This window comes from Jatrophihabitans lederbergiae, from assembly GCF_031845305.1.
GTDB lineage: Bacteria > Actinomycetota > Actinomycetes > Mycobacteriales > Jatrophihabitantaceae > Jatrophihabitans_A > Jatrophihabitans_A lederbergiae.
Genome location: NZ_JAVREH010000005.1, coordinates 113396 through 171066 on the forward strand (window position 1 = coordinate 113396; position 57671 = coordinate 171066).

Below are 57671 nucleotides of genomic sequence, written 5' to 3' on the forward strand. Positions count from 1 at the left end.
ACGACCGGACAGGTCAGAGGAGTAACCGTGGGCAGCGAGACGCGCAAACGTAGGGGTTCACTGCGTCGGCTGGGTGCCGGCCTGGTGGCGAGTGCCGCTGCCGCGGCGTTGCTCACCGGCTGCGCGGCCGGACAGGTCGCCCAGACGGTGGACCAGTACCCGGTCGTCGACGGCGCCGCGGGCAACGCCGGGCAGCTCCTGATCCGCAATGCGGGCATCGCGCCGCCGTCAGGGATCAACGGGTACGCCAAGGGCGGCACGGCGACACTCCAGCTGGTGGTCGTCAACGGCACCAACAAGGACGACCGGCTCGTCTCGGCCAGTTCACCGGTCGCGGGCGGCGTGGTGTTGAGCGCGGCGGGGCTTCCCGAGGGCATTAGCGCCGCGACGTCGAGCGAGTCCGCCAGCGTGTCCCTGTCGCCGAGCAGCACGGTCACCGGCACCCCCGCTGCCAAGGGATCCGCGTCCGGGGCGCGGACCTCGGCCAGCCGGTCCGCTCCCGCGGCATCGGGGGCCGGCACCGGTACGCCGATCGAGGTACGCGCGGACCAGGTCGTACAGGTCGGTTTCAGTGTGGTGGGGCCGAACATCGTCCTGACCGGCCTGAACTCTGCCCTGCTGCCCTCGCAGACGGTGCCGATGACGTTCAGGTTCGCCAGCGGCGCCTCGCTCAGCCTCGCGCTTCCGGTGAAGCTCAGCAGCGCATCACCGTCGCGGCCGGTTGTCAGTGCGGCAACCGCGCCCAACGAGTAACAGTTCCCGCGCTCGCCAGTCGCCGCACGGCGTGGCGGCGGAACGGGACCGGCCGGCGGCGTGGCCCCGTTCTGTCGGCGGCACCCGGTAGCGTCGCCCGCGTGACCAAGCCGTCGGGGACCTCAGCCGCCAAGCAACAGGCCAAGCGCGCTCCGACGTCCTACGCCTGCGCCGAATGCGGCATGACGTCGATCCGCTGGGTCGGCCGCTGCCCCGAATGCCAGGCCTGGGGCACCATGGCCGAAGAGGGTGCGCGCGCTCCCGCCCTGGCGATGCCGGCGCTGGTGACACCCCGAAACGCTGCCCAGTCCATCAGCCGGCCGGATGTGGCTGTCGCCAAGGCCAGGCCGACCGGTATCGCCGAACTCGACCGCGTTCTCGGTGGCGGCCTGGTACCCGGCGCGGTGCTGTTGCTGGCCGGCGAGCCAGGGGTCGGCAAGTCCACGCTCCTCCTCGAGGTCGGTCAGAAGTTCGCCCAGCAGAACGGCTCCCCGGCCCTCATCGTGACCGGCGAAGAGTCCACCTCGCAGGTGCGGGCCCGTGCTGAGCGAACCCATACGATGCACGCCGAGCTGTTCCTGGCCGCCGAGAACGACCTCGGCGCGGTGCTCTCCCACCTGGACGAGGTCAAGCCCGGCCTGCTGATCCTCGACTCCGTGCAGACCATCGCCTCCTCCACGGTGGACGGTGTCGTGGGCGGCGTTCCACAGATCAGGGCCGTCACCGCGGCCATCACCGCGGTCGCGAAGGAGCGGGGCATCGCCACCGTCCTGGTCGGGCACGTCACCAAGGACGGTTCCATTGCCGGGCCGCGGGCCTTGGAACACCTCGTCGACGTGGTGCTGTACTTCGAAGGCGACCGGCACACCTCGTTGCGCATGCTGCGCGCGATCAAGAACCGCTATGGGGCCACGGACGAGGTCGGTTGCTTCGAGATGCACGAAGAGGGCATCGACGAGCTGGTCGACCCGTCCGGGCTGTTCGTCAGCAACCGCGACATCGCCGTACCGGGGACCTGCGTGACGGTTACGGTGACGGGGCGCCGGCCGCTGCTGTCCGAAGTGCAGTCCCTCGTCGCCGCGTACAGCAGTGCCGGTTCCGCCCGCCGGTCCGTCACCGACCTCGACGCGTCCCGGGTGAACATGCTGCTCGCCGTGCTCGGCCGGCATGCCGGCGTCCAGCTCGGTGACCGCGATGTGTACGCGGCCAGCGTCGGCGGCATCAAGATCACCGAACCGTCGGTGGATCTGGCCGTGCTGCTCGCCATCGCGTCGGCGGCGAAGGACATCGCCCTGCCCAGCACCCTGTGCGCCATCGGGGAGGTCTCCTTGACCGGCGACATCCGGCGCGTCAGCAGCGTGCAGCGACGGTTGAGCGAGGCGGGCCGGTTGGGCTTCCGCAAGGCGCTGGTGCCGCAGGGGTCGGACTGGTCCCACATCGCCGGCATGAAGGTGATCGAGGTGCCGACCGTCTCGAAGGCCTGGGACTTCGTGGCTCAGTTGTGACCCCCTCGCGACACCGCCGCAGACACGGGTGTAAGCCGTGGCTCATAGAATGTCTGGCAGGTTCAAGATCATTCTGAGGAGAGTCAGTTCGTGGCAGTTAGTGATCGCGATGAGGTGCTGCGGTCTGTGCTCGCGTCACTGGCTCCCGGCACAGACATTCGTGACGGCCTCGAGCGCATTCTTCGTGGCAACACCGGCGCGCTGATCGTCCTGGGCAGTGACAAGACGGTCGACTCGCTGTGCACCGGCGGGTTCCCGATCGACATCGAGTTCGCGGCAACCGGGCTCCGGGAGCTGGCGAAGATGGACGGCGCCGTCGTGCTGAGTACGGACCTCTCGCGCATCGTGCGCGCCGCCACCCACCTGATGCCCGACCCCGGCATCCCGACCGAGGAATCCGGCACCCGGCACCGCACCGCCCAGCGCGTGGCGCAGCAGACCGGTTACCCGGTGATCTCGGTGTCCCAGTCGATGAAGATCATCAGCCTCTACCTCGGGGCACGCAGACACGTCTTGGAGAATTCGACATCCCTGCTGTCCAGGGCGAACCAGGCCGTCGCCACGCTCGAGCGGTACAAATCCCGGCTGGACGAGGTCTCGCAGACCCTGTCCGCGCTGGAGATCGAAGACCTGGTCACCGTCCGGGACGCCACCGCGGTGTCGCAGCGGCTCGAGATGGTCAGCCGGATCGCCGACGAGATCTCCGGTTACGGCGCGGAACTCGGCACCGACGGGCGGCTGCTCTCGCTGCAGCTGGAAGAGCTGATGGCCGGCGTGGGCAGCGACCGGGAACTCGTCGCGCAGGACTACCTGCCGGCCAGCCGCCGCAACCGCACGGTGGAGCAGGCGTTGGACGACCTGGCCCAGCTGTCCGCGGCGGAGCTGCTGGATCTTTCCAGTGTCGCCAAGGCGTTGGGGTATCCGGCCGCGCCCGAGACGTTGGACGCGACCGTGAGCCCACGCGGGTACCGGTTGCTGTCGCGCGTTCCCCGGCTGCCCAACATGGTGCTCACCCGGATCGTCGAGCACTTCGGCAGCCTGCAGAAGGTGCTGGCCGCCACGGTCGACGAACTGCAGAACGTCGAAGGCGTCGGCGATGCCCGGGCACGATCCATCCGCGAGGCGCTGTCCCGGCTGGCCGACGCATCCATCATCGAGCGCTACACGTAGCAGCCGATGCACGACCCCGACTTCCGCACCGAGCCCGCCCCGGGCGCACTGACGCCCCTGGCCGAGATCGTCACCGGGTGGTTCACCGAGTCCGCCCGCAACCTTCCGTGGCGTCACCCCGGAACCACGGCATGGTCGGTCCTGGTCAGCGAGGTGATGCTCCAGCAGACGCCGGTGAGCCGCGTCCTGCCGGTGTACGAGCAATGGCTGGGACGCTGGCCGACGCCCGCCGCACTAGCTGCAGACTCCGCTGGGGAGGCCGTGCGGCTGTGGGGCAAACTCGGCTACCCGCGACGGGCGCTGCGATTGCACGCCTGTGCCGTCGCGATCACCCGCAAGCACGGCGGGGTAGTGCCGGACGGTCTCACTGAGCTGTTGTCACTGCCCGGCGTCGGCGAGTACACCGCGCGCGCCGTCCAGGCATTCGCATACGGCAGGCGGGCAGCCGTGGTGGACACCAACGTCCGGCGGGTGCTGGCCCGGGCAGTGGGCGGTCAGGCCCAGGCCGGTCCGCCGTCGACGACCAGGGACCTGGCCGCCATGGAGGCTGTCCTGCCGGACGCTGACACCGCTGCCGCCCTCTTCTGCGCGGCGATGATGGAACTGGGCGCTGTCGTGTGCACGTCCGCCTCGCCGTCCTGTGCGTCGTGCCCCGTACTTGGCGTGTGCGCCTGGCGGCTGGCGGGCTCGCCCGCCTACGACGGCCCGGTCGCCAGGCCGCAACGCTTCGCCGGCACCGACCGCCAGGTCCGGGGGCTGCTGATGGACGTGCTCCGCTCCGCTCACCACCCGGTTCCGCAGAGCGCGCTCGACGTGGTGTGGCCGGTGGATGCCCAGCGGCAGCGAGCACAGGACGCCCTGGTGGCGGATGGGCTCATCGATCCGCTGCCGGACGGCCGCTTCGCGCTGCCGGCATAACCGCCGGTCGGTTCAACGCCCGGCCGGCCCAACGGGCCGCGCGGGCTTCCCAACAGCCCGCTGAGGCCTGAGCGCACCAGCTGGGAACAACAGCAGGCCCCGGTCAGTCGAAACTGACCGGGGCCTGCGGTGCGCTGTGCGGAGTTACTCGACCGTGCCCACCGTCTCGGTGGGCGGCGCGTCCGGAACAACCAGGTTGGCCTTGAGCTCACCCCGGAAGGTGAACTGCTCCTTGCCATCCTCGCCGATGTTGGTGTCTACCACCACGATCTGGCCGGCACCGAGCTCACCGAACAGGATCTTCTCGGACAGGGCGTCCTCGATTTCGCGCTGAATGGTCCGGCGCAACGGCCGGGCACCCAGTACGGGGTCGTAGCCACGCTTGGCCAGCAGCGCCTTGGCCGCGGACGTGAGCTCCATGCCCATGTCCTTGTTGCGCAGCTGCGTGTCCACCCGGGCCGCCATGAGGTCGACGATCTCGACGATCTCGGCCTCGGACAGCTGGTGGAACACCACGATGTCATCGATACGGTTCAGGAACTCAGGCCGGAAGTGCTGCTTGAGCTCGTCGTTGACCTTCTGCTTCATTCGGTCGTAGTTCGACACATTGTCGTTCGACCCGGCGAAGCCGAGGCCACCCACCGACTTGGATGCATCGCGGGTACCGAGGTTCGTGGTCAGGATCAGCACCGTGTTCTTGAAGTCCACGATCCGGCCCTGGCCGTCGGTCAACCGGCCGTCTTCAAGCACCTGCAGCAGCGTGTTGAACACATCCGGGTGGGCCTTCTCGACCTCGTCGAACAGCACGACCGAGAACGGCTTACGCCGAACCTTCTCGGTGAGCTGCCCACCCTCGTCGTAACCGACGTAGCCCGGAGGAGCACCGACCAGCCGCGAGACCGTGTACCGGTCGTGGAACTCCGACATGTCCAGCTGGATCAAGGAGTCGTCGTCACCGAACAGGAACTCGGCGAGCGTCTTGGCGAGCTCGGTCTTACCGACACCGGAGGGGCCGGCGAAGATGAACGAGCCACCCGGGCGCTTCGGGTCCTTCAGGCCGGCCCGGGTACGCCGGATGGCCTGCGAGACGGCACGGATGGCGTCCTGCTGACCGATCACACGCCGGTGCAGCTCGTCTTCCATCCGCAGCAATCGCGCGGTCTCTTCTTCGGTCAGCTTGAACACCGGGATGCCGGTCCAGTTGGCCAGTACCTCGGCGATCTGCTCGTCGTCGACCTCAGCGACCACATCGAGGTCGCCGGCCTTCCACTCGCGCTCACGCTGAGCCTTGTCGTTGAGAAGGTTCTTCTCCTTGTCGCGCAAGGAGGCGGCCTTCTCGAAGTCCTGGGCGTCGATGGCCGATTCCTTGTCCCTGCGGACGTCGGCGATGCGGTCATCGAACTCGCGCAGGTCTGGCGGTGCGGTCATCCGGCGGATGCGCATCCGGGAACCGGCCTCGTCGATCAGGTCGATCGCCTTGTCCGGCAGGAAGCGGTCCGAGATGTAGCGGTCCGCGAGTCCGGCTGCCGCCACCAGGGCAGAGTCGGTGATCGAGACCCGGTGGTGCGCCTCGTAGCGGTCACGCAGACCCTTGAGGATCTCGATGGTGTGTGCCACCGAGGGTTCGGCCACCTGGACCGGCTGGAACCGGCGCTCCAGAGCGGCGTCCTTCTCGAAGTGCTTGCGGTACTCGTCCAACGTGGTGGCGCCGATGGTCTGCAGCTCGCCGCGGGCCAGCATGGGCTTGAGGATCGAGGCCGCGTCGATCGCGCCCTCGGCCGCACCGGCCCCGACGAGAGTGTGGATCTCGTCGATGAACATGATGATGTCGCCACGCGTGCGGATCTCTTTGAGGACCTTCTTGAGCCGCTCTTCGAAGTCACCGCGGTAGCGCGAGCCCGCGACCAGCGAACTCAGGTCGAGCGTGTAGAGCTGCTTGTCCTTGAGGGTCTCGGGAACCTCGCTGCGCACGATGGCCTGCGCGAGGCCCTCGACGACGGCCGTCTTGCCGACGCCGGGCTCGCCGATCAGAACCGGGTTGTTCTTCGTGCGGCGGGACAGCACCTGCATCAGGCGCTCGATCTCTTTCTCGCGCCCGATGACCGGGTCGAGCTTGCCCTCACGGGCAGCCTGGGTCAGGTTGCGACCGAACTGGTCCAGAACCAGGGACGTCGACGGGGTGCCCTCCTGGGCGGTGCCGCCGGTCGGCTCCTTGGACTGGTACCCGTTGAGCAGCTGGATGACCTGCTGGCGAACCCGGTTGAGGTCCGCGCCCAGCTTCACCAGCACCTGTGCGGCCACACCTTCACCCTCACGGATGAGGCCGAGCAGTATGTGCTCGGTACCGATGTAGTTGTGACCCAGCTGAAGCGCCTCGCGCAGGGAGAGCTCGAGGACCTTCTTGGCCCGGGGTGTGAAAGGTATGTGGCCGGACGGGGCCTGCTGGCCCTGGCCGATGATCTCTTCTACCTGCTGACGCACTGCCTCCAGCGAGATGCCGAGAGACTCCATGGCCTTGGCCGCGACGCCCTCGCCCTCGTGGATCAGGCCGAGCAGGATGTGCTCGGTACCGATGTAGTTGTGGTTGAGCATCCGGGCCTCTTCTTGGGCCAGGACGACAACCCGACGCGCTCGGTCGGTAAATCGTTCAAACATGCCGTTTCTCCTTACCGCTCGGCACAGTCACTGCCTGGACTCACCGTGCGAGGTTGACTCTAGTCTCTATAACGACGGGAGCCGGGCGTCGATGCCCACATCCGCTGACAGCGAACTGGCCCGGGATGAACAACGTCGACCCGCGTCGACGGGCTGAACGTAGGAAAGCTTCCGCCGACGCCCACTTCAACGGCGCTGCGGACGGGGTTATGCCCGGTTGCGCAGCCGTGCCCGCCGGCCCGCGATGGTCGTGCCGCTGTACCGGTCGACCGCGTCGTCACACCGCACCCCGGTTACACCGCGCCCCGGTTACACAGCACCCCGGTCGGAGAATGCACAAGGCCGCCAAGGCAAATGCCCCAGCGGCCGTGCCGTGCTCAGGTGTCCGATTGGCGTAACCTGCACAACCAGAAGTCAATTGGCGGAATTGTACGCCTCAAGGATGCTGCCGGGGATCCGGCCACGCTCGGACACCTTGTGGCCGTTCTTGCGAGCCCATTCACGCACCGCCTGAGTCTGCTCGCGGTCGATTCGCGCGCCACCACCGCGGCCGGGCCGGCTGGTTGAGTTCGGGCGTGCGGCACCGCGCGAGGACCGGCGGGCGTGGCCGACAAAGGGAGCCAGCGCCTCGCGCAATTTACCAGCGTTCTCCGCTGAGAGATCGATCTCATATCCAGAACCGTCGAGGCCGAAGGCGACTGTTTCAGTGGCGGTGCCACCATCGAGGTCGTCAACGAGTAGAACCTGGATCTTCTGGGCCATCGGGAATCCAATCTGAAGGGCGTTAAGGCGCTAAGTCAAGAACCTTGGGCCTATTAAAGCATCCGGACCCCGACCGAGTACCACTGGAATCGCCGACACGTCCGCTAGAGAGGCTTGAGGAGCGGGAATAGGATGGTTTCGCGAATTCCCTTACCTGAGAAGAGGCCCAGCAACCGGTCCACCCCCAAGCCCATTCCTCCCGTCGGCGGCATGCCGAACTCGAGCGCCTGCAGGAAGTCCTCGTCCAGTTCCATCGCCTCGGGATCACCTGCCGCCGCCGCGAGCGACTGCTCCACGAGTAGCCGCCGCTGCTCCACCGGATCGGCCAATTCCGAGTAGCCCGGCGCGATCTCGACCCCGCCGATCACCAGGTCCCATGCTTCCGCCAGGCGCGAGTCCGTGCGGTGCGGCCGCGCGAGGGGACGAACCGACCTAGGGTAGTCGCAGACGAATGTGGGTTGAATGAGAGTGTGCTCCACCAGCTTCTCGTATAACTCCAGAACAATCTCCCCAACACCCCAGTCGTCCTTGAGTGTGACGTTCCGGGCAGCTGCCAGGGTGCGCAGGTGCGCCGGATCGTCATCCGGCGTCACCCGCTCGCCGAGAGCGTCCGAGACCAGATCGAACATCGACGCCCACTGCCACGAGCCTGCGAGATCAATTTCTACGCCGTCCGGCGTGCGAGGCGTGTCGACTCCGGCCGCCGCCGCCGCGTCCACAATGACCTGGCGCGTCCACGCGGCGACGGAGTGGTAATCGCCATACGCCTCGTACGCCTCAAGCATCGTAAATTCGGCCGAATGGGTGGAGTCGATTCCTTCATTGCGGAACGTCTTGCCCATCTCATAGACCCGATCGACGCCCCCTACCACAACGCGCTTGAGATACAACTCGAGGGCGATTCGCAGCGACATCGGCTGGTCGAATGCATTGAGGTGGGTAGAAAAGGGCCGGGCCGCCGCACCGCCGTGGACCGACTGCAGAACCGGGGTCTCGACCTCGACGAATCCCAGCCCACTGAGCGTGCTACGGATCGAGGACAGCACGTGCGACCGCATGAGCACCATCCGCCGCGCCTCGGGACGGACGATCAGGTCCACATATCGCTGGCGTACCCGGCTCTCTTCGCTCATGGGCTTATGCGCGACCGGCAGGGGCCGCAGCGCCTTCGCTGTCATGCGCCAGGAATCCGCCAGTACGGATAACTCGCCTCGGCGCGACGAAATCACTTCGCCGGTGATGAAGACCTGGTCGCCCAGGTCGACGTCGGACTTCCACTGTGCCAACGCCTCCGCGCCGACCCGATCGGCCGACAGCATGGCCTGCAACTCGACGCCGTTCTCGCGAAGAGTGGCGAAGCACAGCTTGCCGGTATTGCGAACGAAGATCACCCGCCCGGTGATGCCGACCTGCCGGCCCGTCTCGGCGCCTGCGGGCAGGTCCAGGAACTCCTGCCGGATGTCCGCGAGGCTGTCGGTCCGAGCCACCGTGACCGGAAAGGGTGCCCGGTCCGGGTCGGCCATCAGCCGGTCGTACTTCGCCCTTCTGATCTGTACCTGCTCGGGTAGGTCGTCGGGGGTGTCATCGGGGGTGTCGTCGTCACTGATGTCGCTCACCCCACAACTTTATCGGCGAGCACTGAACCGGCTCACGTGGCCGCTGACGAAGTCATAGTGAAGCTGACGAATGTCATGGTGAGCTTGCCCGCGGGAACACTTCCGACGGCGGCGGGTGGGCGCTCACCGCTGATCGGCCGGGAACGAGATGTCCTGGTCGCCTCGCAGCACGGCGCGACGGTGGCCGACATCGCTACCAAGCTGTTCCTCTCCGAAGGCACCGTCCGCAACTACCTGCCGGCGACCATTGCGAAGACCGGGGTCCGCAACCGGGTCGAGGCATACCAGGCCGCCGAGGAACGCGGCTGGCTGTGAAGCGGTGCTCAGCTGGTCAGGGTGCTCAGCGGCTCGCTCGGTCGACCGGCGGCTCGCTAGGGTCGGCGCCATGAGCGCCTCCGATGCCGAGAACCTGCCCGGCTCCAGCTACGCCCGGTCCTTCGGATCCGAGGCAGCACGCTACGCCGCAGCGCGGCCCGGTTACGCCGACGCCGCCATCGATCACGCGCTGCGGGGCATCCGAACAGCCGGTGCCTCCCTGGTGGGTACCTCTTCGGGCGATCAAGCCTCGCGAATTCTCGACCTCGGCGCAGGCACCGGAAAGCTCACGGCGTCCCTGATCGGCCGGGCGGACGAGATCGTCGCGGTCGAGCCGGACGCGGAGATGCTGGCCGAACTCAGGCACCTGGTCCCACAGGCCACCGCTCTGAAAGGCTCGGCGGAGCGGATTCCGTTGCCCGACCAGTCCGTCGACGCCATTCTGGTGGGGCAGGCGTTCCACTGGTTCGACCGCCCGCAGGCCGACCGCGAGTTCGCCCGGGTGCTGCGTCCGGGCGGGATCGTCGGCCTGATCTGGAACTTCCCCGACCAGTCGGTGGAGTGGATTCCGAAGCTGTACCTGGCCACCAAGCGGGAGCCGCTGCCATGGTCAGCGGTCTTCGAAGAGCTGGATCAATCGCTGTTCACCGCTGCCGAGGAGACCTGGTTCGACACCGCCCACCAGCTGGACGGCCCCGCTGCACTGTCGGACCTGGTGCACACCTGGAGCTGGGTGATCACGATGCCGGCGGGCGAGCGTGCCGCGATCAAGGAGCGGTTACGGGTGCTGGTCGCGCGGTACGCCGAGCTGCAGGGGCCGACCGTCCTGATGCCGCAGCGGACGAAGGTGGTGTGTCAGGTGTTGCGCTCGTAGATCAACCGGAGCCCGACCAGCGTCAGGTCCGGCTCGCGCCGGCTGACCGTTTCGGCATGCTCCACCACCAGCGGCGCCAGGCCGCCGGTGGCGATGACCTCGACGGACTCGGGCGCCGACGGCACCAGGGTCGCGGCGATCCTGCGGACCAGGCCGTCGACCTGACCGGCGAAGCCGTAGATGATGCCTGACTGCAGCGCCTCGACGGTGTTCTTACCGATCGGCGAGCGCGGCGCGACCAGCTCGACCTTGCGCAACTGGGCGGCCCGGGTGGCGAGCGCGTCCAGTGAGATTTCGATGCCCGGCGCCAGCGCTCCGCCGAGGAACTCGCCCCGGCCGCTGACCACGTCGAAGTTCGTCGAGGTGCCGAAGTCGACCACGATCGCCGGGCCGTTCACCAGGTGGAAGGCGGCCAGGGTGTTTACGATGCGGTCCGCGCCGACCTCTTTGGGGTTGTCGAACTGCAGGGCGACCCCGGTCTTGATGCCGGGCTCCACCAGTACGGTCGGAACCTCGGGCCAGTACCGGCTCAGCATGGTGCGCAGCTCGCGCAGCGCGGCCGGCACCGTGGAGCAACCCACGATGCCGGTGACGGGCAGCTCGCGCAGCAGTCCGGTGAAGGTCAGCATCAGCTCGTCCGCGGTGTGGCGGGCATCGGTCTTCACCCGCCAGGAATGGACGATCTTGTCGCCGTCGAACGCGCCCAGGACGGTGTTGGTGTTGCCGATGTCGATGGCCAGCAGCATCAGACGTCGTCCCCGCCGGTCAGGTCGGCACTCGGGTCGGTACTCGGATCAGCACTCGGGTCGGCACTCAGGTCCAAGCCGATGTCCAGTACCGGCGCGGAGTGGGTGAGGGCACCGACGGCGAGGTAGTCCACGCCGGTCGCGGCGACATCGGCGGCCACGGCCAGGCTGAGGCCGCCGGAGGCTTCCAGCCGGACGTCGTCGCGTCCCTCGGCCAGCGCCACGCAGGTCCGCAGGTCCGCCAGCGACATGTTGTCGAGCAGGATCAGCTCCGCGCCGGCTTCCAGCGCCTCGGCGCACTGCTCGGGAGTGTCGACCTCGACCTCGACGGGCAGCTCCGGCGCCGCCGCCCGGACCAGCTCGTACGCCCGGCGCACCGAGCCCGCCGCGGCCACGTGGTTGTCCTTGATCAGCGCCGCGTCGGACAGCGACATCCGGTGATTCACTCCCCCGCCGCAGCGCACCGCGTACTTCTCCAGCGCGCGCAGGCCGGGCATCGTCTTGCGGGTGTCGCGGATCTGCGCCTTGGAGCCCCGCACCGTGTCGGCCCACACCCGGGTCAGGGTGGCGATTCCGGACAGGTGGGTGAGCAGGTTCAGCGCCGTGCGCTCGGCCGTCAGCAGATCCTGGACGGGGCCGGTGGCCGACAGCAGCGGCTGTCCGACGCTCACGATGTCGCCGTCGGAGGCCAGCAGCTCAACCTGGACCCGGCCCTGCCCCACCGTCGCGAATACGAAGGCCGCGACGGGCAGACCGGCGACCACCCCGGCCTCGCGCGGTACGGCGTCCGCCCGGCCCTGCTGGCCGGCCGTGATGGTGGCCATCGTGGTGATGTCGGGGCCGTCGGCGAGATCCTCGGCCAGCGCGCGCCCGACGACCTCGGCCACGGTGGCGGAGCTCAGCCCGGCCGCCGCAATGGCGGCGGTGATCGCGGGGTCGAGCCGCGCGTCGGGATCGTGGAAGGAGCTGGTCATCTACTCGGCCTTCGCTGACGTCGGATGGCGGGCTGAAGTTGTCTGATTCAGCGCTGTCCGATTCGGCGCTGTCTGATTCGGTGCTGTCCGATTCGGCGCTGTCTGATCGGGCTGTGCGATCGGGCTGTAGTCAGCCACCATGCTGCCGTCGGGTCCGAGCCGCACGTCGAGGTGGCCGCGCCAGTTCTCGTCGTCCCGGTCGGGATGGTCCTCACGCCAGTGCGCGCCGCGGGTCTCGGTACGCCGTGCCGCGGCGGTGACCAGCGCGCTGGCGACGGTGAGCAGGTTCGTCGCCTCCCACGACTCGGTGCCGGGGTCGCTGCCGCGCTGGGCGGAGAGCTTGCGCAGTGCCGTCCCGGCCCGCGCCAGGCCGGCCGCGTCTCGCATCACGCCGGCGTCGGCGGACATCTCGCCCTGCACCTGCGCGCGGATGGCGGACGACACGACGGCCTTGTTCCGCAGGTCGATCCCGAGCTCGGGCAGCGGGGAGTCCGCGCGGATCTCGGCAAGCACGTCGTCGGCGATCCGGCGGCCGAACACCAGGCCCTCGAGCAGGGAGTTGGACGCCAGCCGGTTCGCCCCGTGCACCCCCGTGCAGGCCGCCTCGCCACAGGCGTAGAGCCCGGTTACCGACGTCCGGCCGCGCAGATCGGTGGCGATGCCCCCGGAGGCGTAATGGCAGGCGGGGGCCACCGGGATCAGCTGGTTGACCGGATCGATTCCCAGGGACGTCAGGGTCGCGAGGATGGTCGGGAACCGCACCCGCCACTTCTCCGCGCCGAACTGCCGGGCGTCCAGCCAGACGTGCTCGGCGCCCGTCTTCCGCATCCGGCGCAGGATCGCCTTCGCCACCACATCCCGCGGCGCCAGGTCGGCAAGCTCGTGCTGGCCCTGCATAAACGCGACCCCGCTGTCGTCGCGCAGGACGGCGCCCTCGCCGCGGACCGCCTCACTGACCAGCGGCTGCTGACCCGCCGCGGAGCCACCGAGCCAGAGGACGGTGGGATGGAACTGCACGAACTCCAGGTCGCGCACCACGGCGCCGGCCCGCAGCGCCGCCGCGACCCCGTCCCCGGTGGAGACCGGGGGGTTCGTGGTTGCCGCGTACACCTGCCCGATGCCGCCGGTGGCGAGCACGATGGCCCGCGCCCGCACCGCGCCGACACCGTCGAGCTGGCCCTCTCCCATCACGTGCAGGGTGACGGCGCCGACACCACCGGTGGAGGTCGGGGACAGGTCCAGCACCAGGGCGTGCTCGATGACCTCGATCCGGGCTGCGGCCAGGACGGCCGCGACCAGTGCGCGCTCGATCTCGGCACCCGTGGCGTCCCCGCCGGCATGGGCGATCCGGTCCTTGTGGTGGCCGCCCTCGCGGGTCAGCGACAGCCGCCCGTCGCCGGCCCGGTCGAACCTGGTGCCGAGCTCGATCAGCTCGCGGACCGCGGTGGGGCCCTCATCCACCAGCACCCGGACGGCGGCCTCGTCGCAGAGCCCGACTCCGGCGATCAGGGTGTCGCTCAGGTGCTCGTCCGCGGTGTCGTCGTCACCGAGCGCGGCCGCGATGCCGCCCTGCGCCCAGCGGGTGGAACCGGCGGCGAGGACGTCCTTGGTCACCACCATCACCCGCAAGCCGCCGGCGGCTATCCGCAGCGCGGTGGTCAGGCCGGCGATTCCCGAGCCGACCACCACCACATCGGTGTCGACGATCCAGCCCGGAGCGGGCGCCAGCAGCCGCTGCGGCATATTCATCCGGTCAGCTCGACGGCGAGATTGTCGATCAGCCGGGTAGCGCCCACGGAGGCCGCCACCAGCAGCCGCGCGGGGCCGGACGCGGGCGCCCGACCGAGCTGGGGATCGCGCAGTTCGAGGTAGTGCACATCGACTCCTTCAGCGGCGGCGAGCACAGTACCGGCTGCTTCCAGCACGGCGCTCGCGTTGCCGGCGGCGTCCCGGCCGGTGCGCAACGCGGTGATGAGGACGAGGGCCTGGCGTCGCTCTTCGGTGGAAAGAAACACATTACGGCTCGAAAGGGCGAGCCCATCAGCTTCCCGGACCGTCGGCACGCCGATGATCTCGACGTCGGTGTCGAGGTCGGCCACCAACCTGCGGACGAGGGTCAGCTGCTGGTAGTCCTTCTCGCCGAAGAAGGCGCGGTCCGGAGCGACCCGGGCGAACAGCTTGCTGACAACCGTCAGGACCCCGTCGAAGTGGCCCGGCCGGTTCGGCCCCTCGAGCTGATCGGCCAGCTCCCCGGCGGTGACCCAGACCTGCGCCGGACCGTTCGGGTACACGTCGGGCACGCCGGGCGCCCACACCACGTCGACGCCCTCGGCCTCGCACACCGCGAGATCGTCGGCCAGCCGACGGGGATAGCGCTCCAGGTCGTCGGCCCGCTCGAACTGCATGGGGTTGACGAAGATGCTGACGACCACCGACTCGCAGCGCGCCTTGGCCTGCCGGATGTTGGCCAGGTGACCCTTGTGCAGGGCTCCCATGGTCGGCACCAGGCCGACGCTGCCGGGCAGCACCTTGCGGGCGGCGGCCAGTTCCTGTCTGCCGCGAACCAGGTGGGTCATGTGTCGGTGCCTCCGGCCCGCTCGATGCCCTCGATGAGCTCGGCACACTGCTCCCGCGACAGCCGGCCGGCGGCGTGCGCCCGCTGCATCGTCCGCAGCGCCATCGCGAGGTACGGCTGCAGGAAGGGCGTTCCGTGCAGTGCCGCCAGATGGGCCTCGATGGTGGCCCGGTCACCGCGCGACACCGGTCCGGTCAGCGCCTCGTCCCCCAGCCGCAGGGCGTTGTCCAGTGAGGCGTTCAGCAGCGGGCCGAGCAGCCGCACCGGGTCCTCGACCCCGGACGCGCGCAGCACGTCGCTGGAGTCGTTCACCAGCGTGACCAGGTGGTTGGAGCCCATGCTGAGGGCCGCGTGATAGGCCGCGCGGGCGGATTCGGGAACCCACACCGGCTCACCACCGAGTTCCAGCACGAGGGTCTCGGCGACGGGGCGGAACTCGGGCGGAGCCGTCACGCCGAAGGCCGCGCCGTCGAGCCGCAGCAGGTCCTCGGACCGTCCGGCGAAGGTCATCACGGGGTGTAGCGCCATGCCGACCACCCCGGTCGCGGCTGCCGGGGCGAAGATTGCGATGCCGTGCGCCCCGGAGGTGTGCACCGCGAGCTGTCCCGGTTGCCAGGCGCCGGTCGCCGCCAGTCCATCGATGAGGGAGCTGAGCTGGTCGTCGGGGACGGTGAGCAGCACCAGGTCCGCCTGGCCGACCGCCTCGTCGGCGGGTACCAGAGATACGCCGGGGAGCAGCCGCGCGGCCCGTCGGGTCGACTCGTCGCTGACACCGCTGCCGGCGACGATCAGATGGCCGGCCCGGCGCAGCGCCGCGCCCATCACCGACCCGACCCGTCCGACGCCGATGACGGCTACCCGCAGCCGCGGCGCGTCAGAGTGTTCGATCACGGCGTAGAGCCTAATCCGCACGGGTGAGCGCACCGGCCGCGCTGTGACGAAGGCGGTTCCTGATCGGCTGTCCCGGCTGACCCATGTCGGCTATCTGTTGGCGGATCAGACGGTCGTCAATGTGGACGCAGTGGTCCGCGGGGCGCGCGGCTCAGGTTGCCGGCGGTCACCTCGACCGGATCACCGACCCGGACGGAGCCGCGGCTCACCGGAATCAACGACGCCCCGAACCAGATCTGACCGTCCCACTTACGGTGCTTGGCGAGCGTGCGAACCGGCTCCTTGCCGTTGCGCAGCGAACTCGGGTCGATGGTCGTCACCGCGCACCGGTCGCACACCGACGCGAACCGGAACTCGACCCCGCCGATCCGTACGCCGGACCAGCCGTCCTCGGCGAAGGGAACGTCGCCGTCGATCACGATGTTCGGCCGGAACCTGCCGATCACCAGCGGCGCGGACGGCAGCTCGCCGCGGGCTACCGCCTCGTCGACGATCCAGTCGTTGAGCCGGGACAGCGAGGCCTGGGACGTCAGCAGGACCGGGGTGTTGTCCGCCAGGCTGAGCGGGTCCCCGGGCCGGCCGCCCTTGGACGGCCGCACTGGCCGCAGGTGCGGATCGTCGAGCCACACCAGCCGAGCGTCCGCGCCGAGCAGGGCGGAGAGCCAGCCCGCGGCCGCACCGCAGGCCAGCACTGCCGAATCCAGACCGGACAGCTGAACCGGCACTCGTGGGCCGCCCACCGGGAACGCGACGTCGAGCGGGGCGGCGCTGTCCGCGGCGAGCCGCAGGCCGGCCGGCGTCGGGACCGCCCGGACGCGCATCAGGCCCCGATGACGCTGCACGGACAGCCGGTTGCCGTCGGGTCCGATCACCGCCCAGCGGCGATCACCCTCGAAGCCCCACGGCTGGACGGTCACCTCGGCCACGTCCAAACCCGCGGTCGACTTGATCGGGTACAGGTGCAGTGACTCGACGCGCACGGGTCAGTTCCGGTCGTGATTGGGGTTGATGCCCGCGCGTTCCAGCCCCAGGCCGGACAGCGCGAGCGCGACCGCCACCACGAGCAGCGACAGGCCGACCTTGAGATCGTGCTGGGCGGCGCTGGTCCGGTCGGCGTCCGGCAGCACCCTGGCGACCAGCGCGACGGACGCTCCGGCGACCGCCGAACCGACAAGCACCGACGCCTTGCCCAGAGCCACTGCGCGGGCGACCGCCAGGGCGGTCATCGGCCTGGCCAGAGCCGTGTGCCGGACGGCGGCTCGAACCCGCCGCGCGATGACGAATTCCGCGATGGTGAGCGCGGCGATCGGCAGCGCGGTGAACCACTGGAAGGGCGGCAGCGACTCGTAGCTGAACTGCAGCAGGAGGTAGCAGATCACCCCGACGGCCAGGAACGGGACCACCACGTCGCTCAGATTGGTGCGCCTGATCACGGGACCAACTCCGTTCCCAACAGCATCCGGACGGCGTCGACGTCCGCGGCAGGCAGCTGCTGCATCAGCTGAAGGACGGAGCCCCGGCCCGGCAGGATCGCCTCGGGATCGACCGACCACCACGGCACGAGGACGAACGCCCGCTCGGCGGCCCGGGGATGCGGCAACGTGAGCACCGGGTCCTCGCTCATCACATCGTCGACGGCGACCACGTCCACGTCCACGGTGCGCGGTCCCCACCGGACGTCGCGGGTGCGCCCGGCGGCCTCTTCACAGGCCTGCGCGCGGCCCAGCCACTCCGTTGGGCCGGCCGCCGGGTCCGCGACGATCAGCACCGCGTTGAGAAAGGGCTGCTGCTCGATCGGACCCCACGGCGGCGTCTCGAAGACCGGGGACGCGGTGACGAGATAGGGCGACAGCGCCCGGACGCAGGACCTCAACTGCTCCAGCCGGTCGCCCAGATTGGAGCCGATGGAGAGTACGGCCCGGCTCATCGTGCGGTATCCGGGCGCAGCCGCCGGATGGTCACCGCCACATCGCCGAAGGTGAGCGGAATGGGCGCCTGCGGCTTGTGCACGGTCACCGTCGCCGCGTGGACGCGCCGATCCGCCAGGCACACGTCGGCCAACCGTGCGGCGAGGGTCTCCAGGAGGTTCACCGGTTCGCCGGCGATGACTACGGCCAGCGCCTCCGCCAGCTCGCCGTAGTGGATCGTGTCGGCAATGTCGTCGGTGGCCGCGGCGGTACCGGTGTCGATGTCGAGCGCCACGTCGACCACGAAGTCCTGGCCGTCCCGGCGTTCGAAGTCGAAGACGCCGTGCTTACCGCGCACCGTGAGGCCACTGAGGACAATCCGGTCTGGTGTTGACCGGTCAGGAGAATCGCGGTCTGGTGTTGACCGGTCAGAAGAATCGCGGTCTGGTGTTGACCGGTCAGAAGAATCGCAGCCGGTCACTTCGCGGCCTCGATGGCGGCGGCCACGAGCGCGGCGTCGACGTTCGGGCGTACCTCGTGCACCCGAACGCCCCAGGCGCCGTTCAACGCGGAGAACGTCGTCAGCGCCGTGGTCGCGTCCTCGCGCGCGGCGGTCGGCCGCGGTGTGCCGTTGGGATCCGCGAGCAACGAGCCGAGGAAAGACTTGCGCGAGGACCCGATCAGGACCGGAATCCCGGTGCTCACCAGCGCGTCCAGATGCGCCAGCAGCGCCCAGTTGTGCCGGGCGTTCTTGGCGAACCCGAGGCCCGGGTCCAGCAGCAATTGTTCGGGCCGGACTCCCGCCGCGACCGCCTCGTCGACCCGGCTGAGCAGTTCGGCGCGGACCTCGATCACCACGTCGTCGTACTGCGCGAGCGCGGCCATGTCGGAGGAGTGTCCGCGCCAGTGCATCAGCACCCACGGGCAGCCGGCGTCGCGGACGACCCGCGCCATGTCGGCATCCCCCAGCCCGCCGGAGACGTCGTTGACCACCCGCGCACCGGCCTCGATGGCCTGCTCGGCGACCGCCGCGCGGTAGGTGTCAACGCTGACCACGATCCGCTCCTCGGCCAACTGGCGGATCACCGGCAGGACCCGGCGCGCTTCTTCATCGGCCGGCACCCGTCCAGCGCCGGGCCTCGTCGACTCGCCGCCCACGTCGATCAGGTCGGCGCCCTGCCGCGACATCTGCAGAGCGTGGCCGACAGCGTCCTCTAGGTCGGTGTAGCGGCCACCGTCGCTGAACGAGTCCGGTGTCACGTTGAGCACGCCCATCACGATCAGCCGATCGTCGCGCTCGGGCAGGCCGGACGGTGGGGTCATCGACCCAGGATGAGGCTCATCGCCTCAGCACGGGTGCGCGGATCGCTCTTGAAGATGCCCCGCACCGCCGAGGTCATGGTGCGCGCCCCGGGCTTGCGGACGCCGCGCATGGCCATGCACAGGTGCTCCGCCTCGATGACGACGATCACGCCGCGCGGCTCCAGCCGCTGCATCACGGCGTTCGCGACCTGCGCGGTCAGCCGCTCCTGCACCTGGGGACGCTTGGCGTACAGGTCGACCAGCCGGGCCAGCTTCGACAGCCCGGTGATCCGGCCGTCCGTACCAGGGACGTAGCCCACCGCGGCCGTCCCGTGCCAGGGCACCAGGTGGTGCTCGCACGTCGAGTAGAGGGCGATGTCCTTGACGAGTACCAGCTCATCGTGGTTCTCGTCGAAGGTCGTCTGCAGCACCTCGTCCGGGTCGAGGTGCAAGCCGGCGTAGATTTCGAGGTACGACCGGGCGACCCGGCTGGGAGTGTCGCGCAATCCCTCCCGGTCCGGATCCTCGCCGATCGCGATCAGCAGTTCGCGCACCGCTGCCTCGGCACGTGGTAGATCGACGCCGTCCGGAGCGTCCCGCGGCCCGGTCAACGGTGGTCGTCGTGGTGGCCGAACGGCCAGTGCTTGTGCGAGTCGACTGCCGGAAGCTGTTGGGTCTCGTTGTCAGCCTCCGCGCGTCCCCGGTTGCCGGAGTTGTCGCCGGACTGGCCGGGTTGCTGCGGCTGGCCGGGTTGCTGCGGCTGGTTCGGCTGGTAGTTCGGCGGCGGGTAGGCCTGTGGCTGACCCTGCGGCGGCGGGTAACCCTGCACCGGCGGGTAGCTCTGCGGCGGCGGGTACCCGGGCGACTGCGGATACCCGGGCGACTGCTGGTAGCCGCCAGCGGGGTAGCTCGGTGCCGGCGGGTAGTTTCCGCCACCGGGCATGGTGGCGGGCTCAGGAGCCGGGCTGCCGCCGTTCGGCGAACCGCCGTTCGGCGAACCGCCGTTCGGCGAACTGCCGTTGGACGCACCGATCGCGGTGGCCCCGTTGGACGAGGTGGGCCGCACGGCCGCCGGAATGTCGATGGGCGGCCGGTCGGACGGCGTGCGCTTGCCGAAGCCGGCGAAGGTGCTGTGCGGAGGCCGCTTGTGCACCGGCTCGAGGATCCGCTCCAGGTCTTCCTTGTTCAGGGTCTCGCGCTCGGCGAGCTCCAGCACCAGCTGGTCGAGCACGTCCCGGTACTGGACCAGGATCTCCCACGCCTCGTCGTGCGCAGCCTCGATCAGGCTGCGCACCTCTTCGTCGATCCACGCGGCGATCTCTTCGGAGTAGTCGCGCTGGTGGCCGTAGTCGCGTCCCATGAACGGCTCGGCGTCCGAGGTGCCGTACTTGACGGCGCCCAGCTTCGCGCTCATGCCGTACTCGGTGACCATCGAGCGGGCCAGCGAGGTGGCCTTCTCGATGTCGTTGCTGGCACCGGTGGTCGGCTCGTGGAATACCAGCTCTTCGGCGGCCCGGCCACCGAGGGCGTAGACCAGCTGGTCCAGGATCTCGGCGCGGGTCTGGGTGTAGCGGTCTTCCAGCGGCAGCACCAGGGTGTGCCCCAGCGAGCGGCCACGCGGCAGGATCGTCACCTTGTGCACCGGATCCAAGTTCGGCATCGCCCATGCGGTGAGGGCGTGACCGCCCTCGTGGTAGGCGGTGACGCGCTTCTCTTTGTCGCTCATGGCGCGCGTCTTGCGCTCCGGCCCGGCGATAACCCGGTCGATCGCCTCTTCCAGGGAGTGGTTGGTGATCAGCCGGCCGTTGGTGCGGGCCGTCAGCAGCGCGGCCTCGTTGATGACGTTGGCCAGATCCGCGCCGGTGAAGCCGGGCGTGCGGCGGGCAATGGTGTCGAGGTTGACGTCGGGCGCGAACGGCTTGCCCTTGGCGTGCACCTCCAGCACGGCCTTGCGGCCGATGATGTCCGGGGGTGACACCGCGATCTGGCGGTCGAAGCGGCCCGGCCGCAGCAGCGCGGGGTCGAGGATGTCGGGCCGGTTGGTTGCGGCGATCAGGATGACGGTGCCCTTGACGTCGAAGCCATCCATCTCGACCAGCAACTGGTTGAGGGTCTGCTCACGCTCGTCGTGACCGCCACCCATGCCCGCGCCACGGTGACGCCCGACCGCGTCGATCTCGTCGACGAAGACGATGGCGGGGGCGTTGGACTTGGCCTGTTCGAACAGGTCACGGACGCGGGAGGCGCCGACACCGACGAACATCTCGACGAAGTCCGAGCCGGAGATCGAGTAGAACGGAACCCCCGCCTCGCCGGCGACCGCTCGGGCAAGCAGGGTCTTACCCGTCCCGGGCGGGCCGTAGAGCAGGACGCCCTTCGGGATCTTGGCGCCGATGGCCTGGTAACGGGCCGGGTTGGACAGGAAGTCCTTGATCTCTTCGAGTTCCTCGATGGCCTCGTCGGCACCGGCCACGTCAGCGAAGGTCGTCTTCGGCGTGTCCTTGCTGACCAGCTTGGCCTTGCTACGGCCGAAGCTCATCACCTTGCTGCCGCCACCCTGCAGGTTCGACATCACGAAGAACAGCACGCCGGCGATCAGCAGGATCGGCAGCAGCGACAGCAGGATGCTGACGAACGCGTTCTCTTTGCTGATCTTCGTCTGCAGGCCTTCGGCACCGACCTTGGCACGGGTTTCGTTGAAGATGGCCAGCGTGGCGTCCGCCGGGTACGAGGCACTGATCTTGGTCTTGCCGTTGTAGGCAGACTTCAGCTCCAGGTCGATGGACTGCTCTTTGTCGTGGATCGTCGCCGTCTTCACATTCCCGGCGTCGACCTGGGCGAGAGCCTCAGAGGTCTTGACAGATTTATAGTCGCTGCCACCGGCCAGCAATTGCGGCAAGGTGAGCAGCAGGATTACCACAAGGGCGATCCACAGCATCGGCGAGCGAGCTAAGCGCTTACGATCCATAGGGCGTCCGCTCGGCGAGAAACACCGGGCGTTTCCTCCTGATCAGTGCCGGTAAAGACGGCTTGGGACGGTACCCACGGGTGAAACTGGCCCGCATCTGTCGAACGCTGCGCAACACCAGCGAGTTCCTGCCGTCCAGGATATGTGAGATTCTCGCCAGCCGGTTGCCAGGGCGTTCGCGGCAACCGCCTATGGCCCCGTCTGCGCGAATCGACCTGCCGTGAGGCCGCCATGGCGACCGGTGGGCATGTCAATCCAAAGCGGCGGAGCGGCTAACCGCCGTAGACCATCACACTGTCTCCGGAGCGGCTAACCGCCGTAGACGGAGGGCCGGAGGCGTCCGATGTAGGGCAGGTCGCGATACCGCTCCGCATAGTCCAGCCCGTACCCGACGACGAACTCGTTGGGAATGTCGAAGCCGACGTACTTCACCGGCACCTGGACCTTGATCGCGTCGGGCTTGCGCAGCAGCGCCACCACCTCGACGGACGCCGGATTGCGGGCCTGCAGGTTCTTCAGCAGCCACGACAGCGTCAGCCCGGAGTCGATGATGTCCTCGACGATCAGGATGTCCAGACCGGTCACGTCCCGGTCCAGGTCCTTCAGAATCCGCACCACCCCGGACGAGGTCGTGTTGGAACCGTAGGAGCTGCACGCCATGAACTCCATGGTGGACGGACGCGACAGCTCACGCGCCAGGTCCGACATGAACATGACCGCGCCCTTGAGCACGCCGACCAGCAGCGGTTCGCGGTCGGCGTAATCGGCGTCGATCCGCGCGGCCAGCTCGGTGATCTTGCTCTGGATCTCTTCGGTTGAGACCACGGTGGCCTCGATGTCGTCGTCCAGGACGGACACGCTTACTCCCAGTTGGCATCGTTGTCTGCTGGCGAAATGAGGTTCAGAGTGCCAGACGCTCGAATCGCTCGATAACCGCCCGGCAGATCGATCGCCGCCTGGCCGTGCCAGTTCCGGATCAGCCGCCGGAGCTCGCGCACGTGCGCCGCCGTGAGCGCGCCCGTGCCACCCCGCTCGGCCCAGGACTTCAGGACCCGGCCGAGGATGGCGTCCGGCTGGGTGTGCAACGCATCGACTGCCAGCCCACCGGTCGAGTCCGCGTCCGTCCGGGCTGCGACCAGAGCCCGCTCGGCCAACTCATCCAGGGCGTCCTGGTCGTCCCGCAGCTGCTCGGCGGTACGCGCGAGGGCCTCGACAACGCCGCCGGCGAGCACGTCCTCGAGCAGCGGCAGCACCTCGCGGCGCAGCCGGACCCGGCCGTAACGGGGATCGGAATTGTACGGGTCGTGCCACCACGGCAGGTCCAGCGCCTCGCAGGCCGCCTCCGTCTGGTGCCGGCGCAGGTTCAGCAGCGGACGCAGGTAACCGCCAGACACCGGGCGCATGCCGGCGATGGACCGGGGTCCCGACCCCCGCCCGAGCCCCAGCAGCACGGTCTCGGCCTGGTCGTCGGCGGTGTGACCGAGCAGGACGAGGTTCGCGGGCACGAACCGGTCCAGGACCCGATAGCGAGCGGTACGCGCGGCAGCCTCGGGGCCACCACCGGGCTCGACCCGGACCGATTCGGCCAGCACCGGGTCGAGCCCCAGTTCCCGGCCCAGTGCGAGCACGCGGGCCGCCTGCTCGCCCGAGCCCGGCTGCAGGTTGTGGTCCACGGTCACCAGCCCCGCCGGACGGCCCGAACCGGCCACCTCGAACGCCAGTGCGGCGGCCAGGGCAACCGAGTCCGCCCCGCCGGAGCAGGCCACCAGCGCCGGTCGGCCGGCCGGAAACCCGGCGAGGGCGCGCCGCACCGCCAGCCGGACGTCGGCCACCGCCGGATGCGGGCCCATGCTCAGCCGTGCACGCGCTGCACCCAGTCGGCGGGCGCGGTGATTTCGGCCTTGGTCGGCAGGGTGCTCGGCGACGTCCACACTGCGTTGAAGCCGTCCACGCCGACCTTGTCGACGACCTGCCGGACGAACTGGGACCCCTGGGTGTACTGCCGGGTCTTGGCGTCCATGCCGAGCAGCGTCCGCAGCAGCCGGTCGAGGGGGTTGCCGCCGCGCTTGCGACGGGCCGCGAACTTCCGCTCGATGTCGGGCTGGGACGGGATGACGTTCGGCGGGACGGCGTTCATCACGTACTCGGCATGGCCCTCGACCAGCGACATGAACCCGGTCACCCGATCCATCACGGTCCGGGCCTCGGGAGAGGTGATCGCCGCGATCAGCCCGGTTCCGTCGCCGTCGCCGCGCACGGTCCTGGCCAGCTCGCCGAGCGCGCCCTTGAGGCGGTCCCGGAGCGCGTCCGGGTCCAGGTCCATGGCGTCGGTCAGCGCCGCCACCTCGTCCAGCATGTGCTGGCGCAGCCACGGCACCGCGGTGAACTGCACCCGGTGGGTGACCTCGTGCAGGCACACCCAGAGCCGGAAGTCGGCGGGATCGACCCGCAGCGCGCGCTCCACGGCAACGATATTGGGAGCGACCAGCAGCAGTTGGCCCTTCTCCACGGAGAAGAACTCGTACTGGCCGAGCACCTTGCCGGAGAGGAAGGCCAGCACGGCTCCGGCCTGCGCGCCGGTGACGCGGCCCCCGATCGCCGCCGTGAGCTTGCCGGGCGGACGGCTGGCGATGAGCTTCTCCGACAGCGGGTCCATCACGGTCGCCATGCTGGCGGTGTTGGCCACCAGCCAGCCCGGCCGGTCCACGACCACCGTGCTCGCGGTGACGGCGGGCTCGGTGAGCCTGGTGAGCTCGGCCACCTGCGCGGCGGCCCGGTCGGTGGCCTGCCGGAGCTCGGCGACCGTCGCCTGTGCCTCGGCCGGCGTCACGGCCGGCGGGGCCGGGGCGAGCGTCCGGGCGGTGCGTTCGGCAACGGACCAATCGATCAGGGACGTCATATCTCTCACGCTACCGGGGCGGGGCGAGCGGGCGTCAGCGGCAACCGCAGCGGACCAGCGCCGCGGTCAGCCCGTCGATGGCCGCCCTGGTGGCGCCCTCGCTCGGAGCCCGGTCGGCGACGAAGGCGAACACCAGCAGCCGGCCGTCGGCATCGGTGGCCACGCCGGCCAGCGACGAGACACCGGTGAGGCTGCCGGTCTTGGCCCGCACGAACCCGTCGGCGACGGCGGACGAACCGGTGAACCGGTCTTCCTCGGTGAGCGTTCCGTCCCATCCGGCGACCGGCAGGCCGCTCAGCAGCGGGCCGAGCCGTGGCTTCGCCGGATCGACGGCGGCGAGCAGGGCCTGGGTGAGCGCGGAGGCCGGCAACCGGTCCGCGGTGGACAGGCCGCTGCCATCCCGCATCCCATCGCCGGCGGTGACGCCGAGCGGCCGGAGGGACGCGCTGACGGCCGCCGCGGCGCCGGCGAACGTCACGGGCTGGTGGGCGGCAATCGCCACCTGCCGCGCGAGCACCTCGGCGATGACGTTGTCGGAGTTGCGCAGCATCTGCTCGACGAGCTCACCGACCGGGGCTGAGCGGACCTCGGCCAGCACCTTCGCACCGGCCGGCGCGCCACCGCGGCTGACGTCCGCGCCGCCGAGAGCGGCCGCGAGGGCGTTACCGGCGGCCAGGTCGGGAGCCCCCGAGCGGGTGCCGGCCCCCGGCCTGTCCCGGCCGGCGTCCACCATCAGCGCGGTGATCGCGCTGGCGTACTCGGACGGGGCGTCCTCCGGCTCCCAGCTCGGCGCAGTGGAGGCGCCGGTGAACAGGGAGCCGTCGACCAGGACCCGGGTGACCCGAGTGGATCCGAGCGCGGCCCGGACCTTCGCCGCGAGGTCGGAGATCCGGGCGGCTTGCGGGTACTCGGTCGGCTGGCCGGCCACCGCGGCGGACAGGGTCGGGTCGCCGCCGCCGACAAGCACCACCTCGCCGGGCGCGCTGCCTGCCAGCACCCGGGTGGCGAACCGGTCGGTCGCGTTGCGTGCGGTGAGGACGGCCGCGGCGGTCAACAGCTTGGCGGTGGACGCCGGGGCGATGACATCGTCCGGGCGCCGGCCGAAGAGCGAGGCGCCGGTGCGCGCGTCATACACCTGTGCCGAGACCGACGGTCCGAGGTCTGTACTGGTCAGCTTCTTCGCGAGCGCCGCGGCGACGCCGGCCGCGGTGGGCGCGGGCGCTCCCGGGTCGGCGGACGGGGCTGCCGGTGCGGTGCGGGCGCCCGCCAGAGCGCTGGCGATGGCGGCGGGCGCCACCGTCTCGGCGGGGATGGCCAGCGGCGTGAACCCGCGGTTTGCCAGGTATTGCCGACCTCCACCGACGCCCAGATAGGCCAGCACAGCGAGTACCACGGCCAGCATGACCAGCAGCACAACGCTCAGCCGCTTGGTACCGGGTGCCGTCACGGTAGGTCACAATAATCGTAAGAGCCCCGCGTTCCGCGGAATGGGCACCCGAGCGAGTACCGCGAGAGGAGCTCCCATGCTGGAGTTCGACGTCCTGATCGAGATCCCCAAGGGCAGCCGCAACAAGTACGAGGTCGATCACGAGAGCGGTCGGATCCGGCTGGACCGGACCCTGTTTACCTCGACCCAGTACCCGGCCGACTACGGCTACATCGAGAACACCCTCGGCGAGGACGGCGACCCGCTCGACGCGCTGGTGCTGCTGCAGGGCGACCCGCTCTTTCCCGGCGTCCTGGTGATGTGCCGCGCGATCGGGATGTTCCGGATGACGGATGAGAAGGGCGGCGATGACAAGGTGCTGTGCGTGCCGGCCAACGACCCCCGCCTGGAGCATCTGCGCGACATCCACAACGTCCCGGAGTTCGACCGGCTCGAGATCCAGCACTTCTTCGAGGTCTACAAGGATCTCGAGCCCGGCAAGAGCGTCGAGGGGGCGTCCTGGGTGGGGCGCGCCGCGGCCGAGGCCGAGATCGAGGTCAGTCGGCGGCGGCTCGCCGACAGCGGCGAGGTCATCGTCCAGTAGCCGTTGGCTTACCGAACACAACAGGGCCCGCCCACCATTTCGGTGAACAGGCCCTGTCTCTGTTCGCATGCGCTGGCTGACTGGGAAGAGCCAGTCGGAGAGAGCTAGACGGACGCGCCCTGCGACGGAGCCGCACCGACCTCGCCCATGGCGCGCTCGGCGGCCAGCCGCTCGGCAGCCTGAGCCTCGAGGCCGGACTCCGTCCGCAGCTTCACCTCTTTGAGGAAGAAGCTCAGGATGAACGCCGGGATGACCACGATCGCGGCCACCAGGAACACCCGGTCCATGGCGCTGGCGAAGCCGGCCAGGAAGGGGTCCCGCAGGATGCTGGCACCGTGCTGCAGGAAGCTGGTGTCGTTGAGCTGGCTGGTCGAGCCGCCCCGCATGGCCTGCAACGCCTTTGCGATCACGCCGTTGGCGGGGTTCCGAAGTGCCGACTGGAACTCCGGCGTGGCGGCAGCGGCCTGCACGTTGGCGCCGATCTTGGTAGCCGATCCGGAGAAGAAGATCGTCAGGAACACCGCGGTGCCGAAGGTGCCGCCCATGGACCGGAAGAACGTTGCCGACGCGGTGGCGACACCCATCTGCGACGCCGGGACGGAGTTCTGGGTAGCCAGTACCAGGGTCTGCATGCAGCAGCCCAGGCCGGTGCCGACGAAGAACATCAGCGGCGCGAGCTCGGTGTAGCTGGTGGTGTAGCTGATCCGGGACAGGCCGAACAGCGCGAGGACCAGCACGCCGGTTCCCACGATCGGGAAGATCTTGTAGCGGCCGGTCTTCGAGGTGTAGATACCGCTGCTCATCGCGACCGTCATCAGGCCGAGCATGAGCGGCAGCAGCGACAGGCCTGACTTCGTCGGGCTGAAGCCCTTCACGATCTGCATGTACAGCGGCAGGCAGATGATGCCGCCGAACATGCCCATGCCGATGATGAAGTTCATCAGGGACGCGACGCTGAAGACCGGCGAGTTGAACATCTTCAGCGGCAGGATGGCCTCGTCGCCGACCTTGCGCTCGATCGCCACGAAGGCGCCGATCAGCAGCGCGCCGACGACGAAGCAGAGCAGCGCCTTGCTCGAACCCCAGCCCCACGAGCGGCCCTGCTCGGCGACCAGCAGCAGCGACGTCACACCGAGGACGAGGGTGACCGCGCCCAGGTAGTCGACCTTGTGCTCCTTGCGGACGTGCGGGATGTTCAGGAAGCGGCTGACCACGGCTAGCGCGACGATGCCGATGGGCAGGTTCACATAGAAGACCCAGCGCCAGCCGTCGAAGCCGAGCAGCCGGTCCTGGCCGGCCAGCAGGCCACCGAGGACGGGGCCCGCCACGGATGAGAGGCCGAAGACCGCCATGAAGTAGCCCTGGTACTTGGCTCGCTCGCGCGGCGGGACGATGTCGCCGACGATCGCGAAGGCCAGCGCCATCAGGCCACCGGCGCCCAGGCCCTGGATCGCGCGGAACGCTGCGAGCTCTTCCATGGAGTTCGACATGCCGCTGAGCACGGAGCCGACCAGGAAGATCGAGATCGCGAAGAGGTAGAACTTCTTGCGGCCGTACATGTCGCTCAACTTGCCGTAGAGCGGGGTCGAGACGGTGCTCGTCACCAGGTAGGCCGTGGTGGCCCAGGCTTGGTTCGTCTGGCCGTTGAGCTTGTCCGCGATGGTTCGCATGGCCGCGGACACGATCGTCTGGTCGAGGGCGGCGAGGAACATGCCCAAGAGCAGGCCGGACAGGATGAGCATGATCTGGTTGTGCGACAGCCGGCCCGATTCATCGGGCGCTGTGCGGATGGGTTCAGCCATGGTTGAGTTCCTGCTCCAGTTCTAGTGCGTTCTGTTCGCCGTACTTCTCGGTCGCCTGGTTCAACATGCCCAGCAACCGGCCGAAGTCGGCAATGTCTTGTTCGGGCCAGTCGCCCAACAGCCGTTCCATGCGCTTACGGCGTCCGCTGGAGAGGCGGCCCATCAGGTCCCGGCCGGCCTCGGTGGTCTGCAGCACGATCGCCCGGCGGTCGTCCGGGTCCGGCTCGCGGGAGAGCAGACCGGCCCTTTCGAGGTCCGCGACCTGGCGGGACACGGTGGACGGATCGAAGCCGGTGTACTCGGCGACGGTGGTCAGCCGGGACGGGCCGCAGTACGCGAGCGTGCCGAGGACCATCAGCGCCATCCGGTCCAGCCGGTTCCCGTTGACCTGGTGCTTGTAGCGGGTCAGGTTCATCATCAGGATGCCGAACTCCCGCTCGACGTGCGCGATCGGTTCCAGCAGTTCCTGACCGGCCAAGGCGCCGTTTTCCACGCACGCCCGCGTCTCCACCGCTTCGGGAGAGTTAGATGTTTGCTTCACACATCTAAACTACCTGCTTCACGCAACCAAATCAAACCGAGGCCGGTTGCGACGTTGCCCGGAGTGAGAGCGCCGAGGTGCCTGCTGCACTGGATCCTCTGCCGAACGCATTGACCTTCTGGCCGATCAGGTGGACGCTGTGAATCGCCGGCCCGCCTGACATCGGAGCTGCTGTCACCGTCAACCGTTGCAGCGTCTCCGCCTCGAAGGCGATCCGCGACCTCCCGCCCAGTGGTGCGTATCAGAGGAGGACGTCGATGTCTGCAAGGTTCCTCGCCGGGCTTACCGGAGCAGCGGTAGCTGTCAGCATCTCTGTCTATGGTCAACCCCTGGCGAACTCGCGGCCGAGCGGGCACCAAGTTTCAACCGCGGCCGGCTCGGAGCTGTCGGTCAGCAGTCGCCTTCAGGACCGACGCGAGGTCGCCGCCGGCACCCGGGCCTACTCGATCGGCTTCGAGGACGGCCGGTTCTATGCGAACGGCTGGCATATCACGGGCGAAATGGGCGGGATCTGGACGCCACCCCTGAAGCTGCTCGACGGGGTCTGGTTCGGTCTCGACGGTCAGTGGGTCGGTCCGGCGACGAAGTTCACCAGTGGCTGGGGCTACACCCGCTTCGACCTTCCCGAGACCGCTGGCTTGACGGTCAAGCGCACCGACTTCGTGCCGGACGGCACCCGCGGCGCGCTGTTCGGTCTCACGATCACAAACCCGGGAGCAGCTCGGACGACGAAGCTCTCCGTCGATGCCCATTCCGAATTGATGGGCCAGTTTCCGTGGGGGTTCAGCGGCCTCACGCCGAATGCCAGCAGCAATCTTCCGGACAAGGGAAGCTATGACGGCAAGAATTTGAAGTTCACCGACGACGGCGCGCTACCCGGTACGCCCGCGCACCATTACGCGGCCCTGGTCGGCACCTCGCTCAAGCCGGACAGCGGCCAGATCGGCCACCAGTTCTGGGGTCCGCAGCCAGGTCACGTGTGCACCGGCGCCGAGCCCGGTGCGCCCGCCGCGCCGAAGCCCTCACAGTGTGACGACGGTCCCTTCGGCCGCGGGACGGGTGGCGAGCTGACCTACACGCTCTCCTTGCCGGCGGGCGGCTCGAAGACGGTGTGGCTGGCCGCGGCCGGTTCGAACACCGGCATGGCGTCCGCGCGTCAGGAACTGGCCCGGGCGCTGCGCCACCCCGACGCCCAACTGGCCGCCAAGATGAAGTCGCGTCAACAGCTGGCCGACCGCACGCAGCTCTCGCTGCCGGGCGCCCCACAGGTGCAGAACGCGATCGACTGGGGCAAGCAGAACATCGCCGACCTGACCCAGACCGCCGACAACCTGAAAATTCGCTGGACCAACCAGGGCAAGCAGTTCCCCGCGCCGCTCGGCACGGTGGCCAAGGCCACCTGGATCGGCGCCGGTTATCCGGACTACCCATGGATCTTCGGCACCGACGCCGAATACACCGCGTTCGCTGCAGTCTCCGTCGGTCAGTTCGATGCGATCAAGGGGCACCTGCGCACGCTGCGCGAAGTCTCGGACCTGCTCAACCATCGCTCGGGGGTGGTCGCCCACGAGGTGGTGTCGGACGGGTCCGTCTACTTCGGCCACGACTCCCGCACCCAGAATCCGGACGGCACGACCAGCTATGACTTCAACACCGATGAGACGGTCAAGTTCCCCAGCGCAGTCGCCCTGATCTGGCGCTGGACCGGAGACAACCGGTTCCGGGACGGCATGTACGACTTCACCGTCCGCAACCTGCGATACGTGGTGAAGAACCTCGATGCGGATCACGACGGATTTCCGGAGGGCCTCGGCAACGTCGAGCGGACGGGCATGGGCCAGGAGAAGCTCGATAACACGGTGTACTTCATTCGCGGGCTCTACGACCTGGCCGACATGGCGAAAGCCAAGAATGACCGCTCGACCTTCGCTTGGGCGACGAAGCTGGCCAGCAGTGTGCGGAAGCGCTTCGACAACACCCTGGTGGTATCAGGCCGCGTCCCAGTACGCCGATTCGCTGAACGACCCAGGCAACGTGCCGTCCTTCCAGAAGCACTGGATCGGCCAGACTCCGATGGAGGTCGAGCTCACTGTCAAGGGGCGGACGGTGCCAGGGTTGGCTCCGTTCGACCACGGCAACGCGGCGCTGGCCGGCCGCGAGAACGCTTGCTTCAGCGGAACGCCTCCGTTCAACCCGGGGCTGTTCCACACCGCATGCGGCGGCGGTCCGACCGGCCAGGGCGAGAAGGTGGTCTATGGGCTGACGACCTCGATTCAGTCGATCGGTGAAGGCAATTACGGCCGGCTGGGACCCGATCAGCAGCAGCGTTATCTTGACGCGTTGGCCCAGACGATGTTTGCCGAGCCGGCCACCGGCGGCACGCCGGACGAGCAGCCCGGAGCAATGCCGGAAATCTTCCCGTCGCCCGATCAGGGTGCCAACATCGACCGGTGCTGGACCTGTCGCTCGATGTTTATGCAGGCTTGGGGCAACTACGGCACCGCGTGGGCGGTCGTGCACCAGTGGTTGGGCGTGCGTCCGGACCTGGGCAATGAACGGCTGGAGGTCGTTCCGCAGGTACCGGAGGGCCAGACCACCGTGCAAGGAAAGGGCATTCGGCTCGGCGGCGGCTCGGCCGACGTGCTGGCCACCCATATCGGCACGACGTACCGGACGAAGATCGACGTCAGTCGGAGCGTGGACGCCGACCGGGTCCTCATCGGCCATACGCTGCCGCGTGGTGCACAGCCGACGAGCGTGCTGCTGGACGGCCGGACGGTGCACAACTACCGGATCACCGCAACCAACCGTGGGGCCGAGCTGACGGTCTCCACCAGCGAAGGAAAGCACACCCTGACGATCATCACCTGAACCGCGCTGATCGCGGGGCGCGTTTCACCGCGCTGATCATTGGGCGCGTTTCACCGCGCTGATCATTGGGCGCGTTTCACCGCGCTGATCATTGGGCGCGTTTCACCGCGCTGATCATTGGGCGCGTTTCACCGCGCTGATCATTGGGCGCGTTTCACCGCGCGGTGCAACGCGACGATGCCGCCCGTCAGGTCGCGGAAGTGCACGCCCGCCCACCCCGAGGCGGCGATGGTCCGGGCGAGGTCTTGCTGAACCGGCCAGCTGCGGATGGACTCCGCCAGGTACACGTAGGCATCGGGATTGCTGGACACCTTGCGCGCGACCCACGGCAGCGCCCGCATCAGGTAGTTCATGTACAGCGGGCGAAACCAGGGCGCGAGCCGGATGCCGTGCCACTGCGGACCGGACGGCGTGGAGAACTCGCACACCAGCAGCTGCCCGCCGGGCTTGGTGACCCGCGCGAACTCGGCCAGGGCCGCTGGCACGTCAACGATGTTGCGCAGGCCGAACGAGATCGTCACCGCGTCGAAGACCTCGTCGGCGAAGGGCAACCGCAGCGCGTCCGCGGCGACGAAGGGCAGCTGTTTACGCCCGGGACGTCCGGCGCCGGCCCTGAGCATTCCCAGCGAGAAGTCGCTGGCGACGGCGTGGGCACCGGACCGCGCGAGCTCCGCGGTCGACACCCCGGTCCCTGCCGCGACATCGAGCACCCGATCTCCCGGCCGCAACCCGAGTGCGTCCCGGGTCCGGCGCCGCCACCGCCGGTCCTGGCCGAACGAGAGGACGGTGTTGGTCAGGTCGTAGCGTCGGGCAACCCCGTCGAACATCGTGGCGACATCGCGGGGCTCCTTCTCGAGAGTGGCTCTGGTCATCGTCCCTGATTGTTGCTGACGACCTGCTGCCCTCACCACCCGGGCGCGCCGCCGAGCACGCCCGGGATGAGACTGAACCAGCGGTCAGCTGAAGCTGAACCAGTTCACGTTCACGAAGTCCTGGCCGGAGCCGGTGACGAACTTCAAGAAGATGGTGTGGGTGCCGGTGATCGTCCCCACCGAGCCCGGAATCGTGGTCCAGTTCTGCCAGCCACCGGTGTTGCCCACCGAGAAACTGCCCACCGCCGCATTGCTCAGGCTGTCCAGGTGCACCTCGACGATGCCACTGACGCCAGCGGCCGCCCCTGAGGCGCAACGGACCGACACCGTGTGCAGACCCCCGGCGCCGAAGTCGACGTTGTTGTACTGCAGCCAGTCACCGTTGCCGATGGACCCGACGTCTTCGCCTCCACCGGTATCGGTTGTGGCCTCGGTGACAGTGCCCGACTGGGCGTTGAAGCCCTCGGCCTGGATCGTCGCGGTGGCACTGACCGTGCCGCCACCGGTGCCTCCGGTCGGGTTGCCACCGGGCGTACTCCAGATCTGCGCGCTCGAGCCGTTGCAGTCCCACAGCTGGAGCTGGGTGCCGTTGACCGTGGACGAGTTCGGGTCGTCCATGCAGCGTCCCGAGGTCGGATTGCGGTACCCGCCGTTGTAGGCCTGCCACTGCTGGTTCGAACCGGCCGTGCAATCCCAGAGCTGTAGCTTGGTGCCGTTCGCGGTGCCGGCCCCGTTGGCGTCGAGGCACTTTCCGACCGCCCGCAGGGTGCCGTCGGAATACTGCGTCCAGGTCTGGGCGCTCGAGCCGTTGCAGTCCCACACCTGAACGGTCGTGCCGTTGGCCGAATTGCCGCCGTTGACATCGGCGCACTTGCCGGCGAGGCCGGACCTGACCGCTCCGGTGGCTCGGGCTGTTGCTCCACCGGAGGAGAAGGCCGCCAGCGCGTGCGGTGTGCCGAGACCCGTCGGCCCGTCGTAGCCGGTCACTCCGGTGCACAGGTAGCTACCGCCGCAGGAGCCGTTGGAGCCGCCCACGGCGTCCCACAGCGACCCGCTGTTGGCGTACGGGTACGAGTTGGCGGACACGCTCGTGGACGGTGCTCCCGCCAGGGCATACACCGAGGCGATGATCGGCGCGGCGACGCTGGTGCCGCCCACGACACCCCAGCCGCCACTGCCGTAGGTGTCGTAGTACGCCACCCCGGTCTGCGGATCGGCGACGGCCGAGACGTCGGCGACCGTGCGGCGGCCGCAGCCGGAATCGTGCTGGAATGCCGGCTTGGGCTCGTAGGCAGAGCACCCGGAACCGGCGCCCGACCACGCCGACTCGGTCCAGCCCCGGGCATTGGACGCTCGGCTCAGCGTGGTTCCGCCGACGGCGACGACGCCGGGCGACGCGGCGGGGTAGGACACGCCGTAACCGCCGTCCCCCGAGCTCGCCGTGATGGCGACTCCGGGATGGCTGTAGGTCGAGCTGTCCTGGCTGGTCTCCGCCGCGTACTCGCCGGAGCCCCAGGACAACGAGATAAACTTGGCACCGAGGGAAACCGCGGTGTTGATCGCGGTATTGAGGTCGCCGCCCGCGGAGTTGGCCTCGAGCACATCGATCTTGCAGAGCGGGCAGATAGCCGACACCATGTCGACGTCCAGGGAGGTCTCACCGGCCCAGCCGGTGTCGCCGGCCGGAAGTGGTGACGCCTGACCGTCCTGATTGAGTTTGTGGAAGCACCCGTTGGACGTGGTGCAGGCGGGCAAGCCGTACTGCGCGCGGTACGTGGCCAGGTCGCTCTCGAGGTTGGGAGCGCCGTAGGCGTCGATGATGGCCACCAGCTGCCCAGCCCCCGCTGAGCCGGAGGGGAGCGAGTAGGCCGCCTGCAGGTCGGAGGGGCCGTAACCGCCCGGCGTCGCGAACGGCCGGACGGCGTTCGGCGTGGCGGCCGGTTGCACTGGAGTGGTCTGGGCGACGGCGAAGCAGGTGTTGATACCCGGTCTCGGCGCCTTGCCGCACAGCTGCCGGGTGGCATGCGGGGCGGTCCTGGCACCGGCCGCGTCGGCCATGGGCGGGTAGGTCGTCACCGCCAACCCCACGCTCAGGATTGCGGCGGCAGCACAGGCCAAGTTCTTCAGCATCGTCAGGTCCATTCCTGCAGGCACGGCGGGGCGCCGCAGCAGGACGGTTCGCTGAAGCTTCGCTATGTTATGCCTGGTTCACCCTGAATGGAAGTTTCACGACAGTCGAGTTTGTCGCTTAATGGCGACCCATCCCAAGGCGTCGTGATTTCTCCGGCTCGGCAAGCCGCACCGAGGCCCAGCCGACCGCGGCGATGCACAGCAGGTATCCGAGGACCCGGCCCGAGCCCAGCGGCACTCGCTCGGACAGCAACACCGCACCCAGGGCCACGGCCACCACCGGGTCCAGGATCAGGCTCGGCGGAAAGCTGGCCCCCAGCGGCCCGAGCTGGAAGCCGAGCTGCACCAGCAGGTAACCGCCCACGGCCAGTACCACCACGGCGGTCAGCGGAACCATTCCCACCGGGTGCCGGAAGCCGGCCAGCCCGTCCACCTGCCACACCGAGGACACCGCCTCGATCAGCACGCTGACCACTCCGAACCAGCACCCCGCCACCGCGCCGAACGTGATTGCCCGGGGCACCGGCGCCCGGTTGCGCACCGCGGCTATCGCCATCCCGCCGGCCACGAGGGACAACAGCGCCGTCCACGCCGTCGCCTGGGTGCTGATGATGGAACCGCGCCGGGGCTCGCCGAGCAGCACGAAGAACAGTGCCAATCCGAGAATCACCACCAGGCAATTGGCCAGGTCCGCCCGGCTGGGCTTCGGCGCGCCGAAGAACGAGCGCAGCACCACGGCGACCGGCAGCGAGAGCACCAGCATCGGCTGGACGAGCACCACCGGGCCATTGGCCAGGGCGAGGAGTTGCAGCGCGATCCCGACGACGTCACCGAGCGAGGCGAGCAGCCAGCGCGGATTGCGTGCGAGGTCCACCAACCGGCCGGCGTCCGCCTCGCCGGTGTAGGCCTCGGCGTGCTGGCCGGCCGTACCGGCGCCGTAGGCGAGGGCTGAACCCAGGCCCGCCACAACCGCGAGGGTCAGCGACACCGGGGTCAGCTGGCAGCGGCGGGGACGCCGGTCGGCAGCAACTTCAGCGCGGTGGACGAGAAGTGCGAGTGCACCCGGGCGTCCACCGGGTCGTCGGCCGGATCGGCGTGCACGCTGAGGTGCTTGTAGAGCGTGTCGCGCTGCGCGGGCACCCGACCGGCCGACCGGATCAGTTCGATGAGTTCTGTCCGGTTGGAACGGTGCCGGGCTCCGGCCGAGGACACGACGTTCTCTTCGAGCATGACCGAACCCAGATCGTCCGCGCCGAAGTGCAGCGTCAGCTGGCCGATGTCCTTGCCGGTCGTCAGCCACGAGCCCTGCAGGTGGTTGATGTTGTCGAAGAACAGCCGGGCCAGCGCCACCATCCGCAGGTACTCCAGTGAGGTCGCCTGCGTCCGTCCCTTGAGATGGTTGTTCTCGGGCTGGTAGGTCCAGGGGATGAACGACCGGAAGCCGCCGGTGCGGTCCTGCACGTCGCGGATCATCCGCAGGTGCTCGATGCGCTCGGCGTTCGTCTCACCGGTGCCCATCATGAACGTGGCGGTGGATTCGACGCCCATACCGTGCGCCAGTTCCATGACCGACAGCCAGGTCTCGCCCGATTCCTTCAACGGCGCGATCGCCGTACGCGGCCGCTGGACCAGGATCTCGGCGCCGGCGCCGGCGAAGGAGTCCAGTCCCGCGGCGTGCAGCCGGGTGATCACCTCGGCGTGGTCCAGCTTCGACACCTTGCCGATGTGGACGACCTCGGAGGCGCCGAGCGAGTGCAGCGTCAGCTCCGGATAGGCCTGCTTGATCGCCGCGAAGGTCCGCTCGTACCACTCGATGCCCAGTGCCGGCGAGTGGCCGCCCTGCAGCATGATCTGGGTCGCGCCGAGGTCCAGGGCCTCGCCGCAGCGGCGCAGGATCTCGTCGTCGGTGTGCGTCCAGCCCTCGCTGTGACCAGGGGCGCGGTAGAACGCGCAGAACTTGCACGCCGTCAGGCACACGTTGGTGTAGTTGATGTTCCGGTCGATGATGTACGTCGCGATGTTGACTGAATCGCCTGCGTACCGCCGCTTTCTGGCTGCGTCCGCGGCCTCGCCGAGGGCGTGCAACGGGGCGTCGGTGTAGAGCAGCAAGGCCTCTTCGGGCGATATCCGGCCGCCGTCGGCGGCGTGTCGCAACAGGGTGTCGATCTTTGTGGAAACAGCGCTGGACGTCACCTGCTCAGGGTAGCCGCCAGGCTGTTCCCCGCTCACCGATCAGCCCTTCGGAGCTGCCCGCAACAGCTCCCGAAGGTCCTCGGCGGCCTGTTCGGCAGCTCCGTCAGCGACGGCCGACACCCCGCCGAGACCGAAGTACGAGTGGTTCAGGGTGGGCCACTCGCGGCTCACCACGGTGACCCTGGCCTTGCGCAGCGCCTCGCCGTAGAAGTTGCCCTCGGTGCGCAGCACGTCCAGGGTCGCGGTGTGGATCACGGCAGGCGCGATACCGCTGAGGTCGGCTGCCCGCATCGGCGACACCCGCCAGTCGGCGGAGGACTCCTCGTCCACGTAGTGCTTGGCGAAGTTCGCCATGCCCTCCAGAGTCAGCCCGAAGTTCGTCTTGGTGGTGCGCCGCGACATGTAGTGCGCATTGATCTCGGGGTCGAGGTAGCGCCCGGCGACGTCGGTGACCGGGTAGAGCAGCAACTGGGCGGCGAGCGGCTGCCCGGCATTCCGGCGCGCGATCGCCACCGAGGCCGCCAGCTGGGCACCGGCACTGTCGCCCGCCACCACGAGGCTGTCCGGCCGGCCGCCGAGCTCGGCGAGATGCCCTGCGGCCCATTCCGTGGCGAACACCGCGTCCTCGAACGCGGCCGGGAACCGGTGCTCGGGAGCCAGCCGGAACCCGACCGACACCACGACGGCGTCGGCCTGGGTGCACAGTCGCCGGGCGTGGCCGAGGTAGCTGTCGATGTCGCCGACGACCCAGCCACCACCGTGGAAGTAGACGATGGTCGCGCGCTCGCCGTCGCCGCTCTTGCTGCCCGCAGGACGGAACACCCGCACCGGAACCGGTCCGCCCGGACCGTCGATCACCTCGTCGGTCTCGCTGTCGGGCAGCAGGGCGGGGTTCATGTGCTGCAGGGCCAGCTCGTGAATGCGCCGAGTGAGCGCGCGTGACTCTTCGATGTTGGTCGGCTCGCCGTCCGGAGACGTCCTTGCTAGCCAACCCGCGATATCGGCGTCGATTGCGGATTCGGTCACTCCACGGCCTTTCGAGATCGGGAACTCGGCGCAGAACCGGCTGCTGCTCAGCCCCTCGGAGGTGCGCGCCGCGCCCGTTACCTCTCATTGAATCAGCCGCCGGCCACCGGCTGCCGTTGACGGCTGTGACCAGGCCCATGCCGGCTGCCCGGCGGCACCACGTTCTCGATCACCGTCGTGGTCGTTCCGAACGGTTCCGTACCGTCGTCCCGGGTGCTAGTTTGTCCTGCATGTCCGGAGACGCACCGTCTTCGGCTGGACTGACAGTCCACCCCGTCTCGACTGTCAGCCAGCCGTAATCCGGACGGCTATTCCGTGTAGCCGTCCGGCGAGAGTGGCGGGAATCCGCTGCGCAAAGCCAGCGCGGATTCCCGTCACTCTCCCTTCGTCCTACTGGCGTACATCGGGCATCACACCGGGGCAAATGACGGTGTCACCACACCGCGAACCGCACCGACCGCGGCCGCGCGGCGAGAGAACTCGACCAGACCGCGAATCTGGCGCTCACCCAACGAGAAGTCCAGGGTCTGGAAGTAGTTCGCCAGGGTCGCGGCGTCGAAGATCTCCCATCGCGCCGCGCGCTCGGCAACCTGCTGCACGTGAGCCAGCGCAGTGTCCCGGCTGCGGATGAAGGCGGCGTGCACGTCCTTCACGATGCCGGGGTTGGCCTCGGCGAACTCCCGCCGCGCGGCCCACACCGCGAACACCATGGGCAGGCCGGTCCAGTCGCGCCACGCCTGGCCCAGGTCGTGCACCTGCAGGCCCCGGCTCTCGCCCTCGTACGTAGCTCGCAACGCGACATCGCCGATCACCACCGCGGCGTCGGCCTCCAGCATCATCGCGTTCACATCGGGTGGGCAGGTGAAGTACTCCGGTTCGACGGAATGCACCTCCCGCAGCCACATCTGGGCCAACAGCACCGAGGTCCGGGACGTCGACCCGAGTGCGACCCGGCGGCCGTCGAGTTCGGAGAGCGGGCGCTGCGACACCAGGTCGACCGAGAGGACCGGACCGTCCGAACCGACCGCGATGTCGGGCAACAGCACCAGCTCGTCGGCGTTGCGCAGGTACTCCACCAGGGAGATCGGGCCGATGTCCAGGTGACCGTCGACCAGCATCCGGTTCAGGTTGTCCGGGGTGTCCTTGGTGAGCTCAAGGTCGAGCAGGGCACCCGAGTTGACCAGCCCCCAGTAGATCGGGAGGCAGTTCAGGAACTGGATGTGGCCGACACGCGGCCGGGCGTTTGACGGCTCCGTCACGAATCCGAGGCTACGCGCGAGACCTGGGGCTCTACGGCGGCGGACTAAGCTGCGCTTCCGTGACCGATGATCTGAGCCTTGCCGCGGAACTGGTACGCGAGGCCGGCCTGCTCGCCGCGCGAATGCTGCGGGAGGGGTTGGAGATCCAGCACAAGACCTCTGTCTCGGACGTGGTGTCCGCGGCCGACCACGTCGCCGAGGAGCTGATCGCCGCCCGGCTGCGGGCGGACCGCCCGGACGACGGCATCATCGGCGAAGAGGGTGCCAGCCAGCCCGGCCGGCGGACCTGGTTCATCGATCCGGTGGACGGAACGTACAACTTCCTGCAGGGCCTGCCGTACTGGTGCGCCGCGCTCGCGCTCACCGACGTGTCGAGCTGCGCGCCGGTGCTCGGCGCGGTCTATCACCCGTCCTCGGACGAGCTCTGGCTCGGTGGCCTCGACCAGCCCACGACCTGCAATGGTGTCGAGGTTGCCCGGCTGGTCGATACGCCGCTGTCCCAGCTGTGCGTGGCGAGCTACCTGCACCCGGCAACCCTGCCCGACGCGGGCTCACGGGAGCCGCTGCTGTCAGCGCTGTCCGGTGCCGCGACCGTGCGGATGCTCGGGTCGGGCTCCATCGAGCTGGCGTCGGTGGCGGGCGGCCGACTGGGGGCCTGGGTGCAACACGACTCGCTCGACTGGGACTGGCTGCCCGGCGTGGCCCTGGTGACGGCGGCGGGTGGGGTCACCGAGGTGCTGGAGCACCGCGGTCATCGCTGGCACATCGCCGGAAACCGGCAGGCCGTGGTAGAGATCCGCGAGCTGCTGCTGGCCTGATCGGCTTGCCGGCTCAGCGCCAACCGGGGTGACACCGTGACCGGCCGCGCTGTCCCCGCGGTCCGCGCATGCTGCCGTACACCAGGGCACCGCTGGCCGGAATGATCAGGAAGACCACCCATGGCAAGCCGGCGACAAAGAACAGCGTCAGCGCGATGAACGGCGAGAGGGCCACGAAACGCTCCCCCAGCTTGCCGAACAGCGGCGCACCGCCCGGTCCGCCGGAGGCGGTGCGACCCGTCCCCGGTGGTTTGCTGGCTCGGTGCGGCTCCGGTGACGTCGCGATTCGGTGCGCCTGCGGCGGTGCCCACCGGGACCCGGTCGGCGAGAACGGTCCCGGAAGGTCTACGAACAGCGGCCGGAGCTCATCCTCGGTGCGCGCCATCGATGCCTTCGCGTAGCGCTCGCCGTACTCCTCCGGATCGAGCCGGCCGGCTTCGAGGTGCTCGTCCAGGGCCTTCACGGCCGCTTCTCGCTCGGCGTTGCCGATCCGGACCCCGTACGCGCTGTTGTCATCGCCCATGAGCCAATGGTGCGCCGGCTCGTACGGCGGAGCCAGTGCCAATTGTCATGACGCACTCCGCGTTTTCTTAGGTGCGCCGTGAGCAGGCTCAGTCCTGGGGCTCGTCGCCCGACAGCTTGGCATCCATCCGGTCCCGTTGCGAGTGCCGGGCGTTCACCCGCGCCTCGAGATTCTGCGCCAGCCGCTCACGGGGTTTGCGCAGCAGGATGTAGGACAGCGGGATGGACAGCACCAGAGCGATGATCGCCGCCAGCAGGCTGGGCACCCGGGCCAGCCAGAGCAGGCCCCAGACCGCGAAGAACAGCGCGAACCGGAGCAGCGTGTACAGCCACATCGCGCGAAGGGACTGGCCCGGCGTCGGCGGCAGAACCGGGGCTGACCTGCCCTGGTCGGTAGCGCTGTCGTCCGGGCCGGTCGCGCCGTCGTCCGGGCCAGGTCCTCGGGTCATGCCCAGACGGCTTGCGGCTCAGCGCGCCGATCCGCCAGCGAGACCGGGCCCTCGTACTCCCGGACGATCTCGTAGCGGGTGTTGCGCTCCTTCGGCTGAAAGCCGGCGTCGCGAATCAGGTCCAGCAGGTTGTCGCGGGTCAGCTTGTCCGGGGTGCCGAAGTTGTCCGCGTCGTGGGTGATCTTGTACTCGACCACCGAGCCGTCCATGTCGTCGGCGCCGTAGTTCAACGCCAGCTGGGACGTGGACAGCCCGTGCATCACCCAGAAGACCTTGACGTGCGGAAAGTTGTCCAGCATCAGCCGCGACACCGCGAACGTCTTGAGGACGTCGGCGGGTGCGGCCATCTTCAGGTGCGACAGCCGGTTGTTGTCGTTGTGAAAGCGCAGCGGGATGAAGACCTGAAAGCCACCGGTCTCGTCCTGCAGCTCGCGCAGCCGCAGCACGTGATCGACCCGGTGCCGGGGCTCCTCGATGTGGCCGTACAGCATCGTCGCAGGCGTCTTCAGGCCCTTCTGGTGGGCGAGGCGGTGGATGCGCGACCAGTCCTCCCAGTGGGTGTTGTGGTCCACGACCTGCTTGCGGACCTCCCAGTCGAAGATCTCCGCGCCGCCACCGGTCAGCGACTCCAGGCCGGCGTCGATCAGCTCGTCGAGCACCTCGCTCGCGGACAGGCCCGAGATCTCTTCGAAGTAGTGCACCTCGGTGGCGGTGAAGGCCTTGAGCGCGACGTCGGGCAGGACGGCCTTGAGCTCGCGCAGCACCCGGGGGTAGTACTTCCACGGCAGGGTCGGGTGCAGACCGTTGACGATGTGCAGCTCGGTGAGCCCGTCGTCCCTCATGGCCAGCGCCAGCTCGACGGCCTCTTCGACCCGCATGGTGTAGGCGTCCTTCGCGCCGGGCTTGCGCTCGAAGGAGCAGTACGCGCACGAGGCGCGGCACACGTTGGTGAGGTTCAGGTGCCGGTTCACGTTGAAGTAGACGACGTCACCGTTCTTCTGAGTGCGCACCCCGTGGGCCTGCGCGCCGAGCCAGGCCAGGTCATCGCACTCGTAGAGATCTTCGCCGTCCTGGCGGCTCAGCCGCTCACCGCTGGCGATCTTGTCGGTCAGCTCGGACTTGCGTGCCGCGTTCCATCCCATGCCGCTCAGACTACGTTCCACCGTCGAATGCCCTTAAATTCGGCTGGCCCGGAGTGCGATGCTCATCGCATGTACGTACCCGCGCACTTTGCGATGACCGAGCCCGAGGTCGCCGAGTTGCTGGCGAACGCGGTGACGGCGGACCTGATCAGCCCCACGGACGACGGTCTGCTCGCGACCTTTCTGCCGGTGCTCTACGACCCCGTCGCGGGCTCGCTGCTCGGGCACGTGGCGCGCAACAACCCGCATTGGCGAGCCACCGGCGGGCAGTCGCTGGCGATCGTGCGCGGACCGGACGCCTACGTGTCACCACGCTTCTATGCCAGCAAGGCAGAGCACGGGCGGGTGGTGCCGACGTGGAACTACACCACCGCACATGTCCACGGGCGCCTGGTCGCCCATGACGATGTGGAGTGGTTGCGCGCGCTGGTGACCCGGCTGACAGAACGGCACGAGGCTGCTGCGGGCGACTTTTCGGAGGATCGTCCGTGGGCGGTGACGGACGCACCTGCCGGCTACATCGCCGGGCAGTTGCGGGCGATCGTCGGCGTGGAACTGGTGATCGACCGGATCGAGGCCAAGTCCAAGCTCAGTCAGAACCGCTCCGAGGCCGACCGGTCCGGTGTGGTGGCAGGCCTGTCCGCCGGTGATTGCGCGGGGCAGCCGGTGGCCTCGGCGATGCGCCGCGCCGATCCGACCTGCTGAGCGGTCGCCAGCTCACTGCGCCGGCCCAATCTGACCTGGTGAGCGGTCGCCCGGGCGCCCGCTCAGTAGGTCAATCGCTGGGATGGATCGTTCAGACCGCGGCGAGGGCCTTCAGGGCGCTGTCGGCGTGCGTGGCCATGTTGAACTCGCTGCTGATCTCGGTGATCAGCCTGCGGTCGGTGCCGATGACGAACGTCGTGCGCTTGACCGGCAGCGGCCCGAACCGGCGCTTGACCCCGAAGCTACGCGCCACCGTCCCGTCGACATCCGACAGCAACGGGTAGTCGAAATTGTGCTGGCCCGCGAACTGCGCCTGCCTGGCGACCGGATCGGTCGAGATGCCGACCCGCTGGGCACCGGCCGCGGCGAACTCGGCGGCCAGGTCCCGAAAGTGGCAGCTCTCCTTGGTGCAGCCGGGCGTCATCGCCGCCGGATAGAAGAACAGCACGACCGGCCCGTCGGCGAGCAAAATGCTGAGCCGCCGGGGAGTCCCGTCCTGGTCGGGCAGTTCGAAGTCCTCGATCACGTCGCCTGGTGTCATGCCCGCAGCCTAAAGCCGCTGCGCAGTCCCGGCTCGCCCGACGGCGTCACTCCCGGGGGCTTCCGGGATGGGACCCACCGGACGGCCTCACTCCGGCTGGGGCTCGCCCGCGGACTGGACCCGGCCCTCGAACCGGGTCGACAGCACCACTGTGGACCGGGTCCGCGCCACGCCCTTGATCTTGGACAACGCCCGGATCGCGGTCTCGAGCCCCAGCACGTCCGGAACCCGCACCTTCACCACGAACGACTCCTCGCCGGCCACGAACCAGCAGTCCTCCACCGCGGCCAGCACGGCCAGGTCGTCGGCCACCGCATCCTCGTCGGCGTTGTCGGACAGGAACACCCCGACCAGGGCACTCATCGAGTAGCCGAGGGCCTCCGGTGCCACTGCCGCGTGATAGCCGGTGATGACGTCCTGCGCCTCGAGCTTGCTGACCCGGTCGTGGACCGCCGGGGCGGACAGGCCCACCTCGCGGGCTAGTTCGGTGTACGTGGCCCGGGCATTCGACCTGAGCGCATCGATGATGGATCTGTCCACTGCGTCCATGATCGTCAGTGTGTCAGCCGGAACCGCTTTCGGACTTCCGGCCGGCACCCAACTCGCCGGTCCACCGGGTTGTCAGCGAGTGCTCGACGCCGATCACGTCCAGCACCTTCGCGGCGACGAAGTCCACCAGCCGCTGTACCGAGGACGCCCCGGCGTAGAAGGCGGGGCTGGCCGGCAGTACCACGGCGCCGGCGTCGTACAGCTCGATCAGGTGGCTCAGGGTGGCCCGGGTGTACGGCGTCTCACGCGGCACCACGACGAGTGGCCGGCGCTCCTTGAGGGTGACATCGGCGGCGCGCTGCAGCAGGTCCTTGGACAGGCCGATGGCGATTCCTGCCACGGCGGCGGTCGAAGCCGGGACGACGACCATTCCACGAGCCGGGTACGAGCCGCTGGCCGGCCCACCGGCGAGGTCGGTCGCCGTCCAGTAGCGGACTGCGGTCTCGTCGACCTTGCGTCCGAGCCAGCCGGCCAGGTCCTCGTCCCAGTGGTTGTCCCGGAACGCGATACCCGTCTCGTCCAGGATGGTCAGCCGGGCGGCTCGCGACACCACTAGGTCTACCGGCTCACCCGCGTCCAGCAGGCCGAGGATCACCGCCCGGGCGTACGGGGTGCCCGAGGCACCGGAGACGCCGACGACCCACGGCAGCCGCGCCGGCGCGCTGCTCACGGGCGCAGTCCCTGCGTTGCTCACGGGCGCAGTCCCTGCGCTATCAGATCGGCGAGGGCGAACACGAACAGCTGGATGCCGACGAACCCGTTCGCGGTGAAGAAGGCTCGGTTCACCCGCGACAGGTCATCGGTCTTGACGATGGTGTGCTCGTAGGCCAGTACCGCGGCCGTGATCGCCAGCCCCACCCACCAGATCATGCCCAGGCCGGCCGCGACCCCGAACCAGACGTAGCAGGCCACCGTGATCAGGTGCGTGATGGTCGACCAGCGCAGCGCCGACGCGATGCCGAACCGGGCCGGGAACGAGCGGGATCCGATCTCGCGGTCGATGGCTGCGTCCTGGCAGGAGTAGATGAGGTCGAAGCCCCCGATCCAGGTGCCGACCGCGAGCCCGAGCGCGGTGGCCGGCCAGGCGAACCCGCCGGTCACGCCCATCCAGGCGCCGACCGGGGCAATGGCCTGCGCCAATGCCAGCAGCGCCTGCGGAAAGTCGGTGAACCGCTTGCCGTAGGAGTACAGGATCAGCAGGCCGACCGCGACCGGCGACAGCAGCAGCGGCAGCCATCCGAGCGCGGCAGCCGAGGCCAGGAAGATCACCAGGGCGACGGCGAAGCCCCGCCACGCCGTGCCGAGCGACAGCACTCCGGTCACCAGCTCGCGGCGGCCAGTCCGCGGGTTCAGCGCGTCGAAGCGCCGGTCCAGGATCCGGTTGCCGGCCATCGCCACCGTCCGGGCGGACACCATCGCGACGACGATCAGGCAGAGCTGCAGCCAGTGCACCGAGCGGCTGTCGATCCACATGGCGGTGAACGCGGCGATCAGCGCGAACGGCAGCGCGAACACCGAGTGCTCGATCATCACCAGGCGCAGGAACGCCCGGACCTTGTTCGGCGCCGGGGCGGTTACGCCGACGGTGGAGGCAGACGAGGACACGCTCTTGAGTGTGCCAGCCGGGCCCGCCTCAGCTGATCCGGTACTCCCGCCAGCGGCGCTTCACCAGGTCCAGGGTGGCCTGGTCGAGCACGCAGGCCTCCGGCCAACCGCCCTCGCGCCGGTAGCCCTCGGTCTCGAGCTTGGCGGTCGCGTCGATGCCGAGCTTGCCGCCGAAGAACTGCTCGTAGGACGCGTGGTCGAGATGGTCCACCGGCCCGGTCATGTGCACCACGTCGTGGGCGTAGTCGACGTTGCCGAACGCGCGCCAGGCCACGTCGTTGTAGTCGTGCACGTCGCAGTCGGCGTCCACCACCACGATCAGCTTGGACAGCGACAGCAGTCCGGCGCCCCAGATCGCGTTCATCACCTTGTGCGCGTGCTTGGGAAAGCGCTTGTCGATCGAGACGATGCAGCAGTTGTGGAACACGCCCGCCTCGGGCAGGTCGTAGTCCACGATCTCGGGAATGGTGAGCCGGATCAGCGGCAGGAAGATGCGCTCGGTGGCCTTGCCCAGCGGGCCGTCCTCCTGCGGCGGCCGACCGACGATGATCGACTGGTAGATCGGGTCCTTGCGCATGGTCATCACGTCCACGTGTAACACCGGGAACGGCTCGACCGGCGTGTAGAAGCCGGTGTGGTCGCCGAACGGCCCCTCGGGCAGTCGCTCCCCCGGCTCGACCCAGCCCTCGATCACCACCGACGCGTTCGCCGGCACCTGCAGCGGAACGCTCAGGCAGTCCACCAGATCGACCCGTTCCTTCTGCAGGAAGCCGGCGAACAGGTACTCGTCGATATCGGCCGGCAGCGGTGCCGAGGCCGCGTAGGTGACGGCCGGCGGGCAGCCGAACGCGATCGCCACCGGCAACCGCTCGCCCCGGCGCTCGGCGACGGCCGCGTGCGAGGTCGAGTCCTTGTGGATCTGCCAGTGCAGGCTGACCGTGCGCGAATCCTGCTGCTGCAGCCGGTACATGCCCAGGTTGCGGGTGCCGGTCTCGGGATGCCTGGTGTGGGTCAGCCCCAGGTTCAGGAAGACCCCACCGTCCTCGGGCCACGAGAGGACGCCCGGCAGCAGGTCCAGGTCCACGTCGTCGCCCTTGAGCACGACGTCCTGGCAGGGTGCGGTCTTGACGTGCTTCGGTGGGACGTTGCGCAGCTGGGCGGCCTTGCCGAGCGCGTCGCGCAGGCCGCCGATGCCCTGCGGCAGCTCGGGCTTGAGCAGGCCGGCGATGCGGTCGCCGATCTCGTCCAGACTGCTCACCCCGAGCGCCCGGCACATCCGCGAGGTGGTGCCGAAGAGGTTCATCAACAGCGGCATGTCGCCGCGGGTGGGGTTCTCGAACAGCAGCGCCGGGCCGCGGTCCCGGACCACCTTCTGCACGATGCCGGTGACCTCGAGGTGCGGATCGACGGGCGCCTTGACCCGGACGAGTTCCCCCGTGCGCTCGAGGGCCCGGACGAAGTCAGCGAGATCGGTATATGCCACCAGGCCAGTATCGCCGCAGTTACTGAGCCTGGGCAGGCCGGTCCCCGCCGGCGACCCGCTTGAGCGCGCCGCGCGCACGCTCGCGGGTGTTCGCCCGGCGCACGGTGACCGAGCCCATCAACGCGAAGCCGGTGACCCGGACCGCGCCACGAACGGCCAGGGTCGGTTGCCCGGCGGTGCCGATAAAGGTGCCCATGAACCCGACGCCATCGACATCGACCTCGACGTCCTCGGGCAGCACGATGGTGGCGCTGCCCATCAGGGTGTTGACGGTGATGTGCACCCGCGGCTCGACGAACACCGCCTCACGCAGATCGAGCGTGGCCGAGCCCATCACGGTGGACACCTCGAAGTTGGGCGGCACCATCCACCGACCGCGACGCTCGATGCTCGACATCACCGACCAGGCCCTGACCGGAGCCGGCTCGGTCAGCGGGACGACTGGCAGCGGGCTCTCGAACACCGGCTGGGTGGACAGGTCATGGGTCAGTGGTCGCAGGTCGTCCAGGGTGACGGCGCGGTAGGTAGCACGCAGCCGCTCGTCGACCTCGACCATCGAGAGCTGTCCGTCGGCGGCCGCGGCGTGCAGGATGCCGGCTACCTTCTCGCGATCCTGGTTGGACGCGCGCATCGAAACGGGACGGTTACCGTCTTCAGTCACGGGCGAAGCATACGACTGACGGCGCCGGAATCCGACCGGGAAGCGCCAACTTTTCCCGTGTTATCGGATCAATTCAGGGTTAGGCGGGTCAGTTGAGGGTTAGGCGGGTCAGTTCAGACCGGCGTAGGAGTGCAGGCCCGAGATCACGATGTTCACCACGAAGAAGTTGAACGTCATGGCGGCGAAGCCGAACAGGTTGATGAAGGCGGCGCGGTTGCCCTTCCAGCCGGCGGTTGCCCGGGCGTGCAGGTACATGGCGTAGACGACCCACGCGACGAAGGCCCAGGTCTCCTTCGGGTCCCAGCCCCAGTACCGGCCCCAGGCCGCCTCGGCCCAGATGGCTCCGAAGATGACACCCGCCGTGTAGATCGGAAAGGCGAAGGCGACGGTGCGGTAAGCGGCCTTGTCCAGCGACGCGGACGCGGGTAGCCGCGAGCCCACGCCGGCGAACCGGCCGGTGGTGATGCCGGCAGCGCTGCGCCGCTCGAACCGGGATCGCACCAGATACATCGCGGTGATCGCGGCGGACGTCAGCAGGATGCCCTCGGCGGTGGCGATGGACGAGACGTGGATGGCCAGCCAGTACGACTGCAGGGCCGGGACGAGCTTGGACGCCTTGGTGTAGAAGGTGCCGGCCAGGAACATCAGCAGCAGCACCGGCATCATCACGAACAGGCCGAGATAGCGCAGCTGCGGCATCTTGACGAGGGTCCCGAGCCAGGCGAGCGTGGCGACCAGGGCGACGACGAGGGTGAACTCGTACATGTTTCCCCAGGGCACCCGGTCCACCGCGATACCCCGGATGGCGACCGATGCGAGGTGGAACAGCGCGCCGAGGATGGTGAACGCGACGGCGGCCACACCCCAGCGCCGGCTGGCGTCACTGCCCCGTTGCACCCGGCCGGCGCCGTACGGAGAGCCGGTGCTGGTGCTGCCGTAACCAGTGCTGCCGTGGCCTGCTACCGAACCGCCACTGCTCACCCCGGCCATTGCGGGCTCGCGCACCACGGCCGGGCTGGTGTCGGCGATGCGGCCGGTCTTGCCGAACGCGTACTCGCCGGTGTAACCGACCACGGCGAGCAGGTACGTGCCGGTGGCAGCCGTCCACAGGGTTTCCGAGAATGAGGCCAAGCCGCTGTCGATCGCCATGTCAGTTCCTTCCAGCGCCGATCTTCTCGGCGGTTGATGCGACCGGCGGTTGCGCACCGGGATGAAGGCTGCTCTGCACACTCGCGACTATCGTCTCGAACTCAGCTGGAAAGTTGCCGGAGTCGTTTCGCGCCAGCCCACCCACGGACACCAGCGTACGAGCCCCTGGCTGTTCGGTGATCCGCACCCAGACCCGACGGCGGCGCACGGTCAGCGATCCGAGCAGGCCGGTGACCATGAGGATCGCGGCGACGAGCAGGGCCGTCTGGGTGGGATCGTGCGACACCTGCAGCGTCGCCCATTCCTTGTAGCCGGTGAATTTCACCACCGTGCCGTCGGGCAGCGCCATTGACTGCCCCATGCTCAGGTTCTTGGCCGCGACCCTCTTCAACTCACCGGTAGCGATCTGTGTCGGGTCCAGGGTGTACACCGACTGCGGTGCGCCTTCCGGGTTCAGCAGGCCCTGGTAGGCCAGCACCGCGAGCACCGGCTTGCTGACCGTCGGGGCGATGGACGTCACCACGCCCTTGCTGATCAGCGGGGTCGGCGCGAAGATCGCGCTCAGCCCGATGTCGTTGTTCGCGGTGACGTCCTTGCCGGCGAACTTGAAGGCGCCCTCGCTGGTATAGAACGTGTCCGCCGGCAGGAATGCCTCGGTGTCGGTGATCGGCGCGCGCCCCGGCCGGGTGACGGTCACCGTGGGCGAGAAGCCGTGGTTGATCAGGTAGACCCGGGCGCCCTCACGGCGCAGCGGGTGGTTGACGGTGATCACGTCGTGGCGAGGCGCGCCGTCCAGGCCCTCGGAATAGGTGACGTCGGCCTTGAACTCCGCCGGGCTGCCGTCCGCGCGGTAGGTGGCCGTGAACGAGTTGAGGTTGTCGATGCACAGCGGCGCGATGGCGCCGGGGCTGACCCAGCGGCCGCTGTGGAAGGCGTCGTAGGACAGCGGCCGGTTGCAGAACCCGGTGCCCTCGGTGGTGACGATGGAGCCCTGGTAGCTGAGCAGCTTGCCGCCGGCGATGAGCACCAGCGCGACCAGCAGGGAAACGTGAAAGATCAGGTTGCCGGCCTCGCGGCTGTACCCCTTCTCGGCCGACACCGCGATCGCGCCGGAGTCCTCCGTCCGGGCGATCGTCCGCCACCGGGGCCGCAGCGTCCTGGTGACCCGAGCGGCGACCTCGGACGCGGGCAGCTCGCTGGTCAGCTCACCGTTCTCCGCCAGCCGGTCGAGGTGGCGGGGAGCCTTGATCGGCTTGTTCCGCAGCGCCCGGGCGTAGACGGAGATGCGCGGGATCAGGCAGCCGATGAGCGAGGCGAACAGCAGCAGGTAGACGGCCGAGAACCAGATGGAGCCGAAGACGTCGAAGGCCCCGATCCGGTCGAGGAGCCGGCCCCACGAGCCGTGCGTCGCCAGGTAGCTGTCGACCTTCGTGGGGTTCAGTGGTCGCTGGGGCAGCAGCGAGCCGGGTACGGACGCCAGCGCCAGCAGGAACAGCAGGACCAGCGCGGTGCGCATCGAGGTGAGCCGCCGCCACAGCGTCCGGACCGGCCGGGGAAGAAGGCTCATCTAGATTCCCGAGCCCACGCCGGTGCTGGCGAACTCCAGCCGCAGCCAGTTCATCCAGTCGTCCCAGACGCCGGTCAGCAGCAGGACGCCCATCAGGACGAGCAGGCCACCGCCGAGCTGACTGACCAGCCTGGCGTGCGTGCGGACGAGCTGCAGTGCATTGGTGACCCAGCCCAGCCCGAGGGCCACGAGCAGGAACGGCACGCCGAGGCCCAGGCAGTACGCCACCAGCAGCAGCGCGCCGCGCCCGGCGGTTCCCTGGGTCGCGGCCAGGCCGTACACCGCCGAGAAGGTCGGGGTGAGGCACGGCGTCCATGCCAAGCCGAACGTCAGGCCCAGCAGTGGAGCGCCGAGCAGGCCGGCCTCGGGCAACCGGTGCACCTTGAACTCGCGCTGCAGAAACCGGAACCGGCCCATGAACACCAGCCCCATGCCGATGGTGAGAACGCCGAACACCCGCTCCAGCAGCAGGTGGTGTACCCGGATGCTGGAGCCGAGGGTGCCGAACAGCGCGCCGGTCGCGACGAACACCGCCGTGAAGCCGAGTACGAACAGCAGCGCGCCGGTCAGCATCCGGCGCTGCTTGTGCGCGCTCCCTTCGACGCCGGCCAGGCCCGCGACGTAGGAGAGGTAACCCGGCACCAGCGGCAGCACGCAGGGCGACAGGAACCCGATCACGCCGACCACCAGCGCGACCCCGGCTGCGGGTACCAGTGCCCCGCCGGTCACGGTGTCGGTGAGCCCGCTCGCTGTGTGCACAGCTGCCGCGGCGGCCAGGTACATCGCTCAGGCCTCTTTGCTGAGCTCGTCGAGAACCTGGTTCAGGTCCTTGGGCAGCACCGGGCCGACATAGACCGCGGCGACCCGGCCCTGCCTGTCGACGATGACGGTGTCGGGCAGGCCGGCGAGGGGCACATTTCCGATCTGCAGGGCGGTCTTGCCGATCTCGTCGTACACGACGGGAAAGCTGAGGCCCTTGTCACGGACGAATGCCGCTGCGGCGTCCTTGCGATCGTTGACGTCGAGCCCCACGAACGTCACGCCCTCGGCCTTGCGCTTCCGGTAGACCGCCTCGAACTGAGGCGACTCATTGGCACACGGCCCGCACCAGGACGCGAAGAAGTTCAGGACGACGACCTTGCCCTTGTCGGTACTGAGCCTATAGTCGCCACCGGCCAGCAGCGTTCCCTTGACCGGTCCGGCGAGCTTGCGCTTGCCCGCCTCGATCACGGTCCCCTTGGCGGTTGCCTGGACGTAGCCGAAGGACCCGTTCGCGTTCTGGTCGACGGCGTCCTTGCCACCCGCGCACGCCGTCAGCGCCACCGTCGCCAGCACGGTCGCGGCAAGCAGCCGAATTCCTCTCCCCATGGGGTTCACCATTCCAGTGTGAGGCGTGCTCCAAGCCACACCGGCACCTGCCCCATCTTCTGAGCACCCGCTGTGCCGGACGCGCTCGGGTCAGGCTCCCGGCTGGTCCCGGTGGACCTGGTTGGATGTCGTTCCGGCGGGCTCGGCGTAGTCCACTCCGACCACCCGGTCACCCTCGAAACGCAGGGACGTGATCGAGGCGAGCGAGCACTGCCGCTTGCGCGGGTCATGTGGCAGCCGCTGGCCCTCGACGAACCGGCGCAGGCAGACGATCGGCAGCTGGTGGGACACGCACACCGCCTCGGAGCCGTCGGCGTGCTCGCGGGCTGCCAGCGCCGCAGCGAACATCCGGTCGGCCACCTGCCGGTACGGCTCGCCCCAGGACGGCCGCAGCGGGTTGTGGAACAGCCACCAGTTCGTCGGGCGCTTCAACACGCCGCCGGAGCCGGTCACCCGCTTGCCCTCGAAGGCGTTCGCTGCCTCGATGAGCCGGTCGTCGGTGGCGATGTCGAGCCCGAACTCGGCCGCGATGGGCGCTGCCGTCTCTTGCGCGCGCTGCAGCGGCGAGGACACCAGGTAGCTGACGTTCCGTCCCGCGAGGTGCTTGGCGGCGAGCTCGGCCATCCGCACGCCGTCCTCGGACAGCCGGTAGCCGGGCAGCCGGCCGTACAGCACCTTCGCCGGGTTGTGCACCTCGCCGTGGCGCAGGAAGTGCACGACGGTGAGCGCCATTACGGCCGTACCGCGGCGGCTGCCGCCCGGGCCGCCGCGGGCAGCGCGTCGGCGATCTTCTCGATCGCCGCCTCGTCGTGCGCCGCTGACACGAACCAGGCCTCGAAGGCGCTCGGCGGCAGGTACACACCGGCGTCCAGCATCGCGTGGAAGAACGGGCCGTACCGGAACGTCTCCGCGGCCTGCGCCTCGACGAAGTTGGTCACCGGCGAGTTGGCGAAGAAGATCGAGAACAGGTTGCCGGCGTACTGCAGCTGGTGAGCGACCCCCTGCTCGGTCAGCGCCTGCGAGGCGAGCTCACCTACCGTGTAGGCCGTCGCGTCCAGCCGGGCGTAGACCTCGTCGTCGGCGTGGCGCAGCGTCGCCAGGCCCGCCGCGACCGCGACCGGGTTACCCGACAGCGTGCCTGCCTGGTACACCGGCCCCGCCGGCGCCAGGTAGGACATCACGTCCGCGCGACCACCGAACGCGGCTGCCGGCAGGCCACCGGACATCACCTTGCCGAACGTGAACAGGTCTGCCTCGACCGGGTCCAGGCCGTAGTAGCCGGCCTTGCCGACCCGGAAGCCGGTCATCACCTCGTCCATGATCAGCAGCGCGCCGTGCTGGCTGGTGACCTCCCGCAGCGCCTGGTTGAAGCCGGGCAGCGGTGCGACCGCGCCCATGTTCCCGGCGGCTGCCTCGGTGATCACGCAGGCTATGTCCGGTCCGTCGAGCTCGAAGGCGGCCTTGAGCGCGGGCACGTCGTTGTAGGGCAGCACGATCGTCTCGCCGGCCTGCGCTCCGGTGACGCCGGGGGTGTCGGGCAGGCCGAAGGTCACAACCCCGGAGCCGGCACTGGCCAGCAGCGCGTCGACGTGGCCGTGGTAGCAGCCGGCGAACTTGACGACCTTTCGGCGGCCCGTCGCGCCGCGAGCCAGCCGGATCGCCGACATGGTGGCCTCGGTCCCGGAGTTGACCAGCCGGACCTCCTGGACCGGGGCGACCCGGGAGATGATCTCTTCGGCCAGCTCGATCTCACCCAGGGTCGGAGTACCGAAGGACAGGCCACTGGACGCGGCTCGTTGCACCGCCTCGACGACCGCCGGGTGGGCGTGCCCGAGGATCATCGGCCCCCAGGAGCACACGAGGTCTACGTAGGTGACGCCGTCGGCGTCGGTGAGGTACGGACCCCGGCCGCTGACCATGAACCGGGGCGTTCCGCCGACCGCCCGGAAGGCTCGCACCGGTGAGTTCACCCCGCCGGGGATGACTCGCTGGGCTCGTTCGAACAGTGCTGCGGAGATAGGCGCGTCGGTCACCCGTCCAGTGTCTCAGCCCGCTGCAGGTCGCATCACACATCGCCGGCCGACGGCGCTTTCTTGCTCAGCCGGCCCCTGCGTCACCGCAGCAGGTTAGCGGCCTCGTGCGCCCAGTACGTGAGGATCATGGAGGCGCCCGCGCGGCGGACGGACAGCAGGGTTTCCATCACGATCCGCTCCCGGTCGATCCAACCGCGCTCGGCGGCGGCCTCGACCATCGCGTACTCGCCGGACACCTGGTAGGCGGCGACCGGCACCGGCGATGCCTGCGCGACGGCGGACAGGATGTCGAGGTAGGGCAGCGCCGGCTTGACCATGACCAGGTCCGCGCCCTCGGCGACGTCCAGAGCGACCTCGGCCAGGGCCTCGCGCACGCCCCGCGCAGGGTCCTGCTGGTACGTCAGCCGGTCGCCCTCGAGCGACGACGAGACGGCTTCGCGGAATGGCCCGTAGAAGGCGGAGGCGTACTTCGGGGCGTAGCCGAGCACGCCGACGTCCGAGCGCCGCACTCCGTCCAGGGCTTCCCGGACGACCGCCACCTGGCCGTCCATCATGCCGCTGGTGGCCACCAGGTCGGCGCCCGCCTCGGCCTGGGCGAGGCCCATAGAGGCGTATCGGCGCAGGGTCGCGTCGTTGTCGACGGACCCGTCGTTGGCGAGCACCCCGCAGTGACCGTGGTCGGTGAACTCGTCCAGACACAGGTCGCCCATCAGGACGGTCGCGTCACCGAGCTCGAACTTCAACCGTGCCAGGCCCTGGTTCAGAATGCCGTTCGGGTCGTCAGCGCCGGAACCGACCGCATCCTTCGACGTCGGGACTCCGTACAGCATCAGGCCACCGACACCGGCCTCGACCGCGCCTATCGCGGCCTTGGCGAGGGAGTCCATCGTGTGCTGGACGACGCCTGGCATCGAGTTGATCGGACGGGGCTCGGAGATGCCCTCGGCCACGAACATCGGAAGGATCAGGTCGGACGGCTGTAGCGACACCTCGTGGGTCAACTTCCGCAGCGCGGCGGTTCGGCGGAGCCTGCGGGGACGGGAGGCGGGGAAGGCGGGAAGGGCCGGAAGCTCGTTCACAACCCAAGCGTAGTCGCGCCCGCAGTGCCTTCACGGCCGTTGTGGAGTGGCGTTATCCACAGGGCGGGTATGACGCTGCGGCGCGTCGGGCATGATGTGGCTATGTCGCTACCACTCCGTTTGGCCACCTTTGGGCTTATCGCTGTTGTAGCGGTCGCGGTGGCCGGCTGTACGAGCGGTGACGCGCGCCCGAACACCTCCACGGTGGCCGTCTCGGCTCCGCGCACGAGCGCCTCGCCGGGTGCCTCCGCAAGCCCAAGTGCCTCATCGAGCCCGACGGCTACCAGGGTGTATCCGGCAGACGTGCCGCTGACCGGTCACAACGTCAAGCCGGGCGAGAAGCCACCCGTCTATCCGGCGGCGGCGAACGCCCGGACGCAGGCAGCGGCCAATGCCTTCGCCGAGTTCTACATGCACACGCTCGACTGGGCGTACGCCACCACGAATCCGTCGTACATGAAGCACTACAACGGTGCCTCGTGCGGCTTGTGCAACGGTCTCGCCACCGGCATCGCCAAGACCGCCGCCGAGAAGCACTGGTACCTCGGCGGACGACTGACCATCCGGCCGGCGACCGCCACGCCGATCGCCCCGGTGACGGCACCCGCCGACTACTGCTCCGTTGTAAGCGTCGACATAACGGCTCAGACGGTCGTCGACAAAACGGGCAGCATCGTAAGCGGCGAGGCAGCTCATCCGAACTTTCGGTGGAAGCTCTGCTCGAAGTGGACCGTCGGCACTTGGCACGCTAGCTACTTCGCGGGTGTGGAATGAAAGTGTGTAGCTTGCTTGGCTTGATCCCCGCGGTCACGGTGCTTGTTGGGCTGGCAGTGGGCGTTACACCTGCCGCCGCGGCGGGTGCTGGATGCGGACGTGCGGGGAATGGCTCACTAGCTGGTGTCCACGGGCCGGGATTCGTCGGTGTCTCTGGATCGTGCAGCGTCATCAAGACGGACCTGCCGGGCCGGGGCGGCTTACCGGTCCTCGTCATCGACTGCGGCTATGCGACCGCGGCCGAGAGCAATTCCCACTGGAACAAGTCGTGCGGAGCCACCGGATTCCCGTGCCCGCCCGTGGCGGGCACCCCGAACCCGCACCAGTTCATCACCGTGCTGTCCATGCTCCAGACCACCGTCCCGATCGCGGCCTGGTGCGCCGGCGGCACGAATCCCATGCCGTCCACCGCCGCGCTGCGGGACGAGGTGATTCGCCTGCTGCATCCCCCGGCGCTGGGCGTGTCACCGAGCACTGGGACCGCACTGGTGAACTTCCGAACCCTGTTGTGGGTCAACACTCCGGTCGAGCGAGACCTGGGCCGCTCGAAGCTGATCGGCTTTCCGGTGAATCTGCGGGTGCACTACGTCCGTACGGACTTCGACTTCGGTGACGGCACCACCGGTGAGCTCAGCCCCGATCCCGGAACCCCGTACAACCCGGCCGAGGATTGCGGCCAGTGCTCAGACCGCTTCGGCCACGACTACACCGCTGCGGGTGCCATTACGGTCACGGCCCGGGTGTATTGGCAGGCCCAGTTCCGGATCGGCGGCGAGCCCTGGACCGACATCCCCGGCGAGGTCACCGCCACCACGCCATCCCGAACCGCCTTCACGGTCAAGGAGTCCCGCAGCACCCTCGTCGTACCGCACTGAACGCACGGCCACAGCGATGGACAGCAAACTGGCGGGACCCAGCCCGAAGGGCCGAGATCCCGCCAGTGAACGGCGAAGCCTTCAGCGAACGGTGCGAGCCCGAGCCGTCGTCCGGGTCCGGCGAGCCGGTGCGGCCGCGGCCTTCTCGCGCTCTTCCCCGGCCCGCTTGATCGCGAACTCGGCAAGAGCGTCGATCAACGACGCCACGTTCGCGGTCTCGGGCTGCACGTCCACCCGGAGCCCGAACTCGCGCGCGGTCGCCGCCGTCTGCGGGCCGATGCACGCCACCACGGTGCGGTTGTGCGGCTTGCCCGCGATGCCGACCAGGTTGCGGACGGTCGAGGACGAGGTGAAGCACACCGCCTGGAAGCCACCGGACTTGATGGCGTCACGAATCTCGGCAGCGGGCGGAGCGGCGCGCACAGTCCGGTAGGCCGTGACGTCGTCGATCTCCCAGCCACGCTCGCGCAGTCCCTCGGCCAGGGTCTCGGTCGCGATGTCGGCACGCGGCAGCAGCACCCGATCGATCGGGTCCAGCACGTCGTCGTACGGCGGGAAGTCGGCCAGCAGACCCTCAGAGGACTGCTCGCCCGAGGGCAGCAGCTCCGGCCGGATGCCGAACGCCCGCACGGCATCGGCGGTCTGCTCACCGACGCAGGCGATCTTCACACCGGCGAACGCCCGGGCGTCCAGGCCGAACTCCTCGAACTTCTCGCGCACGGCCTTGACCGCGTTGGTCGAGGTGAACACGATCCACTCGTACCGCCCGGTGACCAGCCCCTTGATCGCCCGTTCCA

56 protein-coding genes and 1 pseudogene (1 of these 57 cut by a window edge) are annotated in these 57671 nt (G+C 69.0%); 13 read left to right on the forward strand and 44 right to left on the reverse strand.

Annotated elements, in window-relative coordinates; translation table 11 throughout:
• The first annotated feature begins 27 nt into the window (after positions 1 to 27).
• From RM423_RS05785 to RM423_RS05800, 4 genes are all read left to right on the forward strand, one after another.
• Entirely contained in the window at positions 28 to 753 is a 726-nt protein-coding gene (locus tag RM423_RS05785) for a copper chaperone PCu(A)C (protein ID WP_311422057.1), read from the forward strand.
• 101 nt (positions 754 to 854) lie between these two features.
• Positions 855 to 2258, forward strand: a complete 1404-nt coding sequence (radA, locus tag RM423_RS05790; RefSeq protein ID WP_311422058.1) for a DNA repair protein RadA — start codon at positions 855 to 857, stop codon at positions 2256 to 2258.
• Positions 2259 to 2348: 90 nt separating this feature from the next.
• The gene (gene disA, locus RM423_RS05795) at positions 2349 to 3428 is read left to right on the forward strand and encodes a DNA integrity scanning diadenylate cyclase DisA (RefSeq protein WP_311422059.1); all 1080 of its coding nucleotides are present in this window, start codon (positions 2349 to 2351) and stop codon (positions 3426 to 3428) included.
• A 6-nt stretch (positions 3429 to 3434) separates the two neighbouring features.
• Positions 3435 to 4346 (forward strand): HhH-GPD family protein, encoded by a 912-nt coding sequence (locus RM423_RS05800; protein ID WP_311422060.1) that lies wholly within the window; start codon positions 3435 to 3437, stop codon positions 4344 to 4346.
• A gap of 144 nt (positions 4347 to 4490) precedes the next feature.
• On the opposite strand, the gene RM423_RS05805 is transcribed toward RM423_RS05800, so the two are convergent.
• The 3 genes from RM423_RS05805 to lysS form a co-directional block, all read right to left on the reverse strand.
• Complete coding sequence (locus RM423_RS05805; protein WP_311422061.1) at positions 4491 to 7001, reverse strand: ATP-dependent Clp protease ATP-binding subunit; 2511 nt, start codon at positions 6999 to 7001, stop codon at positions 4491 to 4493.
• A gap of 414 nt (positions 7002 to 7415) precedes the next feature.
• On the reverse strand, positions 7416 to 7763 hold the full coding sequence (locus tag RM423_RS05810) for a histone-like nucleoid-structuring protein Lsr2 (RefSeq protein ID WP_311422062.1): 348 nt from the start codon (positions 7761 to 7763) through the stop codon (positions 7416 to 7418).
• Positions 7764 to 7867: 104 nt separating this feature from the next.
• Complete coding sequence (gene lysS, locus RM423_RS05815; RefSeq protein ID WP_311422063.1) at positions 7868 to 9379, reverse strand: lysine--tRNA ligase; 1512 nt, start codon at positions 9377 to 9379, stop codon at positions 7868 to 7870.
• A gap of 57 nt (positions 9380 to 9436) precedes the next feature.
• Here lysS and RM423_RS05820 point away from each other — a divergent pair, with 57 nt between their 5' ends.
• Together RM423_RS05820 and RM423_RS05825 are read left to right on the forward strand one after the other, a co-directional pair.
• Positions 9437 to 9694 carry a response regulator transcription factor gene (locus RM423_RS05820; protein WP_311422064.1) on the forward strand — a complete coding sequence of 86 codons (258 nt, stop codon included), beginning with the start codon at positions 9437 to 9439 and terminating at the stop codon, positions 9692 to 9694.
• A 70-nt stretch (positions 9695 to 9764) separates the two neighbouring features.
• The gene (locus tag RM423_RS05825) at positions 9765 to 10568 is read left to right on the forward strand and encodes a class I SAM-dependent methyltransferase (protein ID WP_311422065.1); all 804 of its coding nucleotides are present in this window, start codon (positions 9765 to 9767) and stop codon (positions 10566 to 10568) included.
• Here RM423_RS05825 and RM423_RS05830 read toward each other — a convergent pair.
• From RM423_RS05830 to dacB, 16 genes and pseudogenes are all read right to left on the reverse strand, one after another.
• Complete coding sequence (locus RM423_RS05830) at positions 10550 to 11314, reverse strand: type III pantothenate kinase (RefSeq protein ID WP_311422066.1); 765 nt, start codon at positions 11312 to 11314, stop codon at positions 10550 to 10552. The genes RM423_RS05825 and RM423_RS05830 overlap by 19 nt on opposite strands.
• Positions 11314 to 12288, reverse strand: a complete 975-nt coding sequence (gene nadC, locus RM423_RS05835) for a carboxylating nicotinate-nucleotide diphosphorylase (protein ID WP_311422067.1) — start codon at positions 12286 to 12288, stop codon at positions 11314 to 11316. Before nadC ends, RM423_RS05830 begins: the two co-directional genes overlap by 1 nt.
• Positions 12289 to 14031, reverse strand: a complete 1743-nt coding sequence (locus RM423_RS05840; RefSeq protein ID WP_396327615.1) for an L-aspartate oxidase — start codon at positions 14029 to 14031, stop codon at positions 12289 to 12291. It lies immediately after the preceding gene.
• Between the two features lie 2 nt (positions 14032 to 14033).
• Positions 14034 to 14864, reverse strand: coding sequence for a pantoate--beta-alanine ligase (panC, locus tag RM423_RS05845; RefSeq protein WP_311422069.1), 831 nt, complete (start codon positions 14862 to 14864; stop codon positions 14034 to 14036).
• Complete coding sequence (locus tag RM423_RS05850; protein WP_311422070.1) at positions 14861 to 15754, reverse strand: Rossmann-like and DUF2520 domain-containing protein; 894 nt, start codon at positions 15752 to 15754, stop codon at positions 14861 to 14863. Before RM423_RS05850 ends, panC begins: the two co-directional genes overlap by 4 nt.
• 116 nt (positions 15755 to 15870) lie before the next feature.
• Positions 15871 to 16734 carry an MOSC domain-containing protein gene (locus tag RM423_RS05855; RefSeq protein ID WP_311422071.1) on the reverse strand — a complete coding sequence of 288 codons (864 nt, stop codon included), beginning with the start codon at positions 16732 to 16734 and terminating at the stop codon, positions 15871 to 15873.
• A gap of 3 nt (positions 16735 to 16737) precedes the next feature.
• Entirely contained in the window at positions 16738 to 17187 is a 450-nt protein-coding gene (locus RM423_RS05860; RefSeq protein ID WP_311422072.1) for a DUF3180 domain-containing protein, read from the reverse strand.
• The gene (gene folK / locus RM423_RS05865) at positions 17184 to 17681 is read right to left on the reverse strand and encodes a 2-amino-4-hydroxy-6-hydroxymethyldihydropteridine diphosphokinase (RefSeq protein ID WP_311422073.1); all 498 of its coding nucleotides are present in this window, start codon (positions 17679 to 17681) and stop codon (positions 17184 to 17186) included. Before folK ends, RM423_RS05860 begins: the two co-directional genes overlap by 4 nt.
• Positions 17678 to 18019, reverse strand: coding sequence for a dihydroneopterin aldolase (folB, locus tag RM423_RS05870; protein ID WP_396327608.1), 342 nt, complete (start codon positions 18017 to 18019; stop codon positions 17678 to 17680). The genes folK and folB overlap by 4 nt, the downstream gene beginning before the upstream one ends.
• 119 nt (positions 18020 to 18138) lie before the next feature.
• The gene (gene folP / locus RM423_RS05875; protein ID WP_311422074.1) at positions 18139 to 18984 is read right to left on the reverse strand and encodes a dihydropteroate synthase; all 846 of its coding nucleotides are present in this window, start codon (positions 18982 to 18984) and stop codon (positions 18139 to 18141) included.
• Positions 18981 to 19574, reverse strand: a complete 594-nt coding sequence (gene folE / locus RM423_RS05880) for a GTP cyclohydrolase I FolE (RefSeq protein ID WP_311422075.1) — start codon at positions 19572 to 19574, stop codon at positions 18981 to 18983. The genes folP and folE overlap by 4 nt, the downstream gene beginning before the upstream one ends.
• 383 nt (positions 19575 to 19957) lie before the next feature.
• Positions 19958 to 21931, reverse strand: a pseudogene (gene ftsH, locus RM423_RS05885) (ATP-dependent zinc metalloprotease FtsH); the annotation flags it as partial.
• A 309-nt stretch (positions 21932 to 22240) separates the two neighbouring features.
• Entirely contained in the window at positions 22241 to 22780 is a 540-nt protein-coding gene (hpt, locus tag RM423_RS05890) for a hypoxanthine phosphoribosyltransferase (RefSeq protein WP_396327616.1), read from the reverse strand.
• A gap of 11 nt (positions 22781 to 22791) precedes the next feature.
• Positions 22792 to 23781: a tRNA lysidine(34) synthetase TilS gene (gene tilS / locus RM423_RS05895; protein WP_311422078.1), complete on the reverse strand. Its 990-nt coding sequence runs from the start codon at positions 23779 to 23781 to the stop codon at positions 22792 to 22794.
• Between the two features lie 2 nt (positions 23782 to 23783).
• On the reverse strand, positions 23784 to 24830 hold the full coding sequence (locus RM423_RS05900; protein WP_311422079.1) for a zinc-dependent metalloprotease: 1047 nt from the start codon (positions 24828 to 24830) through the stop codon (positions 23784 to 23786).
• Between the two features lie 34 nt (positions 24831 to 24864).
• On the reverse strand, positions 24865 to 26277 hold the full coding sequence (gene dacB, locus RM423_RS05905) for a D-alanyl-D-alanine carboxypeptidase/D-alanyl-D-alanine endopeptidase (protein WP_311422080.1): 1413 nt from the start codon (positions 26275 to 26277) through the stop codon (positions 24865 to 24867).
• A gap of 79 nt (positions 26278 to 26356) precedes the next feature.
• On the opposite strand from dacB, the gene RM423_RS05910 reads away from it, so the two are divergent.
• Positions 26357 to 26860 carry an inorganic diphosphatase gene (locus tag RM423_RS05910; protein WP_396327617.1) on the forward strand — a complete coding sequence of 168 codons (504 nt, stop codon included), beginning with the start codon at positions 26357 to 26359 and terminating at the stop codon, positions 26858 to 26860.
• Positions 26861 to 26964: 104 nt separating this feature from the next.
• Here the strand turns inward: RM423_RS05910 and RM423_RS05915 are convergent, their stop codons facing one another.
• Together RM423_RS05915 and RM423_RS05920 are read right to left on the reverse strand one after the other, a co-directional pair.
• Positions 26965 to 28662 (reverse strand): MDR family MFS transporter, encoded by a 1698-nt coding sequence (locus tag RM423_RS05915; RefSeq protein WP_311422082.1) that lies wholly within the window; start codon positions 28660 to 28662, stop codon positions 26965 to 26967.
• Positions 28655 to 29203 (reverse strand): MarR family winged helix-turn-helix transcriptional regulator, encoded by a 549-nt coding sequence (locus tag RM423_RS05920; protein WP_311422083.1) that lies wholly within the window; start codon positions 29201 to 29203, stop codon positions 28655 to 28657. The genes RM423_RS05915 and RM423_RS05920 overlap by 8 nt, the downstream gene beginning before the upstream one ends.
• Positions 29204 to 29460: 257 nt before the next feature.
• On the opposite strand from RM423_RS05920, the gene RM423_RS05925 reads away from it, so the two are divergent.
• Entirely contained in the window at positions 29461 to 31491 is a 2031-nt protein-coding gene (locus RM423_RS05925; protein WP_311422084.1) for a glucosidase family protein, read from the forward strand.
• On the forward strand, positions 31451 to 32074 hold the full coding sequence (locus tag RM423_RS05930; RefSeq protein WP_311422085.1) for a hypothetical protein: 624 nt from the start codon (positions 31451 to 31453) through the stop codon (positions 32072 to 32074). Before RM423_RS05925 ends, RM423_RS05930 begins: the two co-directional genes overlap by 41 nt.
• A 140-nt stretch (positions 32075 to 32214) precedes the next feature.
• Here the strand turns inward: RM423_RS05930 and RM423_RS05935 are convergent, their stop codons facing one another.
• The 6 genes from RM423_RS05935 to RM423_RS05960 form a co-directional block, all read right to left on the reverse strand.
• Positions 32215 to 32946, reverse strand: coding sequence for a demethylmenaquinone methyltransferase (locus tag RM423_RS05935; RefSeq protein WP_311422086.1), 732 nt, complete (start codon positions 32944 to 32946; stop codon positions 32215 to 32217).
• 84 nt (positions 32947 to 33030) lie between these two features.
• A complete protein-coding gene (locus tag RM423_RS05940; protein WP_311422087.1) occupies positions 33031 to 35076 on the reverse strand; it encodes a carbohydrate-binding protein in 2046 nt (681 codons plus the stop codon).
• Positions 35077 to 35194: 118 nt separating this feature from the next.
• Positions 35195 to 36064 (reverse strand): DMT family transporter, encoded by an 870-nt coding sequence (locus RM423_RS05945; protein WP_311422088.1) that lies wholly within the window; start codon positions 36062 to 36064, stop codon positions 35195 to 35197.
• Positions 36065 to 36069: 5 nt separating this feature from the next.
• Positions 36070 to 37269: a cyclic dehypoxanthinyl futalosine synthase gene (gene mqnC / locus RM423_RS05950; protein WP_311422089.1), complete on the reverse strand. Its 1200-nt coding sequence runs from the start codon at positions 37267 to 37269 to the stop codon at positions 36070 to 36072.
• Positions 37270 to 37308: 39 nt separating this feature from the next.
• Positions 37309 to 38295: an alpha/beta hydrolase gene (locus RM423_RS05955; RefSeq protein ID WP_311422090.1), complete on the reverse strand. Its 987-nt coding sequence runs from the start codon at positions 38293 to 38295 to the stop codon at positions 37309 to 37311.
• 410 nt (positions 38296 to 38705) lie between these two features.
• Positions 38706 to 39554 (reverse strand): menaquinone biosynthetic enzyme MqnA/MqnD family protein, encoded by an 849-nt coding sequence (locus tag RM423_RS05960; protein ID WP_311422091.1) that lies wholly within the window; start codon positions 39552 to 39554, stop codon positions 38706 to 38708.
• Positions 39555 to 39613: 59 nt separating this feature from the next.
• On the opposite strand from RM423_RS05960, the gene RM423_RS05965 reads away from it, so the two are divergent.
• Positions 39614 to 40372 carry an inositol monophosphatase family protein gene (locus RM423_RS05965; RefSeq protein WP_311422092.1) on the forward strand — a complete coding sequence of 253 codons (759 nt, stop codon included), beginning with the start codon at positions 39614 to 39616 and terminating at the stop codon, positions 40370 to 40372.
• A 13-nt stretch (positions 40373 to 40385) separates the two neighbouring features.
• On the opposite strand, the gene RM423_RS05970 is transcribed toward RM423_RS05965, so the two are convergent.
• The 3 genes from RM423_RS05970 to mqnE form a co-directional block, all read right to left on the reverse strand.
• The gene (locus tag RM423_RS05970; protein WP_311422093.1) at positions 40386 to 40895 is read right to left on the reverse strand and encodes a DUF1707 SHOCT-like domain-containing protein; all 510 of its coding nucleotides are present in this window, start codon (positions 40893 to 40895) and stop codon (positions 40386 to 40388) included.
• A gap of 88 nt (positions 40896 to 40983) precedes the next feature.
• A complete protein-coding gene (locus tag RM423_RS05975; protein ID WP_311422094.1) occupies positions 40984 to 41343 on the reverse strand; it encodes a DUF4229 domain-containing protein in 360 nt (119 codons plus the stop codon).
• Entirely contained in the window at positions 41340 to 42485 is a 1146-nt protein-coding gene (gene mqnE / locus RM423_RS05980; RefSeq protein ID WP_311422095.1) for an aminofutalosine synthase MqnE, read from the reverse strand. The genes RM423_RS05975 and mqnE overlap by 4 nt, the downstream gene beginning before the upstream one ends.
• Before the next feature lie 69 nt (positions 42486 to 42554).
• On the opposite strand from mqnE, the gene RM423_RS05985 reads away from it, so the two are divergent.
• Positions 42555 to 43190 carry an FMN-binding negative transcriptional regulator gene (locus RM423_RS05985; RefSeq protein ID WP_311422096.1) on the forward strand — a complete coding sequence of 212 codons (636 nt, stop codon included), beginning with the start codon at positions 42555 to 42557 and terminating at the stop codon, positions 43188 to 43190.
• Between the two features lie 91 nt (positions 43191 to 43281).
• Here RM423_RS05985 and RM423_RS05990 read toward each other — a convergent pair whose 3' ends face one another.
• The 13 genes from RM423_RS05990 to hemB all read right to left on the reverse strand — a co-directional run bounded on the left by RM423_RS05990 (position 43282) and on the right by hemB (position 55225).
• On the reverse strand, positions 43282 to 43731 hold the full coding sequence (locus RM423_RS05990) for a peroxiredoxin (protein WP_311422097.1): 450 nt from the start codon (positions 43729 to 43731) through the stop codon (positions 43282 to 43284).
• Between the two features lie 87 nt (positions 43732 to 43818).
• Positions 43819 to 44280 (reverse strand): Lrp/AsnC family transcriptional regulator, encoded by a 462-nt coding sequence (locus RM423_RS05995; protein WP_311422098.1) that lies wholly within the window; start codon positions 44278 to 44280, stop codon positions 43819 to 43821.
• Between the two features lie 13 nt (positions 44281 to 44293).
• Entirely contained in the window at positions 44294 to 44950 is a 657-nt protein-coding gene (locus RM423_RS06000; RefSeq protein WP_311422099.1) for a UbiX family flavin prenyltransferase, read from the reverse strand.
• A gap of 20 nt (positions 44951 to 44970) precedes the next feature.
• Positions 44971 to 45885 (reverse strand): menaquinone biosynthesis prenyltransferase MqnP, encoded by a 915-nt coding sequence (gene mqnP, locus RM423_RS06005; RefSeq protein WP_311422100.1) that lies wholly within the window; start codon positions 45883 to 45885, stop codon positions 44971 to 44973.
• Between the two features lie 28 nt (positions 45886 to 45913).
• Positions 45914 to 47368, reverse strand: a complete 1455-nt coding sequence (locus RM423_RS06010; RefSeq protein WP_311422101.1) for a menaquinone biosynthesis decarboxylase — start codon at positions 47366 to 47368, stop codon at positions 45914 to 45916.
• 19 nt (positions 47369 to 47387) lie between these two features.
• Positions 47388 to 48029, reverse strand: coding sequence for a DUF1707 SHOCT-like domain-containing protein (locus tag RM423_RS06015; protein ID WP_311422102.1), 642 nt, complete (start codon positions 48027 to 48029; stop codon positions 47388 to 47390).
• A 108-nt stretch (positions 48030 to 48137) separates the two neighbouring features.
• On the reverse strand, positions 48138 to 49178 hold the full coding sequence (ccsB, locus tag RM423_RS06020; protein WP_311422103.1) for a c-type cytochrome biogenesis protein CcsB: 1041 nt from the start codon (positions 49176 to 49178) through the stop codon (positions 48138 to 48140).
• Between the two features lies 1 nt (position 49179).
• Complete coding sequence (gene resB / locus RM423_RS06025) at positions 49180 to 50745, reverse strand: cytochrome c biogenesis protein ResB (RefSeq protein WP_311422104.1); 1566 nt, start codon at positions 50743 to 50745, stop codon at positions 49180 to 49182.
• A complete protein-coding gene (locus tag RM423_RS06030; RefSeq protein WP_311422105.1) occupies positions 50746 to 51528 on the reverse strand; it encodes a cytochrome c biogenesis CcdA family protein in 783 nt (260 codons plus the stop codon).
• A 3-nt stretch (positions 51529 to 51531) separates the two neighbouring features.
• Entirely contained in the window at positions 51532 to 52113 is a 582-nt protein-coding gene (locus RM423_RS06035) for a TlpA family protein disulfide reductase (protein WP_311422106.1), read from the reverse strand.
• A gap of 90 nt (positions 52114 to 52203) precedes the next feature.
• The gene (locus tag RM423_RS06040; RefSeq protein WP_311422107.1) at positions 52204 to 52845 is read right to left on the reverse strand and encodes a histidine phosphatase family protein; all 642 of its coding nucleotides are present in this window, start codon (positions 52843 to 52845) and stop codon (positions 52204 to 52206) included.
• A complete protein-coding gene (gene hemL / locus RM423_RS06045; RefSeq protein WP_311422108.1) occupies positions 52845 to 54146 on the reverse strand; it encodes a glutamate-1-semialdehyde 2,1-aminomutase in 1302 nt (433 codons plus the stop codon). The genes RM423_RS06040 and hemL overlap by 1 nt, the downstream gene beginning before the upstream one ends.
• An 80-nt stretch (positions 54147 to 54226) precedes the next feature.
• On the reverse strand, positions 54227 to 55225 hold the full coding sequence (gene hemB, locus RM423_RS06050) for a porphobilinogen synthase (RefSeq protein WP_311422109.1): 999 nt from the start codon (positions 55223 to 55225) through the stop codon (positions 54227 to 54229).
• Positions 55226 to 55528: 303 nt separating this feature from the next.
• Between hemB and RM423_RS06055 the strand changes: the two genes are divergently transcribed.
• Together RM423_RS06055 and RM423_RS06060 are read left to right on the forward strand one after the other, a co-directional pair.
• A complete protein-coding gene (locus RM423_RS06055; protein ID WP_311422110.1) occupies positions 55529 to 55999 on the forward strand; it encodes a DUF6318 family protein in 471 nt (156 codons plus the stop codon).
• A gap of 11 nt (positions 56000 to 56010) precedes the next feature.
• Complete coding sequence (locus RM423_RS06060; RefSeq protein WP_311422111.1) at positions 56011 to 56874, forward strand: hypothetical protein; 864 nt, start codon at positions 56011 to 56013, stop codon at positions 56872 to 56874.
• Between the two features lie 81 nt (positions 56875 to 56955).
• Here RM423_RS06060 and RM423_RS06065 read toward each other — a convergent pair whose 3' ends face one another.
• A protein-coding gene (locus RM423_RS06065) for a bifunctional uroporphyrinogen-III C-methyltransferase/uroporphyrinogen-III synthase (RefSeq protein WP_311422112.1) crosses the window boundary here: on the reverse strand, positions 56956 to 57671 show its end. 841 nt of this gene lie beyond the right edge of the window; 716 of the gene's 1557 nt are visible here — the last part of the coding sequence; its start codon lies beyond the right edge, outside the window; it ends in the stop codon at positions 56956 to 56958.

Coding starts and splice junctions, on each gene's coding strand:
- RM423_RS05900 (WP_311422079.1), bottom strand. CDS start 24,830: ATGACGTCCCTGATCGATTGGTCCGTTGCCGAACGCACCGCCCGGACG.
- RM423_RS06035 (WP_311422106.1), bottom strand. CDS start 52,113: ATGGGGAGAGGAATTCGGCTGCTTGCCGCGACCGTGCTGGCGACGGTG.
- ccsB (WP_311422103.1), bottom strand. CDS start 49,178: ATGGCGATCGACAGCGGCTTGGCCTCATTCTCGGAAACCCTGTGGACG.
- RM423_RS05800 (WP_311422060.1), top strand. CDS start 3,435: ATGCACGACCCCGACTTCCGCACCGAGCCCGCCCCGGGCGCACTGACG.
- RM423_RS05825 (WP_311422065.1), top strand. CDS start 9,765: ATGAGCGCCTCCGATGCCGAGAACCTGCCCGGCTCCAGCTACGCCCGG.
- RM423_RS06040 (WP_311422107.1), bottom strand. CDS start 52,845: ATGGCGCTCACCGTCGTGCACTTCCTGCGCCACGGCGAGGTGCACAAC.
- mqnE (WP_311422095.1), bottom strand. CDS start 42,485: ATGGGATGGAACGCGGCACGCAAGTCCGAGCTGACCGACAAGATCGCC.
- RM423_RS05925 (WP_311422084.1), top strand. CDS start 29,461: ATGTCTGCAAGGTTCCTCGCCGGGCTTACCGGAGCAGCGGTAGCTGTC.
- RM423_RS05995 (WP_311422098.1), bottom strand. CDS start 44,280: ATGGACGCAGTGGACAGATCCATCATCGATGCGCTCAGGTCGAATGCC.
- folP (WP_311422074.1), bottom strand. CDS start 18,984: ATGACCCCACCGTCCGGCCTGCCCGAGCGCGACGATCGGCTGATCGTG.
- RM423_RS05830 (WP_311422066.1), bottom strand. CDS start 11,314: ATGCTGCTGGCCATCGACATCGGCAACACCAACACCGTCCTGGGCGCG.
- folK (WP_311422073.1), bottom strand. CDS start 17,681: ATGAGCCGGGCCGTACTCTCCATCGGCTCCAATCTGGGCGACCGGCTG.
- RM423_RS05975 (WP_311422094.1), bottom strand. CDS start 41,343: ATGACCCGAGGACCTGGCCCGGACGACGGCGCGACCGGCCCGGACGAC.
- RM423_RS05840 (WP_396327615.1), bottom strand. CDS start 14,031: ATGCCGCAGCGGCTGCTGGCGCCCGCTCCGGGCTGGATCGTCGACACC.
- RM423_RS05990 (WP_311422097.1), bottom strand. CDS start 43,731: ATGACACCAGGCGACGTGATCGAGGACTTCGAACTGCCCGACCAGGAC.
- panC (WP_311422069.1), bottom strand. CDS start 14,864: ATGACCCACCTGGTTCGCGGCAGACAGGAACTGGCCGCCGCCCGCAAG.
- RM423_RS05940 (WP_311422087.1), bottom strand. CDS start 35,076: ATGCTGAAGAACTTGGCCTGTGCTGCCGCCGCAATCCTGAGCGTGGGG.
- RM423_RS05915 (WP_311422082.1), bottom strand. CDS start 28,662: ATGGCTGAACCCATCCGCACAGCGCCCGATGAATCGGGCCGGCTGTCG.
- resB (WP_311422104.1), bottom strand. CDS start 50,745: ATGAGCCTTCTTCCCCGGCCGGTCCGGACGCTGTGGCGGCGGCTCACC.
- RM423_RS05970 (WP_311422093.1), bottom strand. CDS start 40,895: ATGGGCGATGACAACAGCGCGTACGGGGTCCGGATCGGCAACGCCGAG.
- RM423_RS05935 (WP_311422086.1), bottom strand. CDS start 32,946: ATGACCAGAGCCACTCTCGAGAAGGAGCCCCGCGATGTCGCCACGATG.
- RM423_RS05985 (WP_311422096.1), top strand. CDS start 42,555: ATGTACGTACCCGCGCACTTTGCGATGACCGAGCCCGAGGTCGCCGAG.
- nadC (WP_311422067.1), bottom strand. CDS start 12,288: ATGACCAGCTCCTTCCACGATCCCGACGCGCGGCTCGACCCCGCGATC.
- RM423_RS05805 (WP_311422061.1), bottom strand. CDS start 7,001: ATGTTTGAACGATTTACCGACCGAGCGCGTCGGGTTGTCGTCCTGGCC.
- RM423_RS06030 (WP_311422105.1), bottom strand. CDS start 51,528: ATGTACCTGGCCGCCGCGGCAGCTGTGCACACAGCGAGCGGGCTCACC.
- tilS (WP_311422078.1), bottom strand. CDS start 23,781: ATGGGCCCGCATCCGGCGGTGGCCGACGTCCGGCTGGCGGTGCGGCGC.
- RM423_RS05810 (WP_311422062.1), bottom strand. CDS start 7,763: ATGGCCCAGAAGATCCAGGTTCTACTCGTTGACGACCTCGATGGTGGC.